The organism is Aquibacillus sediminis, assembly GCF_005870085.1.
GTDB classification, from domain to species: Bacteria; Bacillota; Bacilli; order Bacillales; family Amphibacillaceae; genus Aquibacillus_E; species Aquibacillus_E sediminis.
The window spans coordinates 1-57671 of the sequence record NZ_SZNM01000009.1 but is presented as its reverse complement, the minus strand read 5'-3'; the positions used below and the strand labels follow the sequence as shown (position 1 = coordinate 57671).

Here is a 57671-nt window from a genome sequence, read left to right as displayed (position 1 = left end):
AAGATAGTAGCAATTATAAGAAAAGCGGATGAAAATAACATTATTGATATTTTGAAAGCGGTATATGAAGGCGGTATTAAGGCTGTGGAAATAACGGCTGAAACCCCAAAAGTCACAACGTTAATTGAGAAAGCGGTTAATGAGTTTGAAGGGAAAATTGCAATAGGAGCTGGAACCGTATTAGACCCAGAGACGGCACGTGCTGTCATTATGGCTGGGGCAGAATTTATTGTCTCACCTACTTTAAATCCTGAAACAATTAAGCTTACGAACCGCTATGGAGTGTTAAACATATCTGGTGCATTAACACCAACAGAAATACTAACTGCCTATGAATCTGGTGCAGATATGGTGAAAGTATTCCCAGCTAATACTTTTGGTCCGAAATATATCAAAAATATTCACGGCCCATTACCACACGTTCCTGTTATGGCAACAGGAGGAGTGACGCTGGAAAACATGAATGAATTTATAAAACATGGTTGCAAAGCAGTAGGAATTGGAAGTGATTTGGTTAATGTATCTAAGCTTCAAACATGGGAAGACTATCAAGATTTGACCAAAAAAGCAGAAGGTTTTGTTAAACAATTAGGGGAATAAAATAGTTCTAAAATCTAAACAAAGAGGGGTATTAAAATGAAAAGGCTTACTTTTATTTTAATTGGATTGGCATTGATAATCTTAGGGGGCTGTGGAAATGATTCTTCATCTTCATCAGAATCGAATGGTTCAGGGTCGGAGTCTATAAAACTAGTTGCTGCACATAATCAAACATCAACAGAAAATCCTTATCAAGATGGCTTATTGAAATTTAAAGAAGTTGCAGAAGCTGAATCTGATGGTGCCATAGAAGTTGAAGTGCACGCAGGAACGATTGGAACTAGTGAATCAGAACTTGTTGAAAAACTACAAACAGGTGCTGCGGATGTAGTATTAGTATCCCCAGGATTTATGACACAAACAGGTATTAAAGAAGTGGATTTATTTGCACTACCATATTTATTTTCTAGCTACGATCATTGGGAAAGTGTAGTGGATGGTGAAGTTGGTCAGCAAGTTGCAGATTTAATTAACGAAAAGTCAAATAATGACTTTAAAATTGTAGGTTACTGGTCAGCAGGTGTAAGACATTATTATGGTAAGAAACCACTTGAATCAATGGATGACTTAAATGGTTTAACAATCAGAACACAAACTTCAGGTGTTGTAGCAGACTATTGGGAACAAACAGGGGCAGTACCAACTTCTGTAGCATGGGGTGAGCTATATCAAGGGTTACAACAAGGTGTAGTTGATTCAGCAGAAAATGCATATCCATACTTTGTTCAACAAAACCACCATACAACAGAAAATGGTAAATATATTACAGAAACAGGACATGACTATACAACACGTTTACTATTAGTTAACGGTAATACTTTTGATTCTTATACAGATGAACAAAAAGAAATTGTTTTAAACGCTGCAGAAGAGTCAGTTGAAGCTGAAAGAGAAGCACTATATGCACAAGAAGAAGAATATAAGCAAAAAGCTTTAGATGACGGTGCTGAAATTAACCAAATCGACAGACAACCGTTTATTGATTTAGCCCAACCACTTCAAGATGAAGCTGCTAACGAAATGGGCGTTGAAGATCTACTTCAACAAATTAGAGATATACAATAACAGGTGGTAAAAAGAATATCTACAACTAAAGAAAGGACACGTAATGTGTCCTTTCTAATTTAAAATACGGGTAAGCTAGAGCGCTTCTGTAAACACTGGGGCTTCTGTTGATTAGGGAAGTAAAAATGTAGGTCTAAATCAAAGGATCACCTTGATGGAATTGAAAAGTAGAAGGCGCTTTGCTTAGTAATTTATGTTAGGAGGTTCAACATGAATCGGTTTATTCAAACGCTAGAAAAAATCCAAATAACAGTAGGAGCGATCTTTTTAACAGTATTCTTTACTGTCATTGTGGTCCAAATCGTAACACGACAAATAGGAATTTCAGTCATTTGGACAGAAGAGGTAGCCAACTATTCCTTTATATGGGCAGTGTTTATGGGAGCGGCGGTGATGGTTAATAGGAAGGAACACTTTACCTTTGATTTACTGCAAAGAAAATTGAAAGATAAACCAAGAACGATTTTAAATTTAGTGATAGATCTTATGCTTATCCTATTTAATGTCATGGTACTCAATTATGGTATTCAAGTTGTGCAACGTTTCTGGAATTACAATTGGGTTGCTTTACAAGACATGAAAATGGGCTATGTCTGGATTTCAATTCCAATTATGGCTATTACGATGATTATCTATCTGTTAGGTCATGTGATTAATCATGTGAAACTGTTAAAAGTGAAGGAGGTAAGTGAATAATGGGATTTCTTCTAATTGGTGTGTTTCTTTTATTATTATTTATTGGGGTTCCAATTGCTTTTGTAATTGGTATTGTTGCGATGATAGGAATTACCAGTATAGAGTACATTCCTGAAATGTCTGTTCCGATGAAAATGTTAAACGGACTGAATTCATTCGTATTACTAGCAGTTCCATTATTCATCTTAGCTGCTAACTTAATGAACTCTGGGAAAATTTCAAGTAAATTAATTGATTTAGCCTTAGCTATTGTTGGACCAATTCGTGGTGGTCTAGCCCATTCAAATATTTTAGTATCGATGATGTTTGCTGGTGTATCTGGTGCTTCACAGGCTGACACGGCAGGTGTGGGTAAAATCCTAATTCCGAGCATGGTTCGTAACGGTTATGACAAAGAAATGGCGGTTGGCGTAACGGCAGCCTCTTCAACAGTTGGAGTGGTTATTCCACCAAGTATTCCGATGATTATTTTCGCTGGTATCGCTAACGTATCTGTCGGTGCTCTTTTCCTTGGTGGTATTGTGCCAGGTGTGCTAATTGGTTTAACCATGATGATTTTCATTTATATATTAGCAGTGAAGCGAAACTATCCAAGAACGGCAAAAACAGAATTCACTAAAGTTTTAAAGCTGTTTTTCGAATCGTTACCAGCTTTACTAACGGTCGTGATTATCATTGGTGGTGTTGTTTCAGGTTTCTTTACAGCTACTGAAGCCGCAGCGGTAGCTTCCTTGTACACATTGATCATTAGTATGTTTTTTTATAAAACGCTTACACTAAAACAGCTACCTAAAATATTGTTAGACACTTTAGCGTTAAGCTCCTTATCCCTATTTGCATTAGCTACTGCAAATGCGTTAGGTGAATTAATGAGTTATTACCAACTTGGTACATTAGCACAAGAGTTCTTTGCTAATAACATTGGTTCAAAAGTAATCTTCCTATTTATCATCATTGCATTCTTCTTATTTGTTGGAACATTTATGGATGCGATTCCAGCTATGATTCTGTTTGTGCCTGTTATTTTGCCAACAGCACTTCAGTTCGGCATTGATCCAGTCCATCTTGGTTTAATCGTTATTATTACGTTAGCAATAGGGTTAGTTACACCACCATATGGTTTATGTCTACTACTTGCTGCAAAAATTGGTGAACTTTCCATTGATCGGTCATTTAAAGCAGTTATCCCATATATAACCATTGTGATTATGGTACTACTATTTATCGCGTTCTTTCCGGACATTGCCTTTTATGTTCCAAAGCTAATTAATCCAGCAATGTTCTAAATCGCGCTCGATAATGAAGAAAAGGAGTTACTTGGTGTATGTTAACTCAAATGGAAACGGACAAGAAAATTACCGGTGAAGAGGCAGTTACTTATATAAAAGACGGTATGATTCTAGGACTAGGATCGGGCTCAACTGTCAATTGGATGCTTGAGAAACTAGCTGAAAGAATAAAAAATGAAGGATTGCAAGTAAAAGGGATTCCGACATCAAAGAAGACCGAGCGATTGGCAAAAAAGCTAGGTATCTCTTTAATTGATTTTACTGAAGTAGAACGTATTGACCTTGCTATAGATGGAGCGGATGAGGTAGATCCAAATCTAAATCTATTAAAAGGTGGTGGGGGATCGTTAGTAAGGGAAAAAATCGTTGATGTACTAGCCGATAAGTTAATCATTACTGTCGATGGATCAAAAATGGTACCACATTTAGGTGATTTTCCCTTACCTATCGAGGTTGTCCCTTATGGATGGAATATAACAGCAAAACGGATTGCGGTGTTCGGTTGTGAACCGGTAATTCGCAAACAAGATGAAGAAGTGTTTATTTCTGATAACGGAAATTACATTTTGGACTGTAAATTTGAAAAGATTCTTGATCCGAAAAAATTGCATCAGCATTTGAAGGCAATAGTTGGTGTTGTGGAAACGGGGTTATTTGTCGGCGTGACAGACAAGGTGATCTCATGTCGAAGCGGAAGTATGGAAGTGTTGGAGAGAAACATCCAAGAGCTAGATGAGGAGGAATGAACATGTATGATGTCATTACAATAGGAGAAGCAATGATTGCATTTAATCCTGGTTCAACAGGTCCGATGAAGTTCGTGAACAGCTTTAACAAAAATATTGGTGGAGCGGAGCTGAATGTAGCGATTGGTTGTGCCCGTCTAGGACTAAACTCAGGGTATATTAGTAGATTGGGAAATGACGAATTTGGAAGATATATTCAAACATTTGCGCGTGGAGAAGGGATTGACATTTCCCAAGTAAAGCTTGTTGATGGCTATCCAACGTCACTCAACTTTAAAGAGGTTATGGAAGATGGGAGTGTGCGAACGTTTTACTATCGTGATAAATCTCCGGTATTATCCATGACCCCTGATGATATAGATGAAGAATATTTTAAACAAGCAAGAGTACTTCATTTAACTGGAATTTTTCCGGCGATCGATCCGAAGAACATGGAGATTTTTGATCGTGCAATAGAGTTAGCGAAAAAACATGGTCTAATGATATCGTTTGATCCAAATATTCGTTTGCGGATGTGGAGTAAAATGGAAGCGAGAGAAGCTTTGTTAAAAATTCTTCCTTATGTTGATATCTTACTTGCTGGTGATGAGGAAATGGATATTATTATCGGAGAAAAAGAACCTAAAGCAATTATTGAATCCATTAAAGAGTTAGGAATTTCTTATATTGCAATTAAACAAGGCGGAAAAGGTTCTGTAGGTTATTATAACGGCGAATATTTGGAAGCACCACCTGCTAAGGCCCCAAAAGTTGTCGACACAGTTGGAGCTGGTGACGGGTTTGATTCCGGGTTCCTTTTTGGAGTGCTAAATGGTTGGCCATTAGGCAGAATACTCGAATTTGCCAACACAATTGGTTCAATGGTTGTTGGTGTGAAAGGCGATAACGAAGGATTGCCATACTATGAAGATGTCCAAGGTCGCCTTGGAGAAATTGAAGTAATCGAACGATAAGATTAGATCATGTAACCGGAACGACGATTAGAGGAGGGGTATAGTGCAATTGCAGTTAGCATTGGATCGGATGACGAGAAAATCATGTATCGAGATAGTGAATGATACAAAAGAGTCAATTGATATTATCGAAGTTGGAACAGGTGTAATTAAAGAATACGGAATGGCTATTGTTCGTGAGTTACGTGAGCTTTATCCTGAAAAAACGATTTTAGCAGATATGAAGACGTGTGATGCTGGAAAACATGAAGCAATACAAGCCTTTGATGCAGGGGCTGATATAGTAACAGTGATGGCTTTCTCAAATGATTCAACAATCACAGATACTCTGAAGGTTGCCGAAGAATATGGAAAACATATTATGGTAGATTTACTTGAAGTAGATTCAAGAGATCGAATTGAACAACTACAAGAAATTGGTGTTGATTTCGTTAGCCTTCACGTAGGAAAAGATAAGCAATCAGAAGGACAATTTAGTACAGACTTATTTTCGTTAGTAAAAGGGTATCGTTTTGAAACTTCTGTTGCAGGAGGAGTTAATTTAGATACACTACCAGGGATAGCCAAAGAGAACCCAGACATTGTGATTGTCGGAAGTGCAATCACCAAAGCCAAAGCCCCTAATAACGTAGCTGCGAAAATGAAACAAATAATAGATTCATAGAAGCATGGGGGGGACGGGGACAGGGCACTTGTCCCCGTGAAAAGTGTCGTTGGTAAGCGTGGTTGTCTCGTATCACAGTACGGTAATCGACGTGCGCGGACATTTATTCCTTTATTGGAGTTAAAAATAGTCTTTTTCTGCTGTTTGCGGACATCTTTTCCTATAATCAGCCAAAAATGAGTGAATTTTTCTTGATTTAGTTTAAATAGTGTACTAGATGTCCGTTCACACTGCCAAACAGGGGATTTTTGTTTAAATAGCGCACTAAATGTCCGCATCATCCTTGTTGAAGCATGGGACCGGTTCTCCTGCTTCCTAAGGTGGTGCCTGTCACCGTTAAAAGAAGCTTTCGATTGGTGCATTAGTTCCTTTGATTATTCCCACCGACGAAGCACTATGCGAAGTGATGACCTATCAACGTTCTCATTGACGAAGAAGGAAGTTAAGTTTATGTAATATTGTGGGCTATGGGGTACAGACCCCATAGCCCAGACCCTTGTCCGTCTATTTATCTACTTTAAAGTTAGTTATTTCTTCTTGAAGTTGTTGGGCTAATTCGGCTAATGATTCGGCAGCTTTTGCTATTTCTGTCATCATCGAAACTTGTTCTTCGGTTGCGGCGGACACATTATTTGCTAGATCGCTCGTATTGGTTGAATCGTTATTGACTTGACTCGATAAGTCATTGATTGTATTCATTTCACCTAACACATGATTCATTTCTGTCGTTAAATCAGTTACCTTAGATGATAAGTCAAAAATAGATGATGTGATCGCGTCAAAGGACTTACCTGCCTCTTCGACAGAATGAATCCCCTCACCAGCAATGGTTTGACTATTATCCATCATAATAACTGACTGAGACACTTCTTGTTGTATGCCGCTTATGGTGTTATTAATCTCCTGTGAAGCTTTTCCAGATTGTTCTGCTAGTTTACGAACTTCTTCTGCTACAACAGCGAAGCCTTTTCCTGCCTCTCCTGCTCGTGCAGCCTCAATGGCAGCATTTAATGCAAGTAAATTCGTCTGTTCCGTCACATCGGTAATTAAATTTGCCATTTGTTCAATTTGATCTGACTTTTTATTTAGGGAATGAATGACACTAGATGAATCCTTCACGTGTTGATTTAAATCAGTCATTTTCTTGATCACTTCTTCAATTGTATTGCTTCCTTTATCTGCAAGTTTCGTAGATTGAGAGGCCTTTTTTTCAATACTTTGAACAAAATTAGCCATTTGTTTCATTTTCCCTTGCATTCCCTCACTGGATGTCGATAAATCAACCGCAAGTCTGTTTTGGTTCTCTGCATTACTGGCGACATCTTGGATTGAGGAGGCCACCTCTTCGATAGAAGAATTAATTTCTTGAGAACTAGCAGATAACTGCTCAGATGTTGAAGCGACATTCTCAGTGCTTTGGGAGATGGTGGCTAACATTGTTTGTAAAGAGTGAATGGAAGAATTAAAATATCGGCCCATTTGCCCAAATTCATCTTTTGATTGCACATCGATCCGATGGGTTAGATCTCCTGAAGCTAGTGTTTCTAGATGGGCATTCATTTGTTTGGCATCTCTTGAAATTGTATTTCCGATAAAGTAAACAATAACGATGATCAATGCAATTAAGATAACACTTGTAATGATTAATTTACTTAATAAGGACGGTAAAGATGCATATAATTCTTCAGATGGGGCAAACAGAAGAACTTTCCATCCCACCTTTGGTAATGTTTGATAATACACCTCATATTCCTTGTCGTTAGCTTCAGAATGGATCGTACCGTTTGCTGTTGATAATAGATTTTCCACGTGTTTTGTCTCTTTTATTTGATTTGATATATCCGCGGAAAGAAGCCATTCAGTATTAGGATGAGCCAGATAGCCCCCATTTTCATCAATAAGAACGGCATAACCAGTTTTCTCTACTTGAATATCTGAAATTAGTGTTTGAATCGAATTTAATACATAGTCGCTTGTAATAACTCCTTCTGTTGTTCCATTTTGATTGGAAAAAGCAACACCGGTTGTGATAAAGGTTTGATCTAATGTCTCATCATAATAAGGAGCAGTCCAAACTGGTGTTTCTGACTGAAGTCCCTGCTTATACCAGTCAATCTCATGATAATTGTAAGACGGATCTTCATAATCCTCTGTGTATAGAATGCTATCTCCATCTTTATAGACATATGGGCCGAAATACTCCTCATTTTCGTTATATGTATAAGGTTCATACCATACCCCTAACCCATAGGTTTCTTCATTACTTGGTAGTAATTGTTCAAAGTAGGCACGATATTGGTCCCTAGTTAAATCATTAGCCCGCGATTCTACTAACGCTTTGGTTGTGACTAAGTTTCTTTCATGCGTTGTTAACTTCTTATCGACTATTTCAACTGTTTCATTTAGCTTTGATGCCATTCGATTGTCAATGGAATCATTTAATTCGCTCGATGCATTGTTGTAACTGATAAACGTTAACACTCCAAGAAATATAATAATGAATGGTAAAATTAGCATGATTTTGCCGAACATAGTGAACTTCTCTAATATTTTCTTCATTACTTCCCTTCCCTTCTAGCTGCACTAGTAAATAATAATGTTGAATTTTGTCAAAAAACTTCTTCTAGTGTAACATATCATTGAATTTTTGTTAAAAAAATTTTTAATAAATTAAATATATGAAGGCACTCTCACCAGTCTGAATGGTTGTTAACTAAATGGAATGAAAAGTTAATTTTATATCAAATCAGATAAGTTGCAGAAATATGTTGAATTGTGATGAAACAAGTCGTTTGTTACTGTTATTATTAAGGTCTAACAGATTGAAGTTAAGATTTTAGCGTTGTTATCAAAATTTAATATAAGTAAAGGCAAACCAATAGAAAGATTGGGACGCAAAGTCATGGGGGAAATGTGAATAAAAATTAAATGGACTGATTCGCCCATTTAAATTATAAGGAATACAAAAGAGATAACTATTTATATTAGGGGATAGGGACAAGGGGACAGGACAGGGCATTTGTCCCAGCGGGGAAGCGTGGGGACGGTTCTCCTGCTTCCGTTGGTGGTGCCTGTTACCATCTGTGGATACTAATCAATTATTGACACGTTACCCTTTTTCTAAGATGAATTATTGTTAACAGAACCCACCACGCCTCTCACAGATGCGGACCACGGTGGGTCTTTTTATTTTTAGGAAATTAAGTTGGAAAAGGATCTTTTTAATGTGGCTTTTTTCTAGAAATAGTAGCAGTGCCTGTCACCGGTAAGGAAGCACAAAAATCGTCCCCGTGCTTTACTTTTCGGAAAAATATAAATTTTACGAAAATTGTGTTGACTTTACATGTGAAAGGCGGTAGAGTACTAATCAGTATAAAAATTTCATAAGCAACTTTCTTATCCAGAGAGGTGGAGGGACTGGCCCTTTGATACCTCAGCAGCAGACTCGTGGAGTACTGTGCTAATTCCAGAAGCAACATGCTTGAAGATAAGAAGAGCAACAAAGCCTATGGTGTCAACCTCTTCTTTTTCAAGGAGAGGTTTTTTTATATGTTAAACACCAAAAAAGTGAGGGAGGAGGACGAAGGATCATTCAAAAGGAAAGGGGTTTGATTGATTGAACTTATTAACCGCACTCAATGACAAGATTTTGATTGGGGATGGGGCGATGGGAACGCTACTGTATTCTCATGGAGTGGATCGTTGTTTTGAACAAATGAACCTTACCCATCCGGAGGAAATACGGCATGTGCATGAGGCGTATATTACAGCGGGCGCAGATGTGATTCAAACCAATACGTATGGTGCCAATTATATAAAACTGGCGAGATATGGGTTGGAGGATCAAGTCAAAAAAATAAATGCTTCTGCTGTGAAAATTGCTAAGCAGGCGGCCAAAAACGAAGCGTTTGTCCTCGGTACGATTGGAGGAATCCAAGGCACGCAAAAACTTTTAGGAACGATGGAAGAAATTAAACGAAGCTTTAGGGAACAACTTTATTGCCTCTTGTTAGAAGGCGTCGATGGTCTGCTTTTGGAAACGTATTATGATTTAGAAGAATTAAAAACAGTTTTAGCGATCGTAAGAGAGGAAACGAATTTACCAATTATAACGAATGTGTCAATGCATGAACCTGGCGTCCTCGAAAATGGTACATTGTTGCCAGATGTGTTACAACGCTTAGAGGATTTAGGGGCGGATGTCGTTGGGGTTAATTGTCGACTTGGACCACATCATATGGTGAAATCACTAGCATCTGTACCGCTGCCTAAGCATGCTTATTTAGCGGCGTATCCTAATGCGAGTTTGCCAGCTTATCGAAATGGCAAGCTTATTTATAACAACCACCCAGATTACTTCATTCAATGTGCGAGAGAGTTCAGAGATGAAGGTGTGCGATTAATTGGAGGGTGTTGTGGAACGACACCTGAACATGTCCGTGCACTTGCGAATGGCATCAAAGGACTGCAACCACTACAAGAAAAAACACCGACAACAAAACAACCCACCATAGAAATACAAGAAAACCCAGTTCGAGAAAAGCTATCTTTACCGGAAATCACCAAAAAGTGTCATACGATAATTGTTGAATTGGATCCGCCCAAGCATTTGCAAGTAGATGAATACTTAAGCGGTGTAAAAGCGCTAAAAGAGGCCGGTGTGGATGCGGTCACGATCGCGGATAATTCATTAGCGACACCGAGAGTTAGTAATATCGCAGTGGCGACATTGATTAAAAAACACGATATCGGGATCACGCCCCTAGTTCATTTGACGTGCCGTGACCGTAATTTAATTGGATTACAATCACATTTAATGGGGTTGCACACGTTGGGGATCCATGAAATTTTGGCAGTTACTGGTGACCCCACCAAAATAGGAGATTTTCCTGGAGCAACATCAGTGTTTGATGTGACCTCTTTTGAGTTGACCAAATTAATTAAACAAAGTAATGAAAAGGGGTTATCTTTTTCAGGAAAATCGTTACGACAAAAAACGGACTTTCGGGTAGCGTCTGCTTTTAATCCAAACGTTGCTAACCTGGAAAAAGCAGTGAAACGATTGGAGAAGAAAATCGCGTGTGGTTCCGATTATTTTCTGACCCAGCCAATATTCAGTTCAGAAAAAATAAAGGAGTTAAAACAAGCAACGAAGCATCTCGATACGCCGATTTTTATCGGAATTATGCCGCTAACTTCGACAAGGAATGCGGAATTTCTGCATAATGAAGTGCCAGGAATGAAGCTAGAGGATAACACACGTGATCGTATGCGGGCGGTGGCCGAAAGTCGTGGAGAATCGATTGCAGAAGGTCTTACCATCGCCAGGGAGTTAATTGACACAGCGATGGAACATTTTCACGGTATCTATTTAGTTACACCGTTTATGCGCTATGACTTAACAGTTGAACTATCCAAGTATATACAGAAAAAGTTACGAAAAAGAGCATTATTATCCCAGTAGGATTATAAAAAAAATGGAGGAGGAATGTAACATGACAAATCTATTAAGTTCAAATCTTGGTTATCCAAGAATCGGGGAAAAAAGAGAATGGAAAAAGGCACTTGAAAACTATTGGAATCGGACCATTTCCGAGGAGGAGTTGCTAGAAACAACGAAGCACCTAAGACTGGAAAACTTAAAGAAGCAACAAAAGGCAGGGGTCGATCTCATTCCAGTTGGGGATTATTCCTTTTATGACCATGTACTAGATACTTCTGCGATGTTTGGCGTGATCCCGGAACGTTTTGATTATAATGGTGGAAAAGTGGATTTTGAAACGTATTTTGCAGTAGCTAGAGGCGTAAAAAATGCTGTTGCTTCGGTGATGACAAAATGGTTTAATACCAACTATCATTACATTGTGCCAGAATTAGAAAATGTGAAGCCAACCTTAACGGAAAATTACCCGTTAAAGTATTACACAGAGGCAAAGGAAGAACTGGGAATTGATGGGAAACCAGTGATTTTAGGTCCAATCACGTACTTGAAATTATCTAAAGGCTATGAGGAAAAAGATTTCCCAACGCTGTTGCAAGCATTTTTACCACTTTATATTCAAGTGTTAAAGGAATTAGAGGAAGCGGGAGCCGAATGGGTACAAATAGACGAGCCTATTTTTGGCACCGATGTATCAAAGGAAGTATTAGACTATGCGCATCGTGTCTACGCGGCGCTCGATGAAGCTACCCCGAAATTAAATATTATTTTACAAACCTATTTTGAACGCGTCATTCATTATAAAGAAGTGGTAGAATTACCTGTTCAAGGGATTGGACTTGACTTTGTTCATGGAGATTCACTTGCCTCCATTAAGCAACATGGTTTCCCTAACGATAAAGTTCTAGCCGTTGGTGTTGTCGATGGTCGAAACGTTTGGAGGGCGGATTTAGAAAATCGTTTGGAGTTAATTAAAGAGATTGAGCGATATGTAGAACATGACACATTGATTATTCAACCATCTTGTTCGCTACTTCATGTTCCAGTAACGAAAAAGCATGAGCAAGCATTGGATCCGGTTATCAAAGATGGACTATCCTTTGCCGATGAAAAATTGGAAGAAGTTGTTACCTTGACTAAAGGGGCCAACAACAAAAAGCAGCGTATTACCGAAGAACTGAAGGCTAGTGATGAGGCACTTACTAACTTAAAACAGTCCGATTATCGTAAAGATCATGATGTGAAAAGAAATGTGGAAAACCTTCGTGAACAAGATGCAAAACGTACGTTACCGTTTGCTAAACGTATCGAAAAGCAACAGGAGGATTTGCAACTACCGGTTCTTCCGACTACGACGATTGGAAGCTTGCCGCAGACAGCAGAAGTTAAACAGACACGAAGGAAATGGCGTAATGGTGACATTACGAACGAAGACTATGAACAGTTTATTAAAAATACTATTAAAAAATGGATTGCTATTCAGGAAGATATTGGCCTTGATGTACTTGTTCATGGGGAATTTGAACGGACAGATATGGTCGAATATTTTGGTGAAAAATTAAATGGCTTTCAAGTGTCAGAATTTGGCTGGGTCCAGTCCTATGGTTCCAGATGTGTGAAACCTCCTCTAATTGTTGGTGATGTCTCTTTTGATCAACCGATGACAGTAAAAGAAGTGGTTTATGCGCAATCATTAACAGACAAACCGGTCAAAGGGATGCTTACCGGTCCGACAACAATTCTAAACTGGTCGTTCGTATATGATGATGTCCCACGTTATACGGTGTTAAACCAGATTGCTTTAGCGTTGAAAGAAGAAGTCAAGGCCATTGAAGAAGCAGGGATAAAAATTATTCAAGTCGATGAACCAGCGTTACGAGAAGGAACACCACTAGATTCAGCTAAACAATCTGAATACTTAGATGCAGCTGTTTATGGATTTAAATTGACCACATCATCAGTAAAAGACGATACACAAATTCATACCCATATGTGCTACTCTGATTTCCATAATATTTTTAATACGATTGATGCATTGGATGCAGATGTTCTTTCGATTGAAACATCGAAGAGTCATGGAGAAATTATTTCCACCTTTGAGGAAAATACGTATGAAAAAGAAATCGGCCTTGGTGTCTATGATATTCATAGTCCACGAATCCCTAGTAAGGAAGAGATTAAACAAAACATTAATCGTCCATTACAGTCCATTTCACCGAAGCAGTTTTGGATTAACCCTGATTGTGGTCTAAAAACAAGACAAGAAGGAAAAACAATAGAAGCACTTAAAGTCATGGTTCAAGCAGCAAAAGAAATAAGAGAATCAAAACTATCCAACTTAGTATAAGAATAAGGAAGCAGGGGGCGGTTCTCCTGCTTCCTTATTATGTATAAGATATTATTGGAACAAGTACAGCAATTACTATTAAGATTCAATTATGTTTAAACCTCAGGTTGTGCCAGACACGAAGCTGAAGGAAGCCAATAACCATCCCCGTGCTTCTTTTTTTTAATAAAGGTTCTTGCCATTCTAACCAACTTATGTAAATATATGTGTAAAGACACCTGTAAAAACCAAATTACCAACTACAATTCATTCCAATGTGAATAAACTCACAATCCAACAACTACATACAGGATACTTTAACCAAAATAAAGGGGAGATAGGATGAATCCACTAAAACTAAGGTCAATGCTCCAATCCTTTTTACTAGAGGATATTGGTGATCAAGATATTACGAGTCAATCGATTTTTCCGCTTGATGAAGTGGGAACGGGGGTGTTTATTGCTAAGGAAGATGGCGTTATTTCGGGGACGACCATTATTAAAGAAGTGTATCATTTACTAGATTCTTCGATTGAGATCAGAATACATATTTCAGATGGTGATCATGTTTCTGCTGGTCAAAAAATTGCAGAAGTAACAGGTCCTGTTGCGCATTTGCTTACAGGGGAAAGGGTTATTTTAAATTTGATGCAGCGTATGAGTGGGATTGCGACGATTACCAATCAATGTGTGGAAACAATCGATGATCCTTCGATTCAAATTTGTGATACAAGAAAAACTATTCCTGGCTTACGGATGCTTGATAAATATGCTGTTATTACTGGTGGGGGAAAAAATCACCGTCAAGGCTTGTATGATGGTGTGATGATTAAGGATAACCACATATCGTTCAGCGGATCGATTACCAAAGCCGTACAGACTGTTCGTGAAAAAGTTGGTCACATGGTTAAGATTGAGGTGGAAACAGAGTCAAAGGAAGAAGTATTGGAAGCCGTCGAGGCTGGAGCAGATGTGATTATGTTTGATAATCGAACACCAGAGGAGGTAAAGGAATTTGCTACCTATGTGCCTAGTTCGATCGTAACCGAGGCCTCTGGCGGCATTAACTTGGAAAATTTAGCTACGTTTTCAGGAACGGGCGTTGATTATATTTCGTTAGGATTTTTAACCCATTCCGTCAAGGCACTTGATATTAGTTTGCAAGTGAAACAGGGAAATAAAAAGGAGGCGTTTAGAAGTGGGGAACGTGTTAGTTAATAAGTTTCATCTATTCGGAGTATTGCTATTAAGTTTGTTGTTGACTGCATGTGGGGGTGCAGAAGCAACGAATTCAGAGTCTAGCGATACAGCAAAGGAAGAAATGGAAACGACCATTATCGGCGGACGTACTGGTGGTGCATGGTCAGTATTTACAGAAGGGATAGCAGAATCGATTCGGCGAGAAAACAAAGATGCTTTCATTACCGTTGAACCAGGTGGGATCGTTGAAAATCCCGCAACTGTTGGGACAAACACGATTCCATATGGCCTTTCCTATGCGATGACCGCCTATGCTGCTTACAAAGGGGAAGAACCGTATGACCAGGCTTATGAAGATGTTCGAGCAATTAGTGTTGTGATCCCGGCAAATTATTATCAATTTGTTGTAAAAGCCGATGCGGATTATGATTCTTTTGAGGAAATTGTTGAACAGGAAGTCCCCCTTCGTTTGGCTGTCGATCAAAAAGGATCACCGGGTGAAATGATTACAAGGAATATTCTGCAGGAATACGGGGTTACCTACGATGACATTATTGCATGGGGCGGATCTGTGGATCATTTAGGAGGAACCAAAACGTTTGAATTAATGGCTGATAACCGGATAGATGGCACTGGTGATGCATTGTCCGTTCCTTCTAGTGACATTCTCGAAGCATCAACGACAATGGACTTCAAGATGTTCTCATTGGATGAAGCAGTTATTCAAGCGGTGTCAGAAAATCTTGGAATGGAAGCTGGTGTGATTGAAGCAGGTGGCTATGACTTTTTAAAAGAGGATGTAGCGACGGTGAATACGCCAGTTATTCTGGTGGTGCATAAGGACGTATCAGAGGATGAAGTGTACCAAGTTACCAAATCAATCTATGAAAATATCGATTATTTAGGAACGGTGCATGAGGAATTTACCAATTTAACAGATGAAACGATTATGGATGTTGGTGCTGTTCCGCTTCATCCTGGTGCTGAGAAGTTTTTCCAAGATGCGGGATTAGTTGAAAGCGATGATGTGAACTAAACATGGAACTTTAGAAAAGAGGTCGTGATTCGTGAACATGAAAACGAGAGTAGTAGGATGGTTGGCAGCAGGAGAAAAGCGTGATTTGTCGGGTGGCCATCGGAAACTATTTAACATTATCGCCTGTTTATTATCCGTATTTCAAGTCTGGTCGGTTGTTTGGGGAAAATTGAACCCAATCAATCAGATGGCAATTCATTTGGCTTTTATCATTGGATTGACTTTTTTATTTTATCGTTATTCAAAAGTAGGTAAAAAAGCATCCAGTCATATGCCATCCTACCTCGATTATCTCTGTGCGTTATTAGCGCTTGGGGCGGGAGTCTATTTCACGATTCATGCAGACCGGATAGCACAAAGGATTCCGATTATGGACCCACTCACAAATGCCGATGTCTTTTTTGGTCTTGTGTTCGTACTTCTAAGTATCGAAGCAGCCAGAAGAACGATCGGTGTTCCAATTGTTATGATCGTGGTAGTAGGCCTCAGTTATGCTTTATGGGGGCATCATTTCAGCGGTCTGTTGGGGCACAGGGAATTTGCTCCGATTACGATTTTAGATGATTTGGCCTTTAGTTTAAATGGGTTATGGGGTTCTCCAGTGTCCGTTGCTGCTTCGTTTGTGTTTATGTTTTTATTGTTTGGGGCGTTTTTGCAAAAGGCGGGAGCTGGAGAATTTTTCTTCCGTTTGTCAACGGCGATTGCCGGTACATCAAAAGGAGGAGCGGCTAAGGTGGCGGTGCTGACCAGTGCGTTATTTGGTTCCATTTCCGGTAGTCCAACGGCAAACGTAGTGACGACAGGAGCTTTTACCATACCTGTAAGTAAAAAAGTGGGATATAAACCGTCATTTGCGGCAGCGATTGAAGCGGCTGCTTCCACTGGAGGAAGTATTTTACCCCCAATAATGGGATCATCAGCGTTTTTGATGGCTGCCGTTACGAATGTTTCCTATGGTTCGATTGTGATCGCAGCAATGATCCCAGGAATTCTTTACTATGTGTCATTATTAAGCATGGTTCATTTTGAAGCGTTGCGATTAGATTTGCCGCATGCAGCGAAACAAGATATTCCTAAGATTTCAGATGTGTTAAAACAAGGATGGTATTATTTTATTCCGTTAATTGTGTTGGTCTTGTTGCTGTTGCAAGGGTATAGTGCTTCTAGAACAGGATTTTATGGGATTGTATCGATTGTAATTGTAAGCTGGTTCCGTAAACGGACACGGATGGGATGGAAAGAAATTTTTGAAGCGATGGTTGTTGGGGCTAAGTCCTCGATACCAGTGACAACGGCATGTGCAGCAGCAGGGTTAGTCATTGCGGGCATCATGTCGACTGGACTTGGTGGGAAATTAACAAGTATTGTACTTGGATTAACAGATGGAATGCTTTTTCCTACATTATTATTGGTAATGCTTATTTGTATCGTTTTAGGAATGGGCATGCCAGTTGCAGCCGCTTATATTTTAACAGCGATGTTGGCAGCACCGGCGTTAATCGAATTAGGGGTTCCAACAGTGGCTGCCCATTTGTTTATTGTATATTTCTCGATTTTTTCAGCGATTACGCCGCCAGTTGCTGTCGCAGCTTTTGCAGCAGCAGGAATCTCGGGTAGCAATCCAAATCGAGTAGGGTTGGAAGCTGTCCGGTTAGGCTTAGTTGGGTTTATCGTCCCGTTTATGTTTGTAGTAGAACCGTCCTTATTGATGAATGGCTCTCCAATTCAAATTGTTATGGCCTTCCTTACCGCGACGATCGGTGTGATCACCTTAGCAGGTGGCGCCATCGGATGGTTGCTTATGGTTGCTAACTATCTAGAACGAATTTTGCTTATCGCAAGCGGCGTTCTAATGCTATATCCAGGCACACTAACAGATACCATAGGAATTGCCCTACTCCTAGCAGTGATCCTCCACCAAAAGTGGGACATGGGGACAGGGCACTTGTCCCAGTTGAGGTTGTTTAAAGGTGGCGGTGGAAGTTAAGGTGACTAGGCGATGTTTATGGTTATATATTGTTGGGTGGTGGCGGTTTTAAGTACTTGATATCACAGAAGGAAGCACAAGAACTGTACTTGAGATTCCCTTTTTCTAAATGCGTAAACAAATCAATTATTGACACTAGGTAACAGAAATCACCACGCTTCTTACAGAGGCGTGGTGGGTCTTTTTAACAAGACTGTATTAATAGTGCTTAATATCGTCGTAAGCAAGGGCCAATTCTCTACTTCCTCAACAATGAAGCAGGAGACCGTCCCGTTGCTTCTTTTTTTATTTTTTCTGTTTGTACCAAATTAATTGTATACAAAAATACTTTTATGCATATAGATCTTTTAAGGAAAGAAAAAAAGGGTGATGTGGTTTGCATAAAAAACGGATAGCCCTCGTAACTGGGGGACACATTATTTCCGATTAAAATGTAAGCCCTTTCTTAATGGGTCGTCGTATCCCTGTAGTTTGCAAGGAAAATTTTTTAAAAAATGATTGGAGGCGAAAGGTGATGAAACAAAAGAAAAATATCATGAAAAACCCGGGAATTATTATGACGGTTATTTTAATTGCCTATGCCATTTTTCTTTTTGCATGGTTCCCCACTAGTCCTGGTTGGTTAGGAATACCTCTCTTTAATTGGTTGATGATTATAGGCTTTTTTATATGGACGACCCAATCAATCATTTTTGTCTTTTGGGCGGAGAAGGTTGAGGACGAAGAATAATAAATCATAAAGGAGTGATGTGTGATGAGACCCGTTGAAACAACCGTTATTATTGTCTATTTGTTAGTTATGACTGTTATTGGTATTTATTTTTCTAGAAAAGCCCTTTCAACAGAGGATGATTACTGGTTAGCCGGTCGTTCGGTAAATGGTTTTGTTGGTTCATTCGCGGTTTTTGCAGCTGTAGCAAGCGGTGGTTCGATGTATGGGGCGATAGGGTCTGGTGTAGCATATGGCGTTCCCTACTACCTTGCGACGGGGTTAGGAAGTGTTGCATTATTTCCGTTTGCTTTATTTCTTTTTGCCGCTCAAATGAGAAGATCTGGGGTGACCACGCTGCCGGCTTATTTTGGAAAACGGTTTGGTAATTCGGTTCGGATCGTGTCAGCTGTCTTAATCGTTATTTTAATGACCATTTATATCGTTCCCCAATTAACGACTGTTGGGTATGTAGGTTCTTATGTGCTTGGGTGGCCTTATGCTTTAACCGTCATCGTGATTGGTGCTGGGATGACACTTTATGCTTCCATCGGTGGTATGTGGGCGATTACTTATACCGACTTAATACAAGGAATTATGATGGTTGCTGGTGTAGCGGTACTGGCAGTCGTTATTATTGTCAATCATGGCGGGGTACCGAATGTAATTGATGCGGCGCTTAGTGTGAATCCAAATGCATTTGATGCGACGTTGCCATGGTACAGTTATTTTGCCCTGTTTTTTGTTTTCCTATGGTTTGCGGTTGTGACGCCAGCTGCAGTTATGAGAACGTTAAGTGCGAAAAATGCACGACATGCACGTCTTTCCATGATTGGTGGGACACTGTTATTTGCAGTCCTGTTCATGACTGGGGCGTTTGTATTGATGGCGGGAATTGGTTTGAGTGACACGTTTGCAGATAACAACGATATTGCCTTTTTACGCGTGATAGAGGTTTACTTGTCACCGGTTATTGCTGGGATTCTACTATCCTCTATTCTAGCATCGATTATGTCATCGACAGACGCCTTTTTACTAGCGGCCTCATCAGGAGTTGCGCATGATTTATACAAAGGGCACATTAATAAAAATGCACCAGAAAAAAAGGTTACGAGAATTGGATTAGTCGTCATGCTACTAGCTGCAACTATTGCGATTGTTTTATCTTTAAATCCACCTCCACTTTTACATGTCATGATCGCGATGATTGGGGGAGCACTGGTTTCTAGTTTTAGTGCCCCAATATTATTAGGGTTGTGGTGGAAGCGAGCAAATAAACCGGGTGCTCTAGCAGGGGTTATTGGTGGTATTACCGTCTATGTCGGTGCAATGCTATTGCCTTTAGAAGTGATTAATGAGGTCATGTTTGCGACGCCTGTATCCTTTGCGTTAACGATCATTGTTAGCTTGTTGACACCTCCACCATCAGAGGAAGTCCAGCATGAAGTTGAATTAAATCACACAGCAATAAAGGATGCACAATAGGGGGGGATAGAAAATGGCTTTGACAACTGTTAAAGATGAACAAGTAAATCTAATAACATCAAAAAAGGAGAAGTACCTTCCATTAGCTAAATTAATTTATAAAAATCTACCATTGCGTGATCGTTTAAAGGGAAAGATTAATGTAGAATATATTGAAAAAGGGATTACAGAGGAAACTTGCTATTACCATCCGTTTTGGACCGCACAACTATTGGTAATAGCTTCCCGCAAACCGTTTGCATCAAAAGTTAGTCCGCAGATGGTTTTTGTTGAGGGGATGACAGGATATCGTGGCATCCTAACCGACGTACCGTATACAAAAACGGAAACAGTCGAGAAAGAACTACTTTTAGCTCCCCATATCTCTACAATCAATGAAGTGAAAAAATATGTCCAAGACGTTCAACAAAACCAAATTAACTCCATGTATATGATGAAAAAACCAACCTATAAACTCAAAAAACTCGAATTGAACTACTTACCCTTCTGGAAAGTTAAAGTAGAAACACCAATCGTGAAAAGTGAAATGCTTCTAAACGTGAATACAAAGGAAAATGAGCAATACTTGCTGAAAAGATGGAAACGAGGAAGAGAGAAGCAGGGGTGAAGTGGGACATGGGGACAGGGCACTTGTCCCCACTTGTGGAGCACGCCTATAGATATGGTGTGATGTTGGACGTTTGTCTTGATCCCGGTGCAACCGTCTGCGAGATTCCCCACGTCCTCGCTGCTTCTTTCTGGGACAGTAAACCTGTCCCCTTGTCCCACACGTTGAATTTTTCCTACTAATAAGATACACTTTTTGGTATTAATTAAAGTAGGTGCGGACTATGAATGATAGACAGAAGGAATTATTACGAATCTTATTAGTGCAGAAAAAAGAAACCGTCAACATAATGAGTTTGGCTAGTCAATTGGAATGTGCGGAGAAAACGGTGCGGAATGATTTGAAGAAACTAGAAGAGATTCTAGTAGATTTTCCTAGTGCAACGCTGATTCGCAAACCTGGAATTGGGATTATGCTAGAGGTGGGTGAGGCTGATCGAGCGGCTATGTTTGATCGACTGCTAGCTACCGAGCCAAAAACGACCGAGGATCGATTTTTAGAAATTGCTTATCACTTATTGGTTAGTGATAAAGCGGTTACGATTCAAGATTTGACGAAACATTACTATGTTGCCAAGGGTACGATCAAGAAGGAACTGGACCAAATTGCGACATGGTTAAATGGGTTTGATCTTGAACTCATTTCCAAACCACGTCTTGGAAACTATGTGGAAGGGACAGAATTTAATAAGCGGAGTGCGATCGCTCACCTTTCTGAATTGCTTCCAACACTTGCATTGGAAAAAAATTATGTGCTCGACTTATTTCTTCCCTATGAAATCACAACAGTGAAAAAGGCATTGCGTGACTTGCAACAACACCATGCGATTGCTTTTACAGATGGGGCAATGGAAAGTTTGCTCGTCCATGCGTTAATTATGATCAAACGAACAAGGCAAAAGTCACCCGTTTATGTTCCAGAAGAGGAAAAAGAGGCGGTGTGCGGTTATAAAGAATACAATATGACCTCTACGTTTTTTGAACAACTAGAATCCGTCTTTCGTATCACCTTCCCAGAAGATGAACGAATCTATTTTACCTGGCATTTAATTAGTGGCAAGAAGAAAGAAGATGAGGCGGCGCTCGCAACGATCGCAGATGATTTTTTAAATAATTTAGTTGCAGATTTAACGACAAAGCTAAGTAAATTAACGTTAACCTCGTTTGAAAGTGATGCTGTGTTAACTAGAGGCTTAGCGGTTCATATTCATTCGGTCATTAATCGAATCAAATATGGCTTTCCTATCACTAATCCACTTTTAGCAGATGTGAAGAAAATGTATCCATATATGTTTAACATGGTGATGATCGCGCTAGATGAAATTAGAGAAAAATATGATCTGGACGTTCCAGAGGATGAGGCCGCCTATCTCGTGCTTCATTTCCAAGCTGCAATTGAACGGCTAGAAGGAACACGTGAACAGGAGAAGAAAACGTTAATTGTTTGTCACATGGGGGTCGGCACGTCCTATCTTTTGGAGGCAAAAGTCAAACAGTACTACCAAGATATTACGATCTTGGCTTGTGTTGGGCAAGGAGATGTGGATGATTTTCTTGAAAAAACGGCAGTGGATTTTATTATTTCGACGGTGCCACTTGACCGTATCCATGTTCCCCATGTTGTGATCTCGCCATTATTAGAAGCAAAGGATAAAGAGAATTTAAACCAATTCATGAAACAATTGGAGCAGAAGAAAGCAGGGAGCCAGGATGCGGCACAGCTTGCTCCTTTGATCCGAGGCGACTTAGTTTTTTTAGGAGTAGACAAGGAACACCCTTACCAAGTGGTGGAACTGTTAGGACAGGCACTTTTTCAAAAGGGTTTCGTTACGGAGTCTTTCACTCATCATGCAATAATGAGAGAAAGCAAATCAGCTACTTCCATTGGTGGGGGTGTCGCCATTCCGCATGGTAGCCCATCGATGGTTCATCAATCCGCCATTGCGGTTGCTGTTTTGAAGGAACCAATCGAATGGGGGACAGAGTTTGTTTCGCTAGTGTTTATGTTAGCTTTTTCTAAGGAGGATCAACGCTTAAATCGAGCTGCGGTTTCACAGATCGCGACGATTTGTGAGCATCCGTCCTATGTGCAGTCATTAGTTGCAGCTGACCGTGTGAAAGATTTTTTGGATAACCTATCATGATGTAGTAAGTAGGGTTGGTATGACGGGGTTCGCGGGGGGCATGAATACCAGCGTGAATTGTGAAACAAATGTCCGCTTCGAATAGAGGGTGGAGGCGGACATTTAGTGCCTTAAATGGTGAAAAAAGTGCCCAAAATGGCATGGAGCGGACATTGGTTCTTTAAACCGTCGGAATTGGATGAAAAAGGCATGAAATTGAGTGAATAGCGGAATAAATGTCCGCAATTCCGCATCCGAATCGCAATCCCGCACTTTCCCCACCCTCCCATACCCCAGCAACGTCCCACTCCATATTGAAGGCCTTCAGAATCAAGGTGAAAGCTATCCCACAACCAATTAATTCATTTTTACCACATATTACGGTAAAAACTTAAATTAATGAAGGCCGTTTTCAGCGTTACAATACATGTAAGCAATTACAAAACGAGGTTATTATAGGAGGGAAACATCATGAAGGTATTAGCTGTGACGGCTTGTCCAGTTGGGATTGCCCATACGTATATGGCTGCTGAGAACTTACAAAAAGCAGGCGAAGAGATGGGCATTGATATAAAAGTTGAAACACAAGGTTCAATTGGTGCGGAAAATGTGCTAACAGACCAAGACATTGCAGAGGCAGATGGAATTATTATCGCTGCTGACAAAGAAATTTCGAAAGAACGGTTTGTTGGTAAAAAATTAATTGTAACCGGTGTCCAAGAGGGCATTCGTAATCCGAAAGAATTAATCAAACGAATTCAAAACGGGGACGCGTCCGTTCACCAAGGAGACTTAAAATCCCCAGACGAAGTTAAGCAACAAAAGAAACAAAAAGAAAACCCTATTTATAAACACTTGATGAATGGTGTTTCTTACATGATTCCATTTATCGTTGTTGGGGGACTGTTGATCGCGCTTGCATTAACGATTGGTGGGGAGCAAACACCAGGTGGCATTCAAATACCAGAGGATTCGATTTGGAAACAAATTGAAACCTTAGGTGGAACAGCATTTATGTTCATGGTACCAATTTTAGCAGGTTTCATTGCCGTTAGTATTGCGGATCGTCCAGGTTTAGTACCAGGTATGATCGGTGGTTATATTGCAGCAGAGGGTAGTTTTTATGGAAGTGAAGCTGGAGCTGGATTTATCGGCGGGATTATCGCTGGTTTCTTAGCTGGTTATATTGCACTTTGGATTAAGAAAATTAAAGTTCCACAAGCCGTGCAACCGGTTATGCCGATTATTTTTATTCCGATTATTTCATCGGTGATTGTAGGACTATTATTTATCTTTGTAATCGGTGCACCTGTAGCACAAGTGTTTGAAGGGCTAACGACATTGCTTGCCGGTATGCAAGGCGCAAGCTCGATTTTATTAGCGGCGATTCTTGGTGCGATGATTGCCGTTGATATGGGTGGACCATTTAATAAAGTTGCATTCCTATTTGGTTCTGCGATGATTGCAGAAGGAAACTATGAAATTATGGGACCGATTGCGGTTGCGATCTGTATTCCACCAATTGGAATGGGACTTGCAACATTGATTAATAAGAAAAAATATCAAGCAAATGAACGCGAAGCAGGTAAAGCTTCTCTAACGATGGGATTTTTTGGCATTACAGAAGGGGCGATTCCATTTGCCGCACAGGATCCATTGCGCGTTATTCCAAGTATTGTTGTCGGTTCGATGACTGGTTCGATTATTGCGATGATTGGGAATGTTGGGGACAAAGTAGCACACGGTGGACCAATTGTTGCGATACTAGGTGCAGTGGACAACGTAATTGTCTTTTTCCTAGCAGCAATTGCTGGTGTAATCGTGACAGCATTTATGGTAAACTTTTTGAAAAAAGATGTAGAAGTAGCTGTCGCTGGGGGTGGAACGGTTCAAGTTGATGCGACGGATGAAGTAGCAACAACATCCCAAACGGCGACTACAGAGCCTGCAACTCAAGAAATTAATAAATTAGTTGATATTACGAGTGAAGACTTAATTGAGACAAGCTTAACTGCATCAACACGTGATGATGTGATCGATGAATTAATTGAGAAATTTGATGCAGCTGGTATTGTTGACTCGAAACAAACATTTAAACAAGCGATTCTGGATCGTGAAGCACAAAGTTCTACAGGACTTGGCATGAACATTGCGATTCCACATGGAAAGTCAAATGCAGTCACACGCCCTGCCGTAGCATTTGGAATCAAGCGTGATGGTGTTGATTGGAACAGTCTTGATGGCACTGACGCCAAATTAATTTTCATGATTGCCGTACCAGAGGAAAGTGCTGGAGATGCACACTTGAAAATTTTACAAATGCTATCAAGAAAATTAATGGACGAACAATTTAGAGAAAAATTACTACAAACAAACTCAAAACAAGAAGCACTAACCTTATTAGAAGAAGTACAGTAACAGGGGGAAAGCATGGGGACGGGGCTCATGCTTTCTTTACATTATAAATTTGGATCAATCAACTTAATATTGGAGGTAACTATTTATGTACAAAGAGCCGATTTTTTTACAGCCTGTATTTCAAGAGCGTATTTGGGGCGGTCAAAAATTACAAACAGAATTTAACTATGAGATTCCATCTGCACAAACAGGGGAAGCGTGGGTGATTTCTGCCCATCCTAATGGGCCAAGTATCATAACCAATGGACCTCTAGCTGGCAAAACACTAGCAGATGCATGGAACGAACATGGAGAGTTATTTCATAAAAGCAAGGATAATGACGAGGAATACCCATTGCTTGTTAAAATTTTAGATGCGAATGATGACTTATCTGTCCAAGTGCATCCGAATGATACCTATGCGCGTGAAGTGGAAGGGGCGCCATATGGGAAGACCGAGTGCTGGTATGTCCTAAGTGCAGAGCCTGAAGCGGAACTCGTGATTGGTCACCATGCAAAATCCGACCAAGAATTAAAAACGATGGTAGAAAATGGTGAGTGGGATCAATTTTTAGGTCGGATCAAAGTGCAAGCTGGTGATTTTGTCTATGTTCCGAGTGGGACGATTCATGCGATTGGAAAAGGGATTGTCATTTTAGAAACCCAACAAAGTTCAGATATTACATATCGCGTCTATGATTATGATCGAACCGATGCGGAAGGGAACAAACGTGAACTACACTTAGAAAAAGCAATGGAAGTTACGACTGTGCCACACAAAGATGCAGTAGGAGAGCAAAGTGTATCGAAAGTAGAGGACTTAACGGTGAAGCAGTTGGTAGAAGCGGAGTATTTCTCTGTTTATCATTGGGAACTTGAGGGCAGTGCATCATTGACGTTAGAGCAAGACTTCTTGCAAGTTAGTGTTATAGACGGAAATGCAACCATTACTGTCGAGGATCAGTCATTTGAAATTGAAAAAGGAAGCCATTTTATTTTGCCAAATGGCGTTCGCAACTATCAATTAACAGGAAAAGCAGAATTGATCGTATCACACGTGTAGTGGGACATGGGGACAGGGCACTTGTCCCACTTGATATTCCCGCATGAATGTACAAGGAGGGTTTCGCACAGTTCCTAATAAGGAAGCGGCGGGACGGTTCTTGTGCTTCTTACTAAGGGGCGGCTGTTCTTATAAACGTACATAATTATAAATCTGTGAAGGGATGATCGCATATGAGTTTATTTTTAACTGAAGTACATGAGCAACCACAGTCGATAAAAGACACAGTTAATGGAAATATCGATACTACTTTTAATTTTGATAAAAACAAGCCGTTTTTGCTTACTGGTATGGGTAGTTCGTTAGCTGCTTCCCAATTGGCGGCTTTATATGTGACTAGCAATGGTGGGATGGCTCAAGCGATTGATTGTTCGGAATTGCTTCATTATCAGTCACCAATGTTAAACCATTATAACCTATTGATTAGTTCGCAAAGTGGGGAAAGCTTTGAAGTGAAGCAACTACTAGAGAAGACCCATCATGTATCTGCTATTACCAATACACCAGGTAGTTCAATCACAACAGGTTCTGCCAATGTTTACTACACGAAAGCGACACAAGAAAAAGCAATCGCATCTTCGAAATCCTTCACCACAACGGTAGCGTTATTGTTGCAGTTATTTTCAAAGGAATATGGAGAATCGTTGGAATCGGATTTACTCGTCGCTGCAGATGTGTTAGGTGATGTGTTGGAAAATCAGTTTGCTGCGATTGGCGATAAGCTCGTAGACACGATCAATCCGAACCAACCATTAGTACTGCTTGGACGCGGGCCAAGTGTCACAACGGCAGAACAGGGAGGGTTAACGTTAAAAGAAACGGCTCGAATTTACACGGAATCCCTGTCCTCTGCACAATTTAGACACGGACCTTACGAACTGTTACGTGAACCGTTTCAATGTATTTTATTTAATCCTTATGGGAAGACCTACGAGCATAATTTAGAAATGGCAAAAGAGATAGCGGATTACGGCGGGAAAGTTGTATATGTATCAGATGAACCTCTCGAACACGACAATGTGACATCAATTACGATGAAATCTGTCAGTGAATTCGTCAGTCCGATTATCTATTCAAGCGTTACTCAAATAGCAGCCGTTCGCTTATCCGAGAAAAAAGGCTTAGTAGCAGGAGAAGCGTCTATTATTCGTAAAGTTACAAATAGAGAGTGAGTGGGACATGGACACTTGTCCCACTAGGGGCGCTGGTAATGATCATGACCAGCGCCGTTTGTAGTTGGTTTGTCCATTTGCAATGGATAAATTTGGATGCCTTTTACAAATGGGGGCGCGGGGAGCTAGTGCCTAAAACCAGTCTGAATCATGAGGCGTAGGCGTTGGTGTACATGAATTAGGAAGCACAAGGACCGACCCGCTGCTTCTGCCTACCCTACTAAAACCCCATCTACAAATGCATCCACCCCTTTTCCAATCCGTATCATCGCTTCTCCAACCTCTCGAATCGTTTCTTCAACGTCATCAAGGTTCACATCGATGTATTCGCAATATAATGGTTGGCCTTTTTCTATCTGAATGGTAATCCCGTGTTGTTCTGCTGATTCACAAGCATTTTGTAGTACTGCTTGTGGGATGTCACCAAACCTTGCCTTTAATCCTTTGCGGCAGTATATAGACAATCGAATGCTCGCTGTTTTTTCCATATGATCATAATCACGAACATCTCGATAAAGAACAGATAGTTCAACTTTATCGCCCGCAAATATCCCATGGTTACTAGAGAAATGAGGATACAATTCCATTCTCCCTTGCTTGGCTTGATTGGCACTCCAGCTATAATGATTTACGTTTTTTGGTAGGCGCGCAACAATGTATTGATAGGTATCATTTAGTAAATTGTCAAGAAATGTATTTACTGTGTTTTCAGCGTATTTCAAGGCATAGTATTCTTTTAGATACAATTTTCCAGATCCCGATAAATGATTCATTCCTATTTTCCTCCTCTAAGAATTTGCAAGAGCAGATGATGTTTTTGGAGCAAGTCAATAAATGCTTGTGTTTTACTAACTGCATACCCACTCCGAACCACCTGTTGAGCTCGTTCATACAAATTGTAGATAACTTGATCAGTAGATTCATAGGGTCCAAGGATAAAATCAAGCAACAGGCGCTTAACATTTTCGACCGCTGTCGATGATAGTTTTTCATTGGAGATAAGAGGGATTAATCGTTTTACAAGTTTTTCATGGGACATAGCAATCCAATCAGTTGAGCTGGTAGGGATCGACTCGTTTGGTGTTAAATAAATTTTAATAACTTGTACGTCTTTAAACTCTTCATTTTGGGTTAATGCGAGACTATACCGTTCTAACTGCCCAAGATTTGTCTCATTTGTATTGCTCTCCCCACTTAGTAACTTTTGTTCCACACAAACAACAAAGTCGTCCCCTTTGATCAAGATATCGATATAGTTATTAAGGTCGTAACCAGTGATCTTCCCCAGGTTATATTCAGAAAAAACATCACACCCCTGGTACCAATCATCTAGAAGTCCGGCCGCTATAGCCTCTTGATCAAAAGCTGCTTTTAAACATTCAGAGACCAAACCGTGAAATTTTTTTTCGTCAAGATAATAAGCAAAATATTTCGTGAATCGAATTTCCTGTGTTCCTTTTCCGCAAACCGATAAAACAGGAGTAGGAACGCCTTCCTTTATTAATGTTTGTATAAAATGTATGTGCTGATTGCTTTGAGAAAATAATTCTCCCCTAACCTGATTGCTGATAGAAGATATGACACCTTTAAATTTATATTCATCTATTTGCATTAGCTTTAACTCCTTTAATGGGACATGGGGATAGGGCATTTGTCCCAGTATGGGGATAGATTAGTAGGGGTTAACATTTTATGGCATGAAATTTAGTAATAGTATAAGTTCTTCCTAATCTTTCTTCAAATTAAGTTTTATTTAATTAACGTTAGTGGGAGTTGACTTTAGCGGTTTTATTAAGCTTCGATGCCAGTGTCAGGCGCTATAAAAAGATAGTTGTTCATGATCTAGCGAGCGTTATTGTAGAATGATAGAACGTCAACACTTTTTCCCGGTGCAACCGTCCGTAAGACTCCCACTTCGAAATATGAAGGAAAACTGAAGAAGTTTAAGTGAGAGTAAACTTTCGCTTTCACCCCGATTCGTTCAACTAACAATCAGTAGGGGAAGGGCAAAAATCCTCACTGATTGAAGTTTCACTTTATTAAATTGCGAAAGTTCAAATATCTCTTTTAATTTAAAAAGAATTCATAGTATAATCGAAGCAAGGGGGACGGTTCTCCTGCTTCCTTTAGTGAAGGAGTGTAAGAAACGCCCCTGCGCTTCGTTATTTAGAAGGGGGAGAAAAGATTATGACATATAGGGAGTATCAAGTACTAGCAAATAAAGCGGTCGAGGTGGCCCCTGATTGGTTAAAAGATGATATCAAGGAGGTATTTGAAAAGAAAGGAAGAGATGTTGGTAGTAGTTTTATAGTTAGCCAATTACATCACTTATATTCTTTCGGACTTCGTCATATTTTTACAGCGACTGACTTGCATTTTGATTGGAGCAAAACTGCTCGTGAAAGATTAACGTTTATTGACAATAACTTAGATGTCGTTGATTTATTAATTAAGAAATATAGAAAAGAATTAAAAGAAGAATAAAACTTTTAAAAAGCCAGGGGACGTACAGTTCCCCGGCTTTTTTGAAGTAGGAAGGATGCTATGGCTGTCATCATTAGGAAGGTATGTGTACCCTCCAACTGGGACAAGTGCCCTGTCCCCATGTCCCACTAATTAAAAATTTGGAATATTCAAATAAATAATGCCATATGTTGGAGTAAGGGCACACTTATGATACTTGTATTCCTTTCTCATTTTTTGAAAACGATTCCAATTAGTGGTGCTAACATCTAGTGAATGGGTGAAGTTTGTAAAATGATCCATGAGGAGGAGGGGCAAACAGAATGACAACTGGACAAAATTATGATGTTGTCGTCGTTGGGGCTGGTTTTTCGGGGTTGTATATGCTTCATCGTCTACGTGAAGCAGGTTATTCCACTCGTGTGTATGAATTGGCTGATGATGTTGGTGGCACTTGGTATTGGAATCGTTATCCAGGAGCTCGTTGTGATGTTGAAAGTGTTTTCTATAATTATACCTTCTCGGTAGAAATTCTTAATGAATGGACTTGGTCTGCTAGATATGCAGAACAACCGGAGATTCTTCGTTATATAAACTTCGTTGCCGATAAATTAGATCTCCGGCGTGACATTCAATTTAACACCCGCATAGAAAGTGCTCATTATGATGAAGCAACCAATCGTTGGAACATAACAACCGACGAGGGCACTCCTGTCTCAGCTAAGTATTTTATTACCGCAGTAGGGTGCCTGTCTGCATCGAATGTCCCCCATTTTAAAGGTTTAGAAAACTTTGAAGGCGAATGGTACCATACCGGTCGATGGCCACATGAAAAAGTTGATTTTGAAGGAAAGCATGTTGGGGTAATTGGCACTGGTTCCAGCGGTATTCAGTCCATTCCCGCCATTGCGAAGGAAGCAAAACACCTGACTGTTTTTCAACGAACACCACAATATAGTACCCCTGCACATAATAAGCCATATGATCCAGACAGATTGAAGCAGATAAGAGAAAATTTTGATGAGGTTAAAGAAGAAATGCGCTACTCTCTAACGGGTATGCCTGGTGCTCCGAGAGACCGTTCTGCACTAGATGATTCCCCTGAAGAACGGCAGCGTGTGTTTGAAGCTGCTTGGGAAAAAGGTGGATTAATGAATTTATCCTATACGTACAATGATATCAATGTGAATGCAGAAGCGAATGAAACGCTTGCTAGTTTTATCCGTTCAAAAATACGTGAGATTGTGAAAGATCCTGAGGTAGCAGCGAAATTAATGCCAGATTTCTATTATGCGACCAAACGGCCGATTATTGATACGGATTATTTTGAAACATATAACCGTGACAATGTCTCGTTGGTTAGTGTGAAAAATGCCCCAATTGAGGAAATTACCTCAACTGGCATTCGCACTACAGAAAAAGAGTATGAGCTAGATATGATCGTATTTGCGACCGGTTTTGATGCGATGACAGGTCCACTGTTTAAAATGGATATTCGAGGCAAAGATGGCGTCTCCTTACAAGAAAAGTGGGATGACGGGGCGCAGTTAAAGACGTATCTCGGTCTTGCTACAACAGGTTTTCCAAATATGTTTATGATCACTGGCCCAGAAAGTCCATCCGTGTTAAGTAATATGATGGTATCGATTGAGCAACATGTCGAGTGGATTTCGGAATGTATTGAGTATATGGAAAAAAATGGCGCCCAAACGATTGAGGCTAACGTAGAAGCAGAAGATGACTGGAGTAGCCATTGTCGTGAAGTAGCAGAAGCGACATTATTTACCAAAACAGATTCATGGTACATGGGGGCAAATATTGAAGGCAAACCAAGAGGCTTCCAAATTTATCTTGGAGGCGTTGGGCCTTATCGTCAAATTTGTGATGATGTCGCGGCCAAAGGGTACGAAGGGTTTTCATTAACTTAGTTATCAAGGAAATTTTCTTAATATATAATCTACTGACAAGGAGGAAGATGTGGTATGACGTTAGATCCACAAGCAAAATTTATATTAGATCAATTGGAAGAGGCAGGGGAGCCACCGATGAGTGAACTTTCCCCTGAAGAAGCGCGTGCATCGATTGATATGGGTCCGTTAGCGGGAGAACCAGAAGCGGTTGGAAAAGTAGAAAATCGAACGGTTCCAGGTCCAGCGGGTGATATCCCAATACGTATCTATACCCCAAAAGGAGAGGGCCCGTTTCCAGCCTTGGTTTATTACCATGGTGGTGGCTGGGTGGTCGGTGATTTAGATACGGTCGATGTGCCTTGTCGGTTACTCGCCAATCGAGCAGAATGTGTAGTTGTGTCTGTCGATTACCGACTTGCTCCGGAGCATAAATATCCTGCAGCAGCAGAGGATTGTTATGCTGCAACAAAGTGGGTTGCTGACAAAGCTGCTTCACTAAATGTCGACCAGGAGCGTGTTGCTGTTGGTGGGGATAGTGCGGGAGGCAACCTCGCAGCAGTTGTTTCCTTAATGGCTCGCGACAAAGGTGGCCCAGATATTGCCTATCAACTATTAATTTATCCAGTTACCAACCATAATTTTGAAACAGATTCTTATCGTGATAATGCGGATGGGTACTTTTTAACAAAGGATAGTATGGTGTGGTTTTGGGATCATTATTTACGCGATGCTTCTGACGGTCAGAGCCCCTATGCTTCACCAATGCTTGCCGATGATCTTAGTGGACTTCCACCAGCACTCGTCCTCACGGGTGAATATGATCCGTTACGCGATGAGGGAGAAGCCTATGCTGAACGCTTGAACCAAGCAGGAGTCCCCGTTGAAGCCTGTCGTTATGACGGCATGATTCATGGTTACTTTTGGATGCCTGCTGCGATGGAAAAAGGGGATCAAGCAATTACTCAAGCAGCAACTGCGTTAAGAAGGGCTTTAACAAAATAAATAGATTTCTAGCTGAGAAGCGCAGGGATTTTTCCTGTGCTTCTTTTTTGGGGCAAAATACTGTTGTTAAGCATCTTTCGGTAGAATCGCACGATAGACTGTTCTGAATCAACCGAGAGAGCACGTATACTCATAGTTTCCGTCAACTAAGATACAAAATTCCACTAATGTTTATAGGATGTGTGGGAGCTTTATCCATTGTGAGTCGAATATTCTGGTTGTGGTATATTTATACATAGTTGAAATGAAACGGTTTTCACGGACTAAACGTAACTTTTTGTGTTTGCGTCAGTGTTAAAAATGCTTTCTTTGCTTCTATTTATAAATTGAGAGGATATTTTTTTATAAAAAATAATAAAAGGGTATTGCATATTTATTCATATTAGTGGTATATTATTAACTATCAAGAGAAACGGAGCTATTTATACAGTTATTCAAACGAATAGATATACAATTGGGGGAGAAATAAATGGGGATGGAAAAAGTACAACAAGCAGAAGCAATGACAACGAAAGAACAGGAGATTTCAACGAAGAAGTATTTAAACTTTATCGTGCCATCATTGATTGGGGTTCTGCTATTTTTAGTTCCCATTTCTGTCGATGGTACAGTAACGATCGGACTGGGAATTTTAGCAGATGGTCTACAAGCTGCGATTGCGGATTATATTCCATTATTTATGACGATTGTGTTATGCCTATCAGCAGTTGGTAGTTTACTAGTTAAAGCGACAAATCTATCCGTTGTGCAACAAAATACATTTTTAAGTGGTTTATTTGATATCACGCCATTCTGGTTAGTGCTACGTTGTATTGGTGCTTTATTTGCAACTTTTACATTGACGGAAATCGGTCCTGAATTGGTTTGGTCAGGTTTAACAGGTGGCGTTGTGCTATATGATTTAATTCCAGTGTTAATGGTTTGGTTTTTATTTGCTTGTTTATTTATGCCGTTGTTACTTCAATTTGGCTTAATGGATTTTATCGGAACATTAGTACGTAAAGTCATGCAACCTTTATTTCAATTACCTGGACGTTCTTCGATTGATGCATTCGCATCATGGATGGGAAGTGGAACGGTTGGGGTGTTGTTAACGACACAACAATATGAAGCTGGTTACTATACGAAGCGTGAAGCGTCCGTGGTTGCGACGAATTTTTCAATTGCATCAATTGCTTTCAGTCTTGTGATTGCACGTTTTTTAAATATTGATCATATGTTTGTTCAGTTTTATTTCACTGTAATTGTCACAGGGGTGATTGCGGCGATTATTTGCCCAAGAATTCCGCCACTTTCGTGGAAAAAAGACTCGTATTATGAACCGGTCGGAAAGCAAATTAATGAAGAGGTCCCTGAAGGTGTGTCTAGTTTTCAGTGGGGCGTTCAAAAGGCTGTTGAAAAAGCAGATCAGGTAAAGAGTTACAAAAGTGTCGTAAAAAGTGGTGTGCAAAATGTGGTGGATATTTGGTTTTCATTAATTCCACTTGTGATGGCGCTAGGTACGATTGCACTTGTGATTGCGGAGTTCACACCAATTTTCAATTATTTATCCTATCCGATTGTACCATTACTACAATTGTTGCAAATTCCTGAGGCAGAGGCAGCTGCTCCCGCGATGCTAGTTGGTTTTGCGGACATGTTCTTACCAGCTGTCGTTGGTAGTGGCATCGAATCAGAACTGACACGTTTTGTGATCGGTGTGATGTCCTTGTCACAGTTAATCTACATGTCCGAAATTGGAATTTTATTAATCAAGTCAAAAATTCCGGTATCATTTGTGCAACTATTTATCATCTTCTTACAAAGAACGATCATTACCCTACCAGTTGCAGCACTAATGGCCCATCTATTATTCTTTTAAGTGGGACACGGGGACAGGGCACTTGTCCCACTCACTATTGAGGGTGGAAGCAGGGGAGACGGTTCTCCTGCTTCTATTTTTGTTGTAAAATAAAAAATATAGGAAACGGGGAACAGATCCCGCGCATTAAGCGCTTCTGAAAGTGGAAGCATAAACTCTTGCCGAGAAAAGGAAGCACATGAACCGTCCCGGTGCTTCCTTATTTATCCCGGTGCAACCGTCCGTAAAACTCCCACTTCAAAACATGAAGTAAAACGAAGATGTTTAAGTGGGAGTAAAACGGATGCTAACACCCCGATTGGTTTAACTTCCACTCAGTGGGGAAGAGCAAACAAACCACTGAGTGGAAGTTTCACTTTATATGAAAGGTGAATGATAGTTGATGAATAGGCAATCTTATTTTAATGACAATACGAAAGCGGCACTTAAGCATGATCCTCCAGGTGAATGGATGCCGATGCTGCCGGATGGGTGTATTCGATTAAGTTCTGGATTTCCCGCACCTAATCTTGTGCCAACTGAAGCGTTAAATGCTGCTGTTAATCGCTTGCTTGAAGAAGAGCAGGATTTACCGCTGCATTATGTAGGAAGTCCAAAAGTGGATAAGTTAAAGGAACAGATCCATGCAAGGATGGCCAAGCGAGATATGGGCGTTTCGGAAGATGAACTTTTAATAACAGCTGGTGCATGCCAAGCAATTGATTTAGTTGCGCGTATTTTGCTGGATAGCAACACCGTTGTTGCCGTGGAATCTCCTACATATATGGAGGCACTGGAAATTTTTCAAAACTATACAGATCACTTTATAAGCATTCCAGTCGATCAGCACGGCTTGCAAACGAACAAATTAGAAGAGGTGCTAGTAGAAAGGAAACAAAAAGGTCTTCCTCTTCCAAAGGTTTTATATACGATTCCAACTTTCCAAAATCCAACAGGGACAACGATGAACGAGGAACGTCGGAAACATGTACTGGAGCTTGCAGCTAAATATGATTTCCTAATTTTAGAGGACGATGCTTATGGGGAATTATCGTTTGACGCGTCCCCTACTCCGTTAAAAGCCATGGATATTGATGGGCGTGTGCTGTATCTTGGATCTCTATCCAAAGTAGTAGCGCCTGGAATGCGAATTGGTTGGGTAGCTGCAGACTCGGAGTTTATCAATGCGATTGCTTGGTTTAAAAAGGATTTAGACCATCCATTTGCTCAAGCAACTATGGCATCATTTTTGGAGCAAAACGATATTGGGGAACGAATCCAAGTCTTAGGGGAGGCCTATCAAGACAAATGTGCGGTGTTACTTTCTGCACTCGAACAACATATGCCTGATTCTGTTTCCTGGTATAAACCTGAAGGAGGATACTTTGTCTGGGTGAAAGTGGCGGGTGTCGATACATCCCAACTACTAAGCCAAGCTCTTGCCGAAGGAATCTCCTATATCCCAGGGAAGTATTTTTTCTTGAATCCGCAAGATGGAAAAGAATACCTCCGACTCTCCTTCAGCTATGCAGACAAACAGGAAATAGTAGAAGGAATTCAAAAACTAAGTAACGTACTTTAAAGTGGGACAAGGGCGCTTGTCCCACTTTTGGTGCCTGTTATTTTTTGAGCATAGAAAAATCGTAAAACCACGCCTGTTTAAACTTAGAGATTAAAATTCCTTTAGTCTTAATGGAAAAACACGATTTGTTTTTATGCACAAAACCAATTTTCCCCTTATCGACGGATTGCTACATTTCTGCTATCTTATTTACATTGGATTGGTTGTTTGGTACTTTTAAGCTCCAAAAGGACTGGGAAAAAGTGTTACAAACCTCCGGTGCTGAAGGTAATGCTAGTTAAAAAATATCGTTTATAATAGGGATGAGGTGATCATATGGATAAACAAATTTTTAAATTGCTTACAGAAATGAATAAAGAAATAAAGAGTATGAACGCAGACATAGGTGAATTGAAAACAGGAATGAAGACGACGACCGCTGCCATAGGTGAATTGAAAACAGGAATGAAGACGACGACCACTGACATAAGTGAGTTAAAAACAGGAATGAAGACGACGACTGCCGCCATAGGTGAATTGAAAACAGACATGAAAAATACGACCACAGATATTCATGACTTTAAATCAGAAATGCATGAACGATTTAACGCGATGGAAGCCAAGTTACAAGGTGTTGGAGAACAATTTGAATTAACCAATGAATCCAGAATAACTGACGTAGGTTTCATTGCCGACAAAGTAAATAGACTGGAAAGAGAGCTTTATATTATAAAGAATAAAAATATGGATTAAAGGTACGAAATTAAGCACTTTTTCAGTCAATTATATTTAGCCCCTTTAAGAATCTGCACTGCTGAAGTAGCAGAAATTGTTCTGCCACTTCTACCGGCTTTCCCCGCTAATTTCTTTCGTACTGGTATTCTGGTATTTTCGATATTGTATTTAAATTATTATCGTCGTGATGATCTGCAGAACCGCCCCGCTACTTCCTTTTGGTTGCTATGTCAACCTTGTCGGTAAAAATGCCGGTTACGCCCCATTGGATCGCTGTTTTCATTTGTTCTACATCATTAATGGTATAGGTATGGACTTGCAAACCAGCTGTTCTTAGCTGGTAAACGTCGTGCCGGTCTAACGCTTCAAACATTGGCCCTACACCATCTGCATAATTTTTCCATTCCTCTATTTCCTCTTTGTTTATATCCTTCGTTTGTTCTTCTCCTAACAATTGTACTAATGGAAGCTTGGGATGGCTGCCATGGATTGCTTTCAACGTGTCTTTGTTAAAAGATTCGATGACAACATTCTTTGTTTCTCCTTGTTGATTGATGTAACGATACGATTCTAACAATTCTAGCACCGTCTCCTTCATACCTGGGTTCAGGTGAGGGGATTTTAGCTCAATATAATACTTGGTTTCATCACCGAAATAGTAGAGAATTTCTTCAAGTGTTGGGATTGTGATATCTGTAGAATCCGCATTAGGCAGATTCCCCTCTACAACCACCTCTAATTGTTTGACCTGTTCCAATGTGAAGGAGGAGACATCTCCAGAACCATTTGTTGTACGATCCACTGTTTCATCATGCATGGCCACGACATGACCATCTTTTGTCATTTGCACATCGATTTCGATATAGTCTGCTCCCATTTGCTGTGCCAATTGATACGCTGGGATGGTATGTTCTGGCATGTAGGCAGAAGCACCTCGATGAGCGATTACTTGAACAGATTCCTTCGGTAATAAATGCCCCACTTCAATAGAATGGAAGCTAGTAAATAATAAAACAAGTAAAATAGCATATACACTACTTTTCATGATATCCCCTCCACACATCTGTCTTACAACTAGTGTAACGAATGAGTGTTATCCCTTTGTAAAGTGAAAGTAAACTTTTCTTAATTTTGGCCACCAACCAATACTTCCCTGTTTGTAAAATATATTTACTAAAACTATATGTTTCTTTACACCTCGTTTAAATGTTCTTAATATTCAGTGTTTATACTGGCGATAGAAAGTTGAAAGGGGGAGAAAAAAGTGAAGGATGTAGAGCTTACACACCTATCAAAATCCTATGACATGCAAACAGAGGTCCTATCAGATATCAGTGTGTCGATTCATGCAGGAGAATTTTTCGTTCTGGTTGGTCCTTCTGGTTGTGGGAAAAGTACCATGCTGCGAATGATTGCAGGGCTAGAAGACATAACGGAAGGGACGCTAACGATTGGCCAAAAGAAAGTAAACGATCTTCATCCGAGCAAACGGGATATTTCGATGGTATTTCAAAATTACGCCTTATATCCTCATTTATCTGTGGAAGAAAATATTGTCTTTGGTTTAAGTGTCAAAAAGGTTCCAAAAACACAACGTAAGAAACGTTGCCATCGGGTAGCGAAGATGCTTGGGCTTACCGACTATTTAAACCGAAAACCTCGACAACTATCTGGTGGCCAACGACAACGGGTCGCACTTGCGAGAGCGATTGTCAATGAGTCTCCTATATGCTTGATGGATGAACCATTGTCTAACTTGGATGCCAAATTACGTGCGCAGATGCGGTCTGAAATTAAACAAATCCAACGACAGCTAAATATTACGATGATTTATGTGACCCATGATCAAGTCGAGGCGATGACAATGGGGGATCGAATTATGATTTTGAATGAAGGAAAAATCCAACAAGTCGGTCCTCCTATTGATGTTTACAATGCACCAGCAAATGAATTTGTAGCGAAATTTATAGGTTCTCCGCCTATGAATCTAGCAAAAGCAACAATTTACCCAGATAATCAAACCCTATCCGTGGTAGGGAGAATACATCTGCAGCTCCCCCCAGAAGATATACAGCGAATGGGGACGAAGGAAGTAACGATTGGAATTCGCCCAGAGCATCTACAATTAGCAACGAGCGAGAGCCAGCAGCCAGGTAGTAGTAAATTTGAGGTGAAGGTCAGCCATGTCGAAGTGCTAGGAAATGAAACATTGCTAAACTTTGAATTTGCCGAAGGGAACTGGCAAGCAAAATGGAATGGGCAGTGGCGAGTGAACGTTGGGGACATTGTGCCGTTAAGCCTTCACTACTCAGCAATTTGTCTATTCGATACTACGACTGGAAACATGATCAAACAACCTACGCAAAACGAACAACACCTGATACAAGGAGTCTCGATATGAAAGATTCTTTAGAAATGGAACAGCCAATCCTAACAGACCAACCGTTAAGTTGGTGGAAGAAATCTTTAAATATACGAACCGCATGCTTATATTTGCTGCCATCTTTCTTTTTATTTGCCGTCTTCTTATTTTATCCAATGGCAAAGACGGTGTATCTTAGTTTTTTCTTAACTGATCAACAAGGGATTGCTAATGTTTTCGTTGGATTGGAAAACTATCAATACTTATTACAATCTGAAAGTTTTCGTAAAAGTATTAAAGCAACTATCCTATTTGTGCTTTATACCGTTCCAACTGGGGTCATGATTGCATTAGCGTTGGCACTGCTGACTAATGAAAAGGTAAAAGGAATCGGTATATTCCGGACAATGTATGCCTCTACCATGGGGGTGTCTGTCGCGGCGTCATCAGTGGTCTGGCTATTTTTGTTTCATCCAAGCATCGGGTTTTTTAATAAAATCATTACCGCCATCGGAGGCGAATCGGTGTCCTGGTTATTAGATCCGAGTTGGGCCCTGGTTTCGATTTCGGTTACGACGATTTGGATGAATATTGGATTCTCTTTTTTAATACTTTTGGGTGGTTTGCAAAATATCGATGAGCAATTGTATGAAAGTGCGAAAATTGATGGGGCTAGTTATTTGTACAAACTCAGAAGAATCACAATTCCGATGCTGTCCCCAACATTATTTTTTGTGCTAACCGTATCTCTAATTAATGCATTTCAAACGTTTGGGCAAGTCGATATTCTCACTCAAGGTGGTCCATCAGAATCAACCAATGTCATCGTCTATTCGATTTATCGAGAAGCATTTGTGAACTATCAATTTGGAACGGCAAGCGCGCAATCGGTATTTTTATTTCTATGTATTTTAATTGTCACGATCATGCAGTTTAAGTTCGGTGAAAAGAAGGTGCATTATCAATGAATGGCTTGTTGAAGAAAATTGCTCTATACCTTGTTCTTACGATTACAGCGTTCGTGGTGTTTTTCCCAATTCTATATGCATTTCTGATTAGTTTCATGACTGGTGGGGAGTTATTACAAGGGAACTTATTTTCAAAAAGCTTTCATTTGGAAAACTACCAAAAAGCCTTCGAACGTTTGCCATTGGCACACTATTTAATGAATAGTTTTATTATTTCTTTATCTGTCATGATTGGTCAACTAGTTGTTAGTAGTATGGCGGCATATGCGTTTGTGTTTATTCCTTTTAAAGGAAGGGATGCGATTTTCTTTTTGTTTATTTCGACGATGATGATCCCGTGGGAAGCAACGATGATACCAAACTTTATCACGATCCAACAGTTGGATTGGATTAATACCTATCAAGGCTTAACGATTCCATTTTTCGCAATGGCTTTTGGCACCTTTTTGTTACGACAACATTTTAAAACGATTCCCAAAGAGTTAGATGAAGCAGCACAAGTTGCTGGAATTAGTCGATTCAAATTTTTTGTGAAAATTGTTGTTCCCTATTGCAAAAACTCACTGATTACACTCGGTGCATATAGTTTTTTAACGACATGGAATATGTATTTGTGGCCATTGCTTGTTACGAATAATGATTCGGTAAGAACTGTCCAAATTGGGTTAAAGCAATTGCGAACACAAGAACTCGCAACCGATTGGGGGGTGGTCATGGCAGGAGTCGTTGTAGTCATTATCCCGACACTGGTTTTGCTGTTTATAGGTCAGAAGTATTTACAAAAAGGCTTAGCCCAAGGTGCATTAAAATGATGAGGGAGAGTGGATTCCAATGAGAAAAAGTATCATGTTTGTCACGATGTTAGTGTTGTTACTTGTAGTGGCAGCTTGTTCCGATGATGCAAATAGTGAAAATGCTGAGGCAAAGCAAAATAATAGTAGCGGTGGAGCAACGGAAGGGCAACAGGAATCGACGGAAGAAGATGCTGGTCCAGTAGAAGCAACCTTCTGGCATGCAATGTCCGGCGCAGGGCAAGAGTCGCTTGAAGCGATTGTTGACAATTTTAATGACTCACAGGATGATTATACAATTGTTCCTGAATTTCAAGGCTCTTATGAAGAGGCATTAACCAAGTTCAGAACGGTTGCTGGAACAAATGATGCACCGGCGATTATTCAAACGTTTGAAGTGGGTACGAAATATATGATTGACAGTGGTGCCATTGAGCCTGTCCAAACGTTTATTGATGAAGAAGGCTATGATACATCGATTTTGGAAGAAAACATTTTAAACTATTATACGGTAGATGACCAACTGTACTCTATGCCATTTAATTCTTCGACTCCGGTGATGTTATACAACAAAGATGCATTTGAAGAGGTTGGGCTTGATCCAGATAATCCTCCGCAAACATTTGCAGAAATAAAAGATGCAGCCGAACAATTAACGATTGAAGGGGAACGATACGGGTTTTCAATCTTAAATTATGGCTGGTTCTTTGAAGAATTAGTGGCCACTCAAGGTGGATTATATGTCAACAATGATAACGGACGTTCTGCTGATGCAACCGAAGCTACTTTTCATGGGAAGGAAGGGTTGCGCATATTCGAATGGATTGATGACATGAATCAAGCTGGTACATACGGGAATTTTGGTTCTAATTGGGATGACATTCGTGCAGCCTTCCAATCTGAACAAACAGCGATGTACCTTGACTCGTCAGCTGGAGTTGCCAACACGATTGAAACAGCACCTTTTGATGTTGGCGTTGCGTTTATTCCACATGCAGAAGAGGCCGAACGCCATGGTGTCATCATTGGTGGAGCATCACTTTGGATGGCCAAAGGAATTAATGAAGACAAACAACAGGCTGCTTGGGAATTTATGAAGTTTTTACAAACGCCTGAAAGCCAAGCGAAATGGCATGTGGACACAGGTTACTTTGCGATTAATCCAGCAGCCTATAAAGAAGAGATTGTAAAACAGAGATGGGAACAGTATCCGCAACTATCTGTAACGGTCGATCAATTACAAGCCACCAAGCCATCTGCCGCAACACAAGGTGCTTTAATTTCGGTTTTCCCAGAATCTCGTCAACAAGTCGTCACATCACTTGAAAACCTACTACAAGGCACAGACCCACAAGAAGCACTAGACAGAGCCGCCAAAGAAACAAACCGCGTCATCGAACAACAAGCAAGAGCAAACCAATAAAGTGGGACATGGGGACAGGAAATTTGTCCCACCTAAGTCGATTTGTAGTCTATCATTCAATCTCGATAAGAATTTTTACTATAAGATAAGCGTTGCTATTACCAGGCAACGCTTATTTTATGTGCAAATAGTTAAGGTCGTATTTATAGTATGTTTTCTGGGACTGGGACACGGTGCCTGACTGTCCCGGATGCCGTGCCTAGGAAGTAGAAGAGCCAACCCGCTACTTCTTTGCTGCCTAACATCTTTAAATTTGGTAAAATAGTCGTTGTTGTTTGATACTTAATAAGAAGGTGTCTTTATGTTGGTAAGTTACTTCAAAAAATACATGATTTTAATCATCGCTTTTATCTTTTTTATTGGCATTATTGGTACAAGGCCATTAATCCCACTTATGGCGAGTGAAATGGGCGCGAATGCTGCACAGATTGGAATGATTGTTGCATTGTACCCGTTGCTTCCATTTTTTGTTGCCATAAAGATGGGGCAGTTTGTGGATCGAATCGGACATAAAAAGCCGATTGTTGTTAGTACGGTGGTCGGTGCTTTGGCGATCCTGCTTCCGTTTGGAGTTCAACATATCGTTAGTCTTATTTTTTCACAAATATTGGCTGGGATTGCTCATACCGTATTTGCCGTTGCTGCCCAAACATTTGCAAGTGCTGGTAAATCTCATAAGGAACGAGATAACAGCATCATGTCCTTCAGTATTGGCGTGGCTTTAGGTAGCTTCATTGGCCCAATGTTAGGTGGGGTTTTTGCAGATAACTGGGCATATAAAGGGGCGTTTGGGATATTAAGTGGGGTTATTCTTGTATCAACCATTCTTTCCATGTTTATCGATCCGGCTTTTACGTCTACCCCAAATCGAAAACAGCAGAAAATTAGTAAATCACTTTCCCTTTTAAAAATAAAAAATATTCGGATCGCATTTTTAATCAGTATCATCATCATCTTAGGAAAAGAAATTTATACGGCTTATTTTCCGTTGTTAGGTGCTCAGTTTGGTTTATCTGATTCTACGATCGGAATTATTATTTCCTTAAATGCAGCGGGGGGAATACTGATCCGCTGGCTTGTTCCGTATTTATTAACGAAAGTCAGTAGAAGCAATATTGTTATAGGGTCGATTGTTTTATCTGGTATCTTTTTCACCTTATTACCATTATCAGAAAGTGCTGTTATTTTAGGTGTTATTTCCTTTATTATCGGACTTGGCTCTGGAATTGGTCAGCCGCTATCGATTTCCAGCACGGCAGATGCTCTGCCACCAGACCGAATTGGAGAGGGATTAGGCCTGCGCCTAACAGCAAATCGTCTAACTCAAGTATCCGCACCGATTTTATTCGGTGGCATTGCTCAAGTTGCAAGTGTATATGGAATATTCTTTATCCTAGGTGCCGTAACAATTATTGGAGGCCTCAAATCTAAAATACCGGAATGAGGGTGGGACATGGGGACAGGGGACTTGTCCCATATTTTAGTTGTATTTGGAGCATTGCTATTTATTCCGGTGCAACCGTCCGTAAGACTCCCACTTCAAAACATGGTATGAAACGGAAATTTTAAGTGGGAGTAAACTTTCGCTTTCACCCCGATTGGTTCAAGGGCCTGCGGGTCTCCCTTGTGGTACTAACATTTAGTGGGGGGAAGAAGAAAAAACCCCACTAAATGAAGTTTCACTTTATTTGCAATTTTTTTGAAATGGATCTGAGGTGACGAGGATATTTGGTGTCTATCTCAAATGATTTCGTAGGTGCTTCCATCCGTAATTTGCCATCCTAAAGTGAAAGACAAATGAACTGGGACAACTGCCCTGTCCCTTTGTCCCAGGATATGATAGTATCAGTAAAGAATGGAGGAGATGTTGATGGATAATTTGCCGAATTGCCCGAAATGTAATTCAGAATATACGTACGAGGATGGATTATTATTAGTTTGTCCAGAATGTGCCCATGAATGGTCACCTGAAGCGGATGAAGAAGCGGCGACTAACATAGATGAAAAAGTTTATAAGGATAGTATTGGCAATATTTTGCAAGATGGTGATACCGTATTAGTGATTAAAGATCTTAAAGTAGACGGTAGCAATACGAACGTTGTAAAAAGAGGGACAAAAGTAAAAAATATCCGTTTGATTGACGAGGATCATGACATTGATTGCAAAATTCCTGGTTTTGGTCAAATGGGGTTAAAGACGAAATTTGTGAAAAAGGTATAATGTTTAGTGCTAGGCCAACATTTGGATCAAGGGGGATAATGGACCGATCGAATATTTTCCTTCTTACATGCGGTGACTGACCTTGTGATTTGTGAATAATTCCATTTATTTTAGGTTAATTTAATAAAAGCTTATCGCAGTAGTATTGGATTGGTAGAGGAGTATATTTTCGCGGCAATGGTTGGGTTCGACCCAAAAGCCCAAGCCCGCGATTTATATTCATTCAATACTACATTTAAGCAAAATCCAAGGCGATACAATGATGTTCCAATGGAGGGATTTACATGTCTGGAGGACACCAAGAGGGAAAGCCGAATTATTATCCAACCAATCCAGATAAGAAAAGGCCAACTGAACAACAGAAGGGGAAAGCAAGATCGAAATCACGAGGTAGACCTGTTTAGAATAGTACCTGTCATCAGTGATTTTCATAATTAGAAAAGCGTATAGTCATAGGTCTATACGCTTTTCTTCAATTACTAATTTCTGCAGTTGTTGCTTGTTTGTTGCATGAATAGTCCTTTAAGCTAGCTTAGCGGTCTAGGTTGAATTTTTTAAAATTCGCTTCAGCTGCTTATGTAAATAACTAGTAACACCATTTGTGTGTCTGCACTTACGGTTCCACTGAATAGGAAATAAAAGTTTATGAACATCCCCCATTAATACTGCAAAATTAGCTAATATTCCAAGGGTTAGTGCTGCTCCAATTAGTACACTTAGCTCCACATACCAAGAAAGAAAAGACATGCGTCCGAAGTGCCACGTTTAAGAATGAGCCCATCAGTATTGTAATGAAGGATGAGCGCCAACAGCACTTGCATCGTTCCTTAAAATAATCCACTTGCGTCAATCCACACAAGTAATCCAGCTATAACTTAAATTAATACGAATAATTGCTAACACACTAGATACGTTGTTGTTTTTCTTAAAAGTCCTAACATAAAAATATCTTCTTTTTATGTTCAACATTTTACATGATGTCTGCCACCATAAAAGGTGCCTGTCTGCTGACAGGCACCTTTTACGTTAGATAATTTCTACTAATAATTTTTCAAGTATGTGTCCGTTTGTTTCTATTTTTAGTTGATATTTGCCGGTATCTAGTTGTTTGGTATTTAAGTTATACATATACTGACCGTTTCCGTTATAGTGGAAGGAGTTCCCATTATTTTTATTTCCTGTAGCGGTAGCTTCTTGTACTACTCCTACAGCACCGTCCGTAACTTTCGCAAGGTAAAGTTTAGCATCTGCGTCGTCGATGTTTCCTCCATTTTTTTCATTTAGTGTAAATTTAACAGGAACAGTGCTATTTTGGTTGACTTTATTGATTTTATCCTCATCTAGAGGAGCCAATAGATCACTAGTTACTTCCTCCGCTTTTCCAACAAATGTTGTAACACTTTTTGGCGGAAGCTTTGAGGATACAGATCCATTATCTACATTAATAGAATCAAGTTCTTTAAGATTTTCTGTTGCTGAAGTTCTATAAGGTGTAACAGAATCCGTTACAAGACCAGAATTAAATCCATCGAAATTAAGATCCAATGTTTTAAATGTTTCATTGCTGTTAATTACTACAACAGCGTATTCACCAGTTTCTTCATCTTTGTATGCAGATACATCTACGCCGTCTTCATAGTCACTAGTAGAAATTCTATTATATCCAGGTCTTACAAAACGGCTAAAGTTACCAATTGTAAATAGGCGCTTATTTAAGTAATACTCTTTATTTTCCACATCTAGGTTAATTAATGGCTCGCCTTTATCCAACTTATAAGCAATAAACCACCAATATAGCCAAGCGTTTACTTCCGCGTTTGTCATGTGGTCATGAACAAGTTGAGCCCAGTAGATCCCATCTTCAATGGTAGGGTCATTTTCCCCTAAGTTAGATACTTCTGTTTGCCAAATTCGCTTATCATATTTTTTGGCTGTAGGGAATGTTGTTTCTGCGCCACGGCCATCATTGTATGCATGTGCAGCGACAATATCTATATCATCACGTGTTTCAGGATCTTGCAAAACCGGTATTGCTGGGTCTTCTACAAAGCTCGAATCTTCCCCAAGAATAACATCTGCGGTGATTTCATCTTCCTCGAAAGTAGGTGATAAATAACCACCGATGAAATCATTAAATTCTTCACCAGTCCAACGAGCGGACGAGTAACCTACAGTAAGGTCTGGTTCGTTTTGAATGGAGATGCCATCAATTTCGATATCATGATGTTCCTTATATCCTCGAATGTATGCGGACAGATAATCTGCATAATCTTGGTAATGTTCTTTTTCAAGCTTACCGCCTTCTTTTACTTGACTATTTGTTTTCATCCATGCTGGAGGACTCCATACTGTACTGATAAATTTATCAACACCGTATTCTTTTGCTTGGTTCATTAGCCAAACTTGGTCTTCATCTCCACTCCAAACGAAATCACCATCTTCTTCAGGCCAAATAGTTGGTGTAGGACCATCAATTTCATTGCCCCATAAGCCACCATCGCCGACTTTGTTTCTGACAATGGAAAAACCAGCCCCATCTGTTGTGGAGAACAATAAATCCAAAATTTCTTCACGTTTTTCTTCAGGAAATTCCATTAAGTTTTGCGCTTGTTGGAATGCACCAGAGGCGCCAAAGCCATCAATTTCCTGTCTTACGTCATTCCAGTAGACAGTACTACTAACTACTTCATCTTCAGCAGCAAATACGTTACCAGCAGGTAGTAGACTACTCAAGATCAAGATTAGTACTAAAAAAGAACTAAATACTTTACCTGTCCATCTTGGTTTGGACATTTACATCTTCCTTTCCCCTTGATTTTATTTAACAATTCGTCAGATGACGAATTTGTTACGATTGTAAGGGTGGTACCTTAGTATGACCGATATCTTAAGGAATCTTGTTGGTTGTAAAGTTATGAGTTAGTTTCTTTGGTGGAGTGGGTTCGTATAGAATAGAGAAGTCGTTCATTGTTGGTTACGTTGTGAAAAATCTAAAAATTGCAAAATCGTGGTGGTAGTGGGAAAAGTACTTACAAAATTCTAGATGTTATACGAGGTTGATGTTACCTTGGTTAAGTTATTCATACACAATAGTTTGGTAACGTTTACAGTTAGTAAGTTTAGCAGCGTTTACTTGTTTTGTCCATTAAATAAACTAAGTTTTTTGAAAAATAGGTAAATAGTTCTGTCACTCATACAGGTGAACTGGAGAACTAAAATAGAAAAAACATCAGATATAGGATTAGATTCGTCCGGTTCTATTCCTCTTATTTCGGAACTGATAAACTTAAAGGAAAATCCAATGAGTTAGTTACAAGTTCCTAATACGGCTATTGATTATGCTGTTGTCCAGTGTAATGACAATATTTTTTATATTAATCATAAAGGGAAGAAAGAAAAAAGTATCGCAGGTCAATTTTTAAGGACTTCAGTAATTTTATGAAGGCGTTAATAAGGTCCAATATGAGCGTCTTATGGAGAAGGGTTCCGTCTACTAAACAAATATTGGAGCAAAACTTTTAATAAACAGATTCCACTAAAATGTAATGAAATTTTGTTGGATACGTGACAGAGCCTTCGTTAATACATTACCCCAAAAAGTAGATAATCAGCAATTAAGCAACTTAAACAGCAGATGTAAATAGATGCAAAAGAAGTTATATGCTACAGGGTTTGAGGGAACAAGCAGGACAAAGCACTTTTAACCTAGCTATGATTATCCAGACGTATAATTTGTCGAACAAGTAAAAATGGTACCTGTCACCAATACTAGGTGTCAGGTACCATTTTATTGCACCGTTTTTAATCTGCTTCTTCAATCCAGACTTCGCCGTTTTTGTAGGTCATTTGTTCTGGGTATCGTAGGTCGGTGACTTCTTCTTTTATTTTTTGTGGTGGTTCTTTGGTTAGTAAGGATACAACAATATTGGCGATAATGGCTGCTGCTGCGCCAAATACGCCTGCGCCAGTATCGATAATTCCTAATATGGTGAAGCCACCGTATTTTGCTGCAAAGATATAGCCTAGGGTAACGGATAAACCAACAAGCATCCCTGCAATGACACCGGGGCCATTGGATCGTTTCCACCATACACCAAGGATGAGTGCGGGGAAGAAAGAACCGGATGCCAGTGCAAACGCCCATGCAACAATTTGCGTGATTGCTCCTGGTGGGTTTAGTGCGACCAAACCAGCGACAACGGTTGCGATGATAATTGACCATCTACCAACGAGTAGGCGCTTTTTGTCACTTGCATTTGGATTAATCGAGCGATAATAAATGTCATGTGATAGCGCGGCAGAGATCGAAATCATTAGCCCACCAGCTGTCGATAATGCTGCTGCCATCGCCCCAGCTGCCATTAAACCGATGACAAAAATACCTAGGTTGGCAATTTCCGGAGTTGCCATCACGACAATATCGTTACTAATGACTAACTCTCCCCACTGTAGTATACCATCACCGTTTTGATCTGCTACCGAAAGTTGACCGGTATCTACCCACGCGGTCGTCCAGGCTGGCAAATTATTAATGGAAGAGCCAGCTACTTCTGTCATTAAAATGAAACGAGAGAATGCAGCATAGGCAGGTGCTGATAAGTATAACAATCCGATAAACAATAGTGCCCAGGCACCACTCCAACGCGCTGCTTTCATGGTAGAAACTGTATAAAAGCGAACAATAACATGGGGAAGGCCAGCCGTCCCAGCCATTAACGTGAACATGAGCGCCATAAATTGCCACTTCGTATTCTCTGTAAATGGAACGACATATTCAGAGATAGCTAGTTCTGCATCTAATGCTTTTAGCTCCCCTACGATTTCCCCATAGGAGACCCATGGAACTGGATTACCTGTTAGTTGCAGGGCAATAAAGATGACAGGAATCAAATAGGCGATAATTAATACCAAATATTGTGCGACTTGTGTCCAGGTAATCCCCTTCATCCCGCCTAACGCAGAGTAAAACGCAATAAGTACAACACCAATTAACGTCCCAATAGCAGCGTCGACCTCTAGCAACCGACCAATTACAACACCAGAACCAGACAATTGTCCAATTGCATAGGTGAAACTAATAATAATCGTTGCAACTGCAGCGATTAATCGTGCTGCGTTACTTTGATATCTGTCCCCAATAAATTCAGGAACAGTGTATCGTCCAAACTTTCTTAGTTGTGGAGCAAGTAGGAAGGTCAATAATAAATAACCACCCGTCCACCCCATAATATAAGCTAAACCATCATATCCCATGATCATGACTGTCCCAGCCATCCCGATAAAGGAAGCGGCACTCATCCAGTCGGCACCAATGGCCATCCCGTTGAAAACGGGAGGTACACTTCGATTGGCTACGTAAAAGTCTGACGTAGCCCTTGCTTTGTTATATAAGGCAATTCCAATATACAAACCAAATGACGCCATAATGAGTAAAAGCGACACGAAAAATTGATAGTCCATTAAATCCCTCCTTGTAACCTAAATGAATGTAAGGTTAGTGGTCTAGCGTTTTTCCAGAGCTAATTTGTTCATTTCTTTCATGGCTAATCCCAAATTTTTCATCAATTTTGTCACTAACAATTGCATTGATAAATAATAGAATAATAAAAGTTAGAACTGCTCCCTGCGCACCCATGAAGTAGTGAAATGGGAATCCGTTGATGGTAATGTGTGAAAGTTCCTTTGCAAAGAACACCACTAAAAAAGACACAGAGAAGCCGATAGCTAAATAAATCACCGTTAAGATTGTACGGATACGAAAATACCGGTCAGCCACATGCTTATCCACTTTTTTCAAGATGTTCACCTCCTTTTTTAGTGTAGTTGCTTAAGTGAGAAAGGGATGAGTGAATTGTGAATGAATAACCACTCATTTTATAGAAAAAATCATCAGCCCCTTAGATTAAAAATGAATCGAATCGTATCCCAAAATGGGAGAGGAACCATGATGATTTTTACTAACAAAAAAGAGAACAAAGCAATAAAAGGAACGCTAAGAAAAACAAATTTTTTCTTATACAAACTAAAAAAGACAGATACGACGGTAAGTAGACCAAATAAAATAACAAGAATAATAATAACGACCTCCTATGTAAACGCTAACAAATAATGATCTGAAACAAGTATATGAAGCAAAAAAGCAAGATATGAGTGGGACATGGGGACAGGGCACTTGTCCCAGTTAGGGTGTCAAACCATAATAATGACAGGTTATAATGTGACTTTTGTCATAGTTTGGTTGAGCATATTATACTAACATTAAATAGATGTAATTTTCTGGTTAGAATAGGGGAAGTGTTTATTCCTATAATTATTTTTAATAGTAAATAACCAATATCTAGAGGAAAAGTTAGCTGAATTCAGTTCAAATTACCTAGTTAAAATTGCATAGGAAATAAGTGGATGTTATCTTAGTGGAGTGTTTTACAAAACACGACAAAAATATATAAATCTGATTTTATCCTTCTAGAATATCTGTACGTACTATGATTTGAAAATTTCATACACACATACCGAAATGGCAAACTTATCGAAAGGTAAGGACGCAAAGCTACGGGCCTTAGGCAAAGATGCTATGGTCGCCGAGTTACCGAAGAAATCATTCTAAGATTTTTTAAGTGAGCCAATTTCTATTGGTTCATTTTTTTATAATAAATTGTATTCTTATGCAATGTTTTTAATCCCGGTGCAACCGTCTGTATGACTCCCACTTCAAAATATGGTAGGAAAAGGAGATGTTTAAGTGGGAGTTAACGAACACTAACACCACGATTGGTTCAACTAACACTTAGTGGGGGAGAGCAAAAAAACCCATTGAGTAAAGTTTCACTTTGTAAGCAATAAATGAATGCGCTAGAAAGTAAATGAGGTTATAGGGGGACTTATATGAAATGGTTAAAAGAAGAGAATGGCATAGAGGAAAATTCGTTATTTGGTTTGTACCTTATACAAGATGAAAAAATTATTGATTGTAACCAAAAGTTAGCGAGGATATTAGGTTATGAACGTGAACAATTAATTAATTTATCTATTTATGAATTACTAGATCAAAAAGAACACAAGTCTGTGCAAGCGAACATTAATAAAAGGTTAAATAACAAGTTGACGAGCTTTCATCATAGGAAGTATGTAAAAAGACAAGATGGTAGTTACCTCGAGGTTGAAATAAACGGAAGTCTGACTATATACAATAATAAACCTGCAATTGTCGGAACAGTCATAGACTACAATGAGGTTTTAAACAAAAATGAAATGGTTGACGATAGGAGCAATTATGATCTTTTGACCGGATTACCTAATAGATCCATATTTGAGTATGAACTCGACAACCTATTAGAAAATATGAATGATGCTACACCTTTTGCGGTGATGTATTTAGATTTAGATGATTTTAAGCAGATTAATGGTAATCTAGGTCATGATATAGGGAATCAGTTATTAATAGGGTTTAGCCAAAAGATAAAGGAGTATGTGGGTCCAGATGATTTTGTTGCTCGGTTAAATGGAGATGAATTTGCCCTTTTAGTAACAGGTTTTGCAGAATATGAAAATGTACACAAACTAGCAAAGGACATTATAGCTCTATTTGAAGAACCGCTTGTCGTAGGGAAGTATGAAGTCTTTCTTTCCATCAGTATTGGCATTAGTGTGTATCCATACTCTGGTGATGATAAGGCCTCTTTATTAAAAAGTGTGGATATTGCGATCTACCAATCGAAAGAAATTGGGAAGAACAACTATCAAATCTATACCCCACAAATGAATATTGCATCTTATAAAACATTTACCTTGAAAAATGATTTGCATAAAGCGATGAAATCAGATGAGCTTGAAATTTACTTTCAGCCTAGAATCGACCCTGTGACAAATAAGATTGTAGCTGCAGAAGCATTGATCCGGTGGGTACATCCAAAATGGGGAATTGTTCCGCCTAAAGAGTTTATTTGGCTAGCGGAGGAAACCGGGATGATTATCTCGATTGGGGATTGGGTACTTAGAAATGTTTGTCTACAAATCCAAAAGTGGCAGAATCAAGGATACGAACCGATCACTATATCCGTTAACTTTTCTCCAGTTCAGTTTTTGCAGTCTGATCCAAGTTCTAAAATTATCGAAATTATTCAACAAATGAATATTGAACCAAAGTGGTTAGAAATAGAAATTACCGAGAGTGTTCTGTTAGACAATGAACAACAAGTTACTTCCGTCATCGAAAAATTAAGGAGATATGGAATTCGTTTTTCCATAGATGACTTTGGTACGGGCTATTCAGCATTGAACTATTTAAAGAAATTTAATGTTGATTTAATTAAGTTAGATCGTTCATTGATTAAGGACATCACGCAAGATAAATACAGTTTTGAAATTACCCATGCATTAAATGAACTTGCTCATACATTAGGTTTAAAAGTGGTTGCTGAAGGAGTTGAGGAAGTTGAGCATTTAAAATTATTAAAAGAAATGAATTGTGATGAAATTCAAGGGTACTTATTTAGTGAGCCTGTTAATACCGATGAGTTTGAGCGATTACTATCAGATGGGGAATGTGTACCGGATATCATTAAGGAACAACCTGTCGTTGAAAACAAACGTGAATATTTTCGATTGTCTTTTGAATATCCATTGGGTGCAGATATGACGGTGAACAGAGTAGCTGGGAAAAAAGTGCAGATGGGTAGCACCGAGGTTCTAATAGAAGATATTAGTGCTGGAGGGCTAAGATTTATCTCGAATGTAAAACTCCCCGCTCGTAAGGATTGGGTATTGTCTTTTCACACAGAAGTAATGGAACAATCACCAACGATGTATGGTCATATCGTTTGGCAACATGAGCTAGAAGACGGTATTTACCGATATGGCCTAATGTTCACATACGAAGAAAAGGACAAAGAGAACATGATCCAATTAGTGAATAAACTTCAAGTAAAGTTAAAAAATACACCGTTATTACCGAATAGTAGATTCATAGATCAAGAAAAAATCACCTATATGCAGTAAGATACGAAAAGATAAATGAGTGTGGGACATGGGGACAGGGCACTTGTCCCAGTAAATCTGGGACAGTGAACCTGTCCCCATGTCCCTAATAAATCTTTTGATTTTCTATTTCATATCAAACCATTTATAATAATAATTTGTGTTTAATCTTAACAATAAAATCAAGAACAGGAGTATCACGTACATGAAGTTTTTAACATCGATGAAATCCAAAATGATTCTTTCTTTTTTACTTATTACTTTAATTCCGATTATCGTATTGGGTTTGTTTTTTAGTAATAATATGGAAAAGGAATTAGAAAAGAATTTCGCTGATAAAACAATCGGTGAAATCGAGCAAGTTGATGAGGCTGTTGGTCTTTACTTTAAAGGGATCGATGAAAATACGAACTATTTGGCCAATCTTCCTACAGTAAAACAAGCAGATGACACGATTACAACATACATGGATAAAACAAATCCAAACGGTGATAGTGTTCCATTGAATGCATCTGAAAATGGCGGGATTGAAGCAGAGATTTATTCGATCTATGAAAATTTTGCCCAGACACATCCAGAATCCCCATATGTCTATATGGCGACGGTAGATGGTGGGTATGTCCAATGGCCAGAAGACAGCACCAGTGAAAATTACGATCCAAGAGATCGTCCATATTACCAGCAAGCAATGGAAAATGAAGGGGACACCAGTAGAACAAGTGCGTATTACTTTGCACCGGATGATTCTACGATTGTTAGTACGGTTACCACGATAAATGATGAAAGTGGCAATGTGGTTGGGGTGCAAGGATTAGATGTCAGTCTCGATGGGTTAACGGACATGGTTTCAGATATAAAAGTTGGTGAAAATGGCTATGTCATGTTGCTAGAAGAAGATGGAACCATTCTAGCTAATCCGAACAATCCTGACACAAGTTTTCAAAATATAACAGATCTTGATATCCCCCAATTACATAATATTCAAGAGGTTCAAGATGAAATGATTGAAGGAAATGTCAATGGGGAGCCTCATTTAATCAATGTCTATACATCACCAGAAACGGGTTGGAAATTTGTTGCCGTGCAACAACAGTCCGAATTAGCAGCACAATTAACTGAAATGAATACATTGATTTTAATTATTTCAATTATATTTGCTGTAATCGCAGCAATTGTGGCTTATTTTCTTGCAAACAGATTTTCTACTCCAATTTTAAATGTTGTTGGTCACTTACAAACGATTGCTGATGGCGATTTTACAGAGACAATTCCAGATAATTTAACGAAGCGGAATGATGAGCTTGGTGTGTTAGCGAATGCATTACAAACAACCCAATCTAGTGTTCGAAGTTTATTAAATAAAGTAAAAGAATCAGCATTATCAGTAAGAGATTCTTCGCAAACATTGGCTCAAAATACAGAGCAAACGAGCCAGTCGACCAATGAAATCGCAACAGCTATTAATCAAGTAGCATTAGGGGCTACCGAACAAGCAGAACATCTAGAAGATGGCGAATCGAGTCTTCAACAACTAAATGAACAGATTGATAAGGTTTCAAGGGAGAACGAAACCATTAACGAACAAACAAATACGATGAAAGAACTGAAAGATAGTGGGCTAACGACTGTTGAGGAGTTGATCAAGAAATCTAATGAGACACGTTCATCAACAGAAGATATGAGTCATGTAATTGGCGATATGGATAAGCTTTCCGAAGAGATCGGCAATTTCTCTACGATGATCATTGACATTACAGAACAAACAAACCTGCTTGCTTTAAATGCATCGATTGAAGCGGCAAGAGCCGGTGAGTATGGCAAGGGGTTTGCTGTCGTAGCCGATGAAATTCGTAAATTAGCAGACCAATCTGCCTCTGCAGCAGAACAGATAAAAACCACGATAGGAAAAGTGCAATCTCAATCTAAACAAGCAGTAAGTTCGATTGAGCAAACAAAAGTAAACACATATGATAATGAGGAAAAGGTAAATGAAACCAAGGCGTTGTTCAATGAACTAGCCTCCATTATCCAGACTGTAACAGAAAACACTGCTAAAGTAGCTAATTATTCGAACGCGATGATTGAAAAGAGAGAACAAATTACAGATGTGATTCAGTCATTATCAGCATCCAGCCAAGAAGCTGCCTCTAGCTCAGAAGAGGTATCAGCTTCCACTGAGGAACAGCTGTCGATCGTTGAAGAACTTAATAATCACTCAAACACTGTTAAAGAATTAGCGGAAACCTTACAACAAGAAATCGAACGCTTTAAGATATAAATAGAAGGTGACAGGTACCATAACAGTGGTACCTGTCACCTTTTTCATATGTGTGGGACATGGGTGTGGTGGGACATGGGGACAGGGCACTTGTCCCAGTTTATGTGGGACAGTGAACCTGTCCCCATGTCCCATTGTAGTATTTTTTGTTAGAGATTGGTAATATGTGATTAGAATAGTGTTGGGTTGTTTTTTAATAAATGAATGGAGGTAGTGATGTGGTTAATTATAGGTTGAAGGCACAATTGTTGGAAGTGGTAGATCATCAAGTGAACACGAATGATCCTAAATGTACCAAACATACACTAGAACGATTAGTTGATGAAGGGTTTGGCGAAATCGAGGCAAAACAGATGATTGCGTCGGTATTGGTGGAGGAAATGAATGATGTGATGAAAACTGAAGTAAAGTTCAATGAGGAGCGGTATGGTGAAAAATTAGCGAAGCTCCCTGATTATATGGACGAGCTAGAAGCAGGCGAATCCCAAAAGGATGACAAACAACAACCTATACAGCAACCAAAAGTAGGTAGAAATGATCCATGCCCATGTGGAAGCGGGAAAAAGTATAAGAAATGTTGCGGGAAATAGGAGCCGTGCTTTTGCTGTTTTACCGGAGGAAGCACTAGAACCATCCCTGTGCTTCCAAATAAATGAATGTGTGGTGATCTGATGTTATTTGAACAGGAACGGCAACAAAAGATTATGAACTATATCAAGCATCATGGGAGGGCATCTGTTCAAGAACTTTGTAAAGCGTTTGAGGTTTCTGAGTCTACGATTCGACGTGACTTGAAAGTGTTAGAGGATCAAGAAAAGATTGATCGAACCCATGGTGGTGCAATGGCGAAGGATAGTGTTCATTTTGAACCAACTTTCTCAGAGAAATCTGTGCGTTTTTCCGAAGAAAAGAAGTTGATTGCGAAAAAAGCAGTCGAATTCATTCATAATGGTGATACCATATTGCTTGACTCCGGTACCACGACACAGATGCTAGTTGGCGAAATTAAAAAGTTTTCAAACTTAACGGTCGTGACAAATTCCGTAGTATTTGCTAAGGAGTTGGAGAACTCCCCACAAATAGAAGTTGTACTTTTAGGTGGTAAACTTCGAACAGAAACGCTAGCACTTGTTGGTCCGATAACAGAATTAAGTTTAAGCCAACTTCATGTTGACAAAGCATTTATCGCCACCAATGGAATTGATTTAACTATGGGTCTTACTACTCCAAACCTGACAGAGGCTGCTACCAAAAGAAAAATGATTGAACAGTCCAATCAAATAATTGTCGTAGCTGACCATAGTAAGTTTAACCGTCACAGTTTTGCTAAATTCGGTGAGATCGAACAAATTGATTACTGCATCACCGACGACAAATCCCCAACCGAACTGTTAAAAGCATTAGAACAAACTGGTGTAGAAATATTCGAGGTGACAAGTACTACATAATGGTGCATGTAGTCTGTACCCCTTATACTAGACACAAGAAAATTTCGACCTTTAAACTATTAGTGTAAGGGGAGATTCTTAATGACAACATCCAAAAAACATCAGCGTTATAGTAAGGAAATAAAACTAAAAGCAG

42 protein-coding genes and 3 riboswitches (1 of these 45 running past the window's edge) are annotated in these 57671 nt (G+C 39.6%); of the genes, 35 read left to right on the top strand and 7 right to left on the bottom strand.

Features of this window, described 5'->3' with window-relative positions; translation table 11 throughout:
• The 7 genes from FCI53_RS10710 to hxlA form a co-directional block, all read left to right on the top strand.
• Positions 1 to 600 carry the 3' portion of a bifunctional 4-hydroxy-2-oxoglutarate aldolase/2-dehydro-3-deoxy-phosphogluconate aldolase gene (locus tag FCI53_RS10710; protein ID WP_138418667.1) on the top strand. It extends 30 nt beyond the left edge of the window, so only the last 600 of its 630 coding nucleotides appear in the window; its start codon lies off the left edge, out of view; the stop codon is at positions 598 to 600.
• A gap of 36 nt (positions 601 to 636) precedes the next feature.
• Complete coding sequence (locus tag FCI53_RS10705; protein WP_138418664.1) at positions 637 to 1665, top strand: TRAP transporter substrate-binding protein; 1029 nt, start codon at positions 637 to 639, stop codon at positions 1663 to 1665.
• A 210-nt stretch (positions 1666 to 1875) separates the two neighbouring features.
• Positions 1876 to 2361, top strand: a complete 486-nt coding sequence (locus FCI53_RS10700; RefSeq protein ID WP_138418662.1) for a TRAP transporter small permease — start codon at positions 1876 to 1878, stop codon at positions 2359 to 2361.
• Positions 2361 to 3647, top strand: a complete 1287-nt coding sequence (locus tag FCI53_RS10695; RefSeq protein ID WP_138418660.1) for a TRAP transporter large permease — start codon at positions 2361 to 2363, stop codon at positions 3645 to 3647. Before FCI53_RS10700 ends, FCI53_RS10695 begins: the two co-directional genes overlap by 1 nt.
• Before the next feature lie 38 nt (positions 3648 to 3685).
• On the top strand, positions 3686 to 4396 hold the full coding sequence (rpiA, locus tag FCI53_RS10690) for a ribose-5-phosphate isomerase RpiA (protein ID WP_281279527.1): 711 nt from the start codon (positions 3686 to 3688) through the stop codon (positions 4394 to 4396).
• A 2-nt stretch (positions 4397 to 4398) separates the two neighbouring features.
• Entirely contained in the window at positions 4399 to 5349 is a 951-nt protein-coding gene (locus FCI53_RS10685; protein ID WP_138418658.1) for a sugar kinase, read from the top strand.
• A gap of 43 nt (positions 5350 to 5392) precedes the next feature.
• On the top strand, positions 5393 to 6013 hold the full coding sequence (gene hxlA / locus FCI53_RS10680; protein ID WP_138418656.1) for a 3-hexulose-6-phosphate synthase: 621 nt from the start codon (positions 5393 to 5395) through the stop codon (positions 6011 to 6013).
• A 504-nt stretch (positions 6014 to 6517) separates the two neighbouring features.
• On the opposite strand, the gene FCI53_RS10675 is transcribed toward hxlA, so the two are convergent.
• Positions 6518 to 8572 carry a methyl-accepting chemotaxis protein gene (locus tag FCI53_RS10675; RefSeq protein ID WP_138418654.1) on the bottom strand — a complete coding sequence of 685 codons (2055 nt, stop codon included), beginning with the start codon at positions 8570 to 8572 and terminating at the stop codon, positions 6518 to 6520.
• 300 nt (positions 8573 to 8872) lie between these two features.
• A riboswitch (cyclic di-GMP riboswitch) is annotated at positions 8873 to 8958 on the top strand.
• 448 nt (positions 8959 to 9406) lie between these two features.
• Positions 9407 to 9507, top strand: a riboswitch (SAM riboswitch).
• 122 nt (positions 9508 to 9629) lie between these two features.
• On the opposite strand from FCI53_RS10675, the gene FCI53_RS10670 reads away from it, so the two are divergent.
• The 12 genes from FCI53_RS10670 to FCI53_RS10615 all read left to right on the top strand — a co-directional run bounded on the left by FCI53_RS10670 (position 9630) and on the right by FCI53_RS10615 (position 27557).
• Positions 9630 to 11477 carry a bifunctional homocysteine S-methyltransferase/methylenetetrahydrofolate reductase gene (locus tag FCI53_RS10670; protein WP_138418652.1) on the top strand — a complete coding sequence of 616 codons (1848 nt, stop codon included), beginning with the start codon at positions 9630 to 9632 and terminating at the stop codon, positions 11475 to 11477.
• A gap of 31 nt (positions 11478 to 11508) precedes the next feature.
• On the top strand, positions 11509 to 13800 hold the full coding sequence (metE, locus tag FCI53_RS10665; RefSeq protein WP_138418649.1) for a 5-methyltetrahydropteroyltriglutamate--homocysteine S-methyltransferase: 2292 nt from the start codon (positions 11509 to 11511) through the stop codon (positions 13798 to 13800).
• A gap of 321 nt (positions 13801 to 14121) precedes the next feature.
• Positions 14122 to 14997 carry a carboxylating nicotinate-nucleotide diphosphorylase gene (gene nadC / locus FCI53_RS10660; protein WP_138418647.1) on the top strand — a complete coding sequence of 292 codons (876 nt, stop codon included), beginning with the start codon at positions 14122 to 14124 and terminating at the stop codon, positions 14995 to 14997.
• Positions 14978 to 16015, top strand: coding sequence for a TAXI family TRAP transporter solute-binding subunit (locus tag FCI53_RS10655; protein ID WP_171038140.1), 1038 nt, complete (start codon positions 14978 to 14980; stop codon positions 16013 to 16015). The genes nadC and FCI53_RS10655 overlap by 20 nt, the downstream gene beginning before the upstream one ends.
• 37 nt (positions 16016 to 16052) lie before the next feature.
• Positions 16053 to 18002 (top strand): TRAP transporter permease, encoded by a 1950-nt coding sequence (locus FCI53_RS10650; protein ID WP_246050084.1) that lies wholly within the window; start codon positions 16053 to 16055, stop codon positions 18000 to 18002.
• Between the two features lie 514 nt (positions 18003 to 18516).
• Positions 18517 to 18732, top strand: coding sequence for a hypothetical protein (locus FCI53_RS10645; RefSeq protein ID WP_138418641.1), 216 nt, complete (start codon positions 18517 to 18519; stop codon positions 18730 to 18732).
• A gap of 24 nt (positions 18733 to 18756) precedes the next feature.
• Positions 18757 to 20196 (top strand): sodium:solute symporter family protein, encoded by a 1440-nt coding sequence (locus FCI53_RS10640; protein WP_138418639.1) that lies wholly within the window; start codon positions 18757 to 18759, stop codon positions 20194 to 20196.
• 13 nt (positions 20197 to 20209) lie between these two features.
• Complete coding sequence (locus FCI53_RS10635) at positions 20210 to 20803, top strand: hypothetical protein (RefSeq protein WP_138418637.1); 594 nt, start codon at positions 20210 to 20212, stop codon at positions 20801 to 20803.
• Positions 20804 to 21026: 223 nt separating this feature from the next.
• The gene (locus tag FCI53_RS10630) at positions 21027 to 22946 is read left to right on the top strand and encodes a BglG family transcription antiterminator (protein ID WP_138418635.1); all 1920 of its coding nucleotides are present in this window, start codon (positions 21027 to 21029) and stop codon (positions 22944 to 22946) included.
• A 450-nt stretch (positions 22947 to 23396) separates the two neighbouring features.
• Positions 23397 to 25343, top strand: a complete 1947-nt coding sequence (locus FCI53_RS10625; protein WP_138418633.1) for a PTS fructose transporter subunit IIABC — start codon at positions 23397 to 23399, stop codon at positions 25341 to 25343.
• A gap of 85 nt (positions 25344 to 25428) precedes the next feature.
• The gene (gene manA / locus FCI53_RS10620) at positions 25429 to 26385 is read left to right on the top strand and encodes a mannose-6-phosphate isomerase, class I (protein ID WP_138418631.1); all 957 of its coding nucleotides are present in this window, start codon (positions 25429 to 25431) and stop codon (positions 26383 to 26385) included.
• Between the two features lie 173 nt (positions 26386 to 26558).
• On the top strand, positions 26559 to 27557 hold the full coding sequence (locus FCI53_RS10615) for an SIS domain-containing protein (protein WP_138418629.1): 999 nt from the start codon (positions 26559 to 26561) through the stop codon (positions 27555 to 27557).
• 212 nt (positions 27558 to 27769) lie between these two features.
• Here the strand turns inward: FCI53_RS10615 and FCI53_RS10610 are convergent, their stop codons facing one another.
• Together FCI53_RS10610 and FCI53_RS10605 are read right to left on the bottom strand one after the other, a co-directional pair.
• Positions 27770 to 28330, bottom strand: a complete 561-nt coding sequence (locus tag FCI53_RS10610) for a hypothetical protein (RefSeq protein WP_138418627.1) — start codon at positions 28328 to 28330, stop codon at positions 27770 to 27772.
• A gap of 2 nt (positions 28331 to 28332) precedes the next feature.
• The gene (locus FCI53_RS10605) at positions 28333 to 29169 is read right to left on the bottom strand and encodes a PD-(D/E)XK nuclease family protein (protein ID WP_171038139.1); all 837 of its coding nucleotides are present in this window, start codon (positions 29167 to 29169) and stop codon (positions 28333 to 28335) included.
• A 575-nt stretch (positions 29170 to 29744) separates the two neighbouring features.
• On the opposite strand from FCI53_RS10605, the gene FCI53_RS10600 reads away from it, so the two are divergent.
• The 6 genes from FCI53_RS10600 (at position 29745) to FCI53_RS21865 (ending at position 37086) form a co-directional block, all read left to right on the top strand.
• Positions 29745 to 30041 carry a hypothetical protein gene (locus tag FCI53_RS10600; protein ID WP_138418624.1) on the top strand — a complete coding sequence of 99 codons (297 nt, stop codon included), beginning with the start codon at positions 29745 to 29747 and terminating at the stop codon, positions 30039 to 30041.
• Positions 30042 to 30343: 302 nt separating this feature from the next.
• A complete protein-coding gene (locus FCI53_RS10595; protein ID WP_138418622.1) occupies positions 30344 to 31948 on the top strand; it encodes a flavin-containing monooxygenase in 1605 nt (534 codons plus the stop codon).
• A gap of 54 nt (positions 31949 to 32002) precedes the next feature.
• Complete coding sequence (locus FCI53_RS10590; protein WP_138418620.1) at positions 32003 to 32932, top strand: alpha/beta hydrolase; 930 nt, start codon at positions 32003 to 32005, stop codon at positions 32930 to 32932.
• 502 nt (positions 32933 to 33434) lie between these two features.
• Complete coding sequence (locus FCI53_RS10585; RefSeq protein ID WP_425457173.1) at positions 33435 to 34793, top strand: YjiH family protein; 1359 nt, start codon at positions 33435 to 33437, stop codon at positions 34791 to 34793.
• 382 nt (positions 34794 to 35175) lie between these two features.
• On the top strand, positions 35176 to 36354 hold the full coding sequence (locus tag FCI53_RS10580; RefSeq protein ID WP_138418782.1) for an aminotransferase-like domain-containing protein: 1179 nt from the start codon (positions 35176 to 35178) through the stop codon (positions 36352 to 36354).
• Positions 36355 to 36669: 315 nt separating this feature from the next.
• Entirely contained in the window at positions 36670 to 37086 is a 417-nt protein-coding gene (locus FCI53_RS21865; protein ID WP_246050079.1) for a hypothetical protein, read from the top strand.
• Positions 37087 to 37276: 190 nt separating this feature from the next.
• On the opposite strand, the gene FCI53_RS10570 is transcribed toward FCI53_RS21865, so the two are convergent.
• Positions 37277 to 38113, bottom strand: a complete 837-nt coding sequence (locus tag FCI53_RS10570) for a glycerophosphodiester phosphodiesterase family protein (RefSeq protein WP_171038138.1) — start codon at positions 38111 to 38113, stop codon at positions 37277 to 37279.
• Between the two features lie 219 nt (positions 38114 to 38332).
• Between FCI53_RS10570 and FCI53_RS10565 the strand changes: the two genes are divergently transcribed.
• The 6 genes from FCI53_RS10565 (at position 38333) to FCI53_RS10540 (ending at position 44833) form a co-directional block, all read left to right on the top strand.
• Positions 38333 to 39469, top strand: a complete 1137-nt coding sequence (locus FCI53_RS10565; RefSeq protein WP_138418614.1) for an ABC transporter ATP-binding protein — start codon at positions 38333 to 38335, stop codon at positions 39467 to 39469.
• Between the two features lie 14 nt (positions 39470 to 39483).
• A complete protein-coding gene (locus tag FCI53_RS10560; RefSeq protein ID WP_425457172.1) occupies positions 39484 to 40398 on the top strand; it encodes a carbohydrate ABC transporter permease in 915 nt (304 codons plus the stop codon).
• Entirely contained in the window at positions 40395 to 41210 is an 816-nt protein-coding gene (locus FCI53_RS10555) for a carbohydrate ABC transporter permease (RefSeq protein WP_138418610.1), read from the top strand. Before FCI53_RS10560 ends, FCI53_RS10555 begins: the two co-directional genes overlap by 4 nt.
• A 19-nt stretch (positions 41211 to 41229) precedes the next feature.
• Entirely contained in the window at positions 41230 to 42612 is a 1383-nt protein-coding gene (locus FCI53_RS10550) for an ABC transporter substrate-binding protein (protein ID WP_138418608.1), read from the top strand.
• Positions 42613 to 42913: 301 nt separating this feature from the next.
• Entirely contained in the window at positions 42914 to 44056 is a 1143-nt protein-coding gene (locus FCI53_RS10545; RefSeq protein WP_138418606.1) for an MFS transporter, read from the top strand.
• 426 nt (positions 44057 to 44482) lie between these two features.
• Positions 44483 to 44833, top strand: a complete 351-nt coding sequence (locus tag FCI53_RS10540) for a zinc ribbon domain-containing protein YjdM (protein WP_138418604.1) — start codon at positions 44483 to 44485, stop codon at positions 44831 to 44833.
• A 1026-nt stretch (positions 44834 to 45859) separates the two neighbouring features.
• Here the strand turns inward: FCI53_RS10540 and FCI53_RS10535 are convergent.
• The 3 genes from FCI53_RS10535 to FCI53_RS10525 form a co-directional block, all read right to left on the bottom strand.
• Complete coding sequence (locus FCI53_RS10535; protein WP_138418602.1) at positions 45860 to 47626, bottom strand: glycoside hydrolase; 1767 nt, start codon at positions 47624 to 47626, stop codon at positions 45860 to 45862.
• Positions 47627 to 48634: 1008 nt separating this feature from the next.
• Entirely contained in the window at positions 48635 to 50293 is a 1659-nt protein-coding gene (locus FCI53_RS10530) for a sodium:solute symporter family protein (RefSeq protein WP_138418600.1), read from the bottom strand.
• Between the two features lie 34 nt (positions 50294 to 50327).
• Positions 50328 to 50630 (bottom strand): DUF4212 domain-containing protein, encoded by a 303-nt coding sequence (locus FCI53_RS10525; protein ID WP_138418598.1) that lies wholly within the window; start codon positions 50628 to 50630, stop codon positions 50328 to 50330.
• 712 nt (positions 50631 to 51342) lie between these two features.
• A riboswitch (cyclic di-GMP riboswitch) is annotated at positions 51343 to 51427 on the top strand.
• 291 nt (positions 51428 to 51718) lie between these two features.
• Between FCI53_RS10525 and FCI53_RS10515 the strand changes: the two genes are divergently transcribed.
• The 4 genes from FCI53_RS10515 to FCI53_RS10495 all read left to right on the top strand — a co-directional run bounded on the left by FCI53_RS10515 (position 51719) and on the right by FCI53_RS10495 (position 57535).
• The gene (locus FCI53_RS10515; RefSeq protein WP_138418596.1) at positions 51719 to 53830 is read left to right on the top strand and encodes an EAL domain-containing protein; all 2112 of its coding nucleotides are present in this window, start codon (positions 51719 to 51721) and stop codon (positions 53828 to 53830) included.
• Between the two features lie 184 nt (positions 53831 to 54014).
• Positions 54015 to 56087: a methyl-accepting chemotaxis protein gene (locus FCI53_RS10510; RefSeq protein ID WP_138418594.1), complete on the top strand. Its 2073-nt coding sequence runs from the start codon at positions 54015 to 54017 to the stop codon at positions 56085 to 56087.
• 218 nt (positions 56088 to 56305) lie between these two features.
• The gene (locus FCI53_RS22045) at positions 56306 to 56677 is read left to right on the top strand and encodes an SEC-C metal-binding domain-containing protein (protein WP_281279526.1); all 372 of its coding nucleotides are present in this window, start codon (positions 56306 to 56308) and stop codon (positions 56675 to 56677) included.
• An 81-nt stretch (positions 56678 to 56758) separates the two neighbouring features.
• On the top strand, positions 56759 to 57535 hold the full coding sequence (locus FCI53_RS10495; protein WP_138418592.1) for a DeoR/GlpR family DNA-binding transcription regulator: 777 nt from the start codon (positions 56759 to 56761) through the stop codon (positions 57533 to 57535).
• Positions 57536 to 57671: the final 136 nt, after the last annotated feature.

What these genes read in the sequence shown, in the direction of transcription:
- FCI53_RS10585 (WP_425457173.1), top strand. Translation starts at nt 33,435, where the DNA reads ATGACAACGAAAGAACAGGAGATTTCAACGAAGAAGTATTTAAACTTT.
- FCI53_RS10545 (WP_138418606.1), top strand. Translation starts at nt 42,914, where the DNA reads ATGTTGGTAAGTTACTTCAAAAAATACATGATTTTAATCATCGCTTTT.
- FCI53_RS10535 (WP_138418602.1), bottom strand. Translation starts at nt 47,626, where the DNA reads ATGTCCAAACCAAGATGGACAGGTAAAGTATTTAGTTCTTTTTTAGTA.
- FCI53_RS10635 (WP_138418637.1), top strand. Translation starts at nt 20,210, where the DNA reads ATGGCTTTGACAACTGTTAAAGATGAACAAGTAAATCTAATAACATCA.
- FCI53_RS10630 (WP_138418635.1), top strand. Translation starts at nt 21,027, where the DNA reads ATGAATGATAGACAGAAGGAATTATTACGAATCTTATTAGTGCAGAAA.
- FCI53_RS10515 (WP_138418596.1), top strand. Translation starts at nt 51,719, where the DNA reads ATGAAATGGTTAAAAGAAGAGAATGGCATAGAGGAAAATTCGTTATTT.
- FCI53_RS10640 (WP_138418639.1), top strand. Translation starts at nt 18,757, where the DNA reads ATGAGACCCGTTGAAACAACCGTTATTATTGTCTATTTGTTAGTTATG.
- FCI53_RS10650 (WP_246050084.1), top strand. Translation starts at nt 16,053, where the DNA reads ATGAAAACGAGAGTAGTAGGATGGTTGGCAGCAGGAGAAAAGCGTGAT.
- manA (WP_138418631.1), top strand. Translation starts at nt 25,429, where the DNA reads ATGTACAAAGAGCCGATTTTTTTACAGCCTGTATTTCAAGAGCGTATT.
- FCI53_RS10610 (WP_138418627.1), bottom strand. Translation starts at nt 28,330, where the DNA reads ATGAATCATTTATCGGGATCTGGAAAATTGTATCTAAAAGAATACTAT.
- FCI53_RS10645 (WP_138418641.1), top strand. Translation starts at nt 18,517, where the DNA reads ATGAAACAAAAGAAAAATATCATGAAAAACCCGGGAATTATTATGACG.
- FCI53_RS10695 (WP_138418660.1), top strand. Translation starts at nt 2,361, where the DNA reads ATGGGATTTCTTCTAATTGGTGTGTTTCTTTTATTATTATTTATTGGG.
- FCI53_RS10550 (WP_138418608.1), top strand. Translation starts at nt 41,230, where the DNA reads ATGAGAAAAAGTATCATGTTTGTCACGATGTTAGTGTTGTTACTTGTA.
- rpiA (WP_281279527.1), top strand. Translation starts at nt 3,686, where the DNA reads ATGTTAACTCAAATGGAAACGGACAAGAAAATTACCGGTGAAGAGGCA.
- FCI53_RS10600 (WP_138418624.1), top strand. Translation starts at nt 29,745, where the DNA reads ATGACATATAGGGAGTATCAAGTACTAGCAAATAAAGCGGTCGAGGTG.
- FCI53_RS10570 (WP_171038138.1), bottom strand. Translation starts at nt 38,113, where the DNA reads ATGAAAAGTAGTGTATATGCTATTTTACTTGTTTTATTATTTACTAGC.
- FCI53_RS10530 (WP_138418600.1), bottom strand. Translation starts at nt 50,293, where the DNA reads ATGGACTATCAATTTTTCGTGTCGCTTTTACTCATTATGGCGTCATTT.
- FCI53_RS10495 (WP_138418592.1), top strand. Translation starts at nt 56,759, where the DNA reads ATGTTATTTGAACAGGAACGGCAACAAAAGATTATGAACTATATCAAG.
- FCI53_RS10605 (WP_171038139.1), bottom strand. Translation starts at nt 29,169, where the DNA reads ATGCAAATAGATGAATATAAATTTAAAGGTGTCATATCTTCTATCAGC.
- FCI53_RS10705 (WP_138418664.1), top strand. Translation starts at nt 637, where the DNA reads ATGAAAAGGCTTACTTTTATTTTAATTGGATTGGCATTGATAATCTTA.
- FCI53_RS10595 (WP_138418622.1), top strand. Translation starts at nt 30,344, where the DNA reads ATGACAACTGGACAAAATTATGATGTTGTCGTCGTTGGGGCTGGTTTT.
- FCI53_RS10580 (WP_138418782.1), top strand. Translation starts at nt 35,176, where the DNA reads ATGAATAGGCAATCTTATTTTAATGACAATACGAAAGCGGCACTTAAG.
- FCI53_RS10590 (WP_138418620.1), top strand. Translation starts at nt 32,003, where the DNA reads ATGACGTTAGATCCACAAGCAAAATTTATATTAGATCAATTGGAAGAG.
- FCI53_RS10555 (WP_138418610.1), top strand. Translation starts at nt 40,395, where the DNA reads ATGAATGGCTTGTTGAAGAAAATTGCTCTATACCTTGTTCTTACGATT.
- FCI53_RS10700 (WP_138418662.1), top strand. Translation starts at nt 1,876, where the DNA reads ATGAATCGGTTTATTCAAACGCTAGAAAAAATCCAAATAACAGTAGGA.
- FCI53_RS10560 (WP_425457172.1), top strand. Translation starts at nt 39,484, where the DNA reads ATGGAACAGCCAATCCTAACAGACCAACCGTTAAGTTGGTGGAAGAAA.
- FCI53_RS10625 (WP_138418633.1), top strand. Translation starts at nt 23,397, where the DNA reads ATGAAGGTATTAGCTGTGACGGCTTGTCCAGTTGGGATTGCCCATACG.
- FCI53_RS10615 (WP_138418629.1), top strand. Translation starts at nt 26,559, where the DNA reads ATGAGTTTATTTTTAACTGAAGTACATGAGCAACCACAGTCGATAAAA.
- FCI53_RS21865 (WP_246050079.1), top strand. Translation starts at nt 36,670, where the DNA reads ATGGATAAACAAATTTTTAAATTGCTTACAGAAATGAATAAAGAAATA.
- FCI53_RS10540 (WP_138418604.1), top strand. Translation starts at nt 44,483, where the DNA reads ATGGATAATTTGCCGAATTGCCCGAAATGTAATTCAGAATATACGTAC.
- FCI53_RS10685 (WP_138418658.1), top strand. Translation starts at nt 4,399, where the DNA reads ATGTATGATGTCATTACAATAGGAGAAGCAATGATTGCATTTAATCCT.
- metE (WP_138418649.1), top strand. Translation starts at nt 11,509, where the DNA reads ATGACAAATCTATTAAGTTCAAATCTTGGTTATCCAAGAATCGGGGAA.
- FCI53_RS10510 (WP_138418594.1), top strand. Translation starts at nt 54,015, where the DNA reads ATGAAGTTTTTAACATCGATGAAATCCAAAATGATTCTTTCTTTTTTA.
- FCI53_RS10675 (WP_138418654.1), bottom strand. Translation starts at nt 8,572, where the DNA reads ATGAAGAAAATATTAGAGAAGTTCACTATGTTCGGCAAAATCATGCTA.
- nadC (WP_138418647.1), top strand. Translation starts at nt 14,122, where the DNA reads ATGAATCCACTAAAACTAAGGTCAATGCTCCAATCCTTTTTACTAGAG.